We start from the raw sequence: 42,571 nt of genomic DNA on the forward strand, positions 1-42,571 counted from the left end.
GAATCTTTGCGGTTCTTTCACTCCTGCCGGGGCCGCCATCTTCCGATTTTCTCGTTTATTATCAATGCTCTATTTCTGGTTTACAGAGCGGTTTACAGGGTTTCGTTTTTGTTCCGTTCCCAAAAGCACCTTCCGGCGGTCTGCTTCGCGGGTGTAGCCCTCGGCCTCGGACAGGGTTTTGTGGCCGCCCCATGTCATGATTGCATGCGCCGGGCCGCCCGATTCCGCGATCAGGGTTAGGCGGGTGGCGCGCAGGCCGTGGGCGGTCTTGCCGATGATCTTCGCATCCTCGGCCGCGCGGCTGATGAGGTTCGACAGGCCCTTGAACGATCGGACGCGGCCGTTGACCTCCAGGAAAGTGAAGCCGCGCACCTCGGCGAGGCACTGATGCAGGATCTTGCGATCCGCCTCCATCCATTCCGCCCAGGCGGGCAGGGCGCTAGTCCATGGCACCAGCGCGTCGTGGCCCGTCTTTGACTGGCGGAACCGCAGAAGGCCGTCGCTGGATACCATCGAGGGCGTCAGTCGCACCGCGTCGTTCGTTCGCGCGCCGGTCCAGTACAGCAGTTCAAAGCAGAGCCGTTGCGGGGTGCCGATGGCCCATTTCGCCCGATAGCGCGCGACCTCCCGCTCATCCCAGGGCGCGCGCTTCTGGACTGGCGCTGCCTTCGGCTTTGTCACGCCATCGGTGGCGACGATCCGCGTCATGTTGGCCTCGCGCGCATGGGCGCAGATCAGCCGCCATGTCTTCAGGCGCGCGATGGCGGGATGCGCGTCGAGCTTTTCCAGGTCCTTCCTGATGTGATAGTCGCGCAGGTCGGCCATCGGCGCCTTGCCGTAGAGCGTGGCGATGGCATCGCCATGACGCACCACCTGCGCGCGGTAGACGGCGCTGTAGCCCCGGAACGCGGCCGTAGCCTTCAGGCCCTCCCATGCCGCGCCGATGGTGCCTTTCGTGGCGCGTGACCGGTCCGGTGCCTTCTTCGCCTCCTCGGCGTTCCAGGCGGCGATGAAATCGGGGTGATCCTCGGGGATATCGGTGGGCAGAGGCGCGCGGGTGACGCGGTGCCATTTGTAGAGCGTCCCGCCCTTCGTCATGCGATGGACGCGGGGCTGTTTCACCCGCTCGCTCCGAAGATGTCGTCGCATCCGTTCGCGCCCCCCGCTGATTCTCCCTCATAGGGAAGATCGGACGCGAAGCGGTCGAGGTCCAGCCGGTCATAGAGACGCTTCGCGCCCAGCGGCTTGCGGGGGATATCGAGCTGGCGCAGCATCGAGGGGCTGACGCCGAGGTAGTGCGCGGCCTCATCGGCTGGCATCAGTCGCGGCGCGAAAGCGTGGTCGATGCGGGCGCGCGGGGCGGTCATGTCACCTCCGGGAAAGCATCATGCGTCACCCCATCGAGGAGGCGGCCCGCGCGCTTCTTGCCGACGCGATATAGGTCAGGTTCATCATGCCAATCGGCCTCCGGGTCGGCCATGTTCGTTGTGCCGAATAGCCACTGGTTGTCCCACCACGTCGCGTTGGCGCGGTAGCCGCTGATGACATCGCCTGCGTTTTCGCCTGGCGTCCATTCACCCCACTGCTTGAACAGGAACGGGACGCCTGCCGCCGCGCACTGGTCACGAAGATCACGCGCCCAATCCGGGTGCATCGGCCGCGCGCCGGGGCCGCTCTCGCCTCCGGCGATGATCCAGCGGAGACGGCGGCATAGATCGACATATGTCCGATCTCCTACGGTGGCGCGCGGGTCAATCGGCCAATCCGGTGCGCCTTTTGGCATCCAGATGCGCCCCGAAAGGGCGTCCATGAAGCTGGGGGCGTTCCCAATGGGATTGCCGTAGGGGATTTTCGTCAGGTCAAGCTGTCCAAGCAGCGGCTCACATGACGAAAAATGAACCTTCGCCGGAATGCTCAGAAGGCGAGGTATTCGCCGATCCGCCTCGGTCTGGTTCTCGACCGTGGTGCCGAGCCAGACGTTATCCCAGCCGTTGCCCCATGCCGGGGCGCCATATCCATCGGGCAGCATCTTCCCGATGTTCTGGGGGCGCTTGGTCAGGAGGAGCCAGTCGAGGTGCGGGGTCCGCGCGATCAGGTGCCAGAGGTCGCCGCGCCAGCCGCTTGTGATAGAGCCGTGGTTATCGAATACATCGGCCAGCGAGGCGCAGAACACGCGGTAGCGGATACCCTTCGCGCGTGCCTCGGCGTTCCATTTCTCCGGCCCCTTCCAGTACGCGGGCGATGTGCGTCGCCGCGACCCATGCGGCCCCCATTCGACATGACCGCTCCGCTTCGCCCAGCCCTCGGCGTAGCAATGATCGCAAGCCGGGCTGACCTTGGTGCAGCCGGTCCATGGGTTGAACGTCTTGTCGCACCACTCGATTGCGGTCTGGTTAGCCATTCGCGGCCTCCATCATGGTCTCGGCATGTCCGCCCCACTGGTCAGCGGCGGCGGCCATCATTTTCGGGAAGGACCGGCTGCGCAGGCGGGCGCGCTCCGGTCCGGGTGGCATCCGATGGATGCGGCACCAGCGTTTCCATTCTGCGCTGAGGCGTTCCGGTTCGGGCAGCATGTCGGTCGGTTCCAGTTCCGGCAGGCCGCGCAGGTACCAGCCGGTCGCCTTGTAGGCCGGTTCGCCGAACCAGAAGGGCTGCACCATCTGCGGCGTGGGCAGGTCGCCCGGCATCCTGTCGCGGGCGAGGTCGTTCATTTCCGGGTTCTCGATTGCGACGCGCTCGATCGGGGCTGTCCAGCAGGCGGTGAAGACCGACACGCCAGTATCGAATTCGTCGCGCATGTCGGCCCATGTGCGCCCGGCGGGGAGCTTCTTTGGCTGCGTCCACTTCCCCGGTCCGCTCATCCAGCGGCGCCCCGACCGGCAGAGCCGGGTGCAGGGCGGATGCATCACGGCCAGCAGGTCCCAGCCGTCGTTCAGGATGCCGTCACGGATATCGCAGACGACGTGGCGGTTCGATCCATCCTCGGCCGGGAGCATGTCGCAGGACCACACGTCATGGCCCCGCGCCGCGAAGGCCCGGCGGGCGATGCCGCTCGTCTCGCAGCCGATCAGGACCTTGGCCATGGGGTGCCTCTGGGGGTGATTAGGTGGACTGGCCTGACGGGGCTTCACCCTCCCAGCCGATCGGCATCTGGAAGCCCGCCGCGTTCTTGTGGCCGCCGCCGCCGTAGTTGGCGGCGATCTCCGCAACATCGAGGCCGCCTTCCCCGCGCGATCGCAGCGAGAACACGCGTGCATCTGCGCGGTCGAAGTAGCAGGCGGCAAAGGGTGCGTCTTCGGCCATGGCACCGGCAGCATCGCTGGCCATGGTGTAGGGCAGGTTCGCGACCGGGACGCGGTGACCGCCGATCACCATTTCGCGGCGGGTGATCTTCAGAAGCTCACCAATGTCTTTGTGGTGCTTGCGCTCGATTGCGGCACCTTCTGCGGCGGCAGCGTTTCGCCCGGCGCCAGTTTCAAGCGTCGAGGCAAGATCGCTCCAAACCCTGAAGTCATAGGGGTGGCTGAAATACCATGCCGCAATGTCACGCGAGCGTGTCTCGCTGAATTTCCACAGATCTCGGTCAGCAACATAGTCCACAAGTGCAGGGCGCTGCTCACCCGGATGGAAGAAGTCCCATGCGATCTGGGCGCCGGAGCGGTCCATGTCGAAAATGACATAGCTGGAAGCGTAGGGGATACCTTCACAAATATCCTGCGCCACATTCATGGTGTGGCGCTTCCATCCGAATGGCGGTGTCCACGCACTCATGTCGACGCCGAACCCCTTAAGGTCGGCTTCCGCTGTCTTGTGATGATCGAGGATCAGGATCGAACGGGCGGCTTTGGCCATCTGGTCCAGCACCGGGCGCTTGTAGCTGAAATCGACCATGATCACGTCGGCGCCGTTCACGTCCGGCGCCGGCGCACCATAGGTGCCGGGCACATATTCGACCTGGTCGCCAAGCGCCTTTCGAACCGCCCAGGCGGCGGTGAACCCATCGGCGCAGTTGCCGTGATATATGCAAATGGTCTTGGTCATCATTCCCTCCGGGGTGGTCAGGTGGACTACCGCGAGTGCGGGCAGTCCCAATCGCAATGTTCGGTTCCGGCGAGCATGCAGGTGCCGTCGGAGGTCATCCCGCATTCGTCGAACCCGCCGTCGTCCTGGTTATCCCATTCATCGGGGTGGCCATCGTCTTGGTCGCGGTCGATCCTGCCCGTCTTCAGATCGACGTATCCGCTGAAACTGCAATCGGCCTGGACGCACCAGCAGTTGATTCCGTCATCGCGCATCTGCGCTTTGCAGTCAGGGCAGTGTCTCGGCACCGTCGTGTCCTCCGTGATTAGGTGGGCTTTCAGTCAGCAAGAAACCTGTAGTCGATCGCGCCGGGGCCGAGCGACGTTAGCGCCTTCAGTTCGGCTTCGAACGCTCGGAGTCGATCCTCATCGTGGGTTTGCGGCGACAACGTTCTGACCCACACTTTGACGGGAGTTCCATTTTCATCAACGCCCTCCCAGATCCTGCATGGCGCACCTTCGATCATCGTCAGTTGTTTTGTTGGTTCGATCGTCAGTTTCATCGTTACCTCCGGGGGGTGTCAGGTGGATTCGTATTCCCAGCAGTCGATGTCGGCCTCGGCGCAAGCCTCTGGGCCTTCCTCGCGCTGGTAGTCTTCGGCGTAGTAGAGGGGAGCCGTCTCACGGGCGTACTCAGCAACGCTTGATCCATCCGCGAAGGTCTCACCGCCGAGGCGGACCATCTCTTTGACAAACCGCTCTGTGAATTCTTCTAGTTCCATCGCGATGTTCCCTCCGGGGGTCATTTTCTGGACTGGTCTGGCGGTCAGAGACCGCCCTTGCCCTGCCGGTCCCGCCAGCGGTCGTACCCTTCGGGGTCGGTGCGGCTGTCGGGTTCGCGGTCGGGGGTTTGGGTTTCGGGTCGCGCAGGCCTTGCCTTGGCTTCGCCGCGGCGGTCGGCCTGATCGCGGATCGAGGCGGTCGGGCGGTCGCAAAGGCAGCGGCCGGTTTCCGGGTTTGCGATGCACTGCCGCGTTGCCGGGTCGATGACCATCACGCAGCGGTCGCCCATGGCGGCGGCAGGTGTGGCAAAGCCGATGGCCAGAAGCGGCAGGGCCGGGATGATACGATACAGGGTCATTGCACTCTCCATGCGGTTGGGTCCCCACCCAAATCGGAAAACTGTCAGAAGAGGCGGCCAGCGATGGCGGCCGCGATCAGAAGGGCGACGGTCGCGCCCCATGCCAGAGCGGCGATGCGCGCGGTCATCCGCGCGGCTCATCGGCGCCGTCGATGATTTCGCTCATCTCGGCCGCCAGCCAGATGCCGCCGATGACGATGACGGCGATCAGCAGCATCGTGGCGCACAGGCCCGCGAAGAATGCCCCCCAGCACATGTCAGGACCCCGACGCGATGCGGGCGGCGTTGTGATCGGTCCACGCGGCCTCGGCCAGCTGGGCCACCACGATGCTGGCGACGAAGGCGGCGGTCAGGATGAAAAGGCGGCGGCGCTGTTCGGCCTGCCTGCGGCGAATGTTGTGAAGCGCGGGTTTCATGCTGCATCCCCGCCGGTCGAGGGCCGGGTGACCCGGCGCGGGCGGATCTGGCTGACGGTCGTGCCCCGCGCGCTGGTCAGGGTCAGCCAGGCAAGGTTGCGGACGCTTTGCCCGACCTTCTGGGCGAATTCAGGGTCAGTGACAATGCGCAAGGCATCCTGCACCGCCTGGGTCTTCGGGAAGATGGGCATGTCGGCCTCCATCGGTTTCGATGAAGGATATATTGCGAATATCGCAACAGAAGGTCAACTATAAATTTGCGATATTCGCAATTAGTTTGACGTGCCGATCTGCGCGATGCTCCAGTCGAAGCTTGTGTAGCCGTTAATTCGTAGGCTTGACGGGTCGATTTCGGCGATGTCGTCTCCGTCTCTTACCGGCCCGGTGCATACTGCGGCTCCTGCAATTGATGCACCGAAGCTGTTGGCGGCCTCATACCGTATCCCCAGCCTCACGAGCTTATAGTTGCCGGATTCCCAAAGCCTCTTCGACAGGTCCATCGAATGCTTCGCTTCGGAATTGCGCGACATGAAGGCTTCATCATGCTTCTTCCGTTCTTCAAAGTTCCATCCTTGAGACTCTTCCCAGGTGGCGCTCGATACGGTCGGGCCAATCAATTCTGTGCGGCGATAGCTTGATGGCGACTTCAATCGCTCGGAGAGGACCTGTTCGCAAGCCTCGGCAAGCTTCTCTTCGGACGATTTGAAAGGCCACCAAGCCAGTGCTGGCTGACTGCCGGCAACTGTAATTAATACCGAAACAACGGCACATATTGATTTCGAATCACATATTTTCAACATCTGGTAGTTTTTCCACTGAGCCAGTCGCGCAGCACGACATCTGGCGTATGGTTAATCGAGCGTGTTCGATATATGTTCTCAGAACGCTGTAGGGATATGGGGCATGGATCTGGCAGACATTGTCGAGGTCACGGAGCGGCTTCGTCAAATCACTTCTCTTCCGCCTGGCGCTGAGCGAGAAGCGCTCGTGCAGAGGTTAGCAGAAAATCCCGCTCTTTGGGTTCTAGCTGTTGTGCTACCTCAATCAGGTCTCGTAGCTCAGTCGGGACGATCGCTCCCTCACCGAAAAATTCGAGTATCCTTGGGTGCTCGGCCGGTTGGACCTGCCTTTCGCCAGTGATGATCTTCGTCAGCTGGTCGGGTCGGATGCCAATATGATCCGCGAGGCGCTTCTTTTCGCCCCGCGCGCCCGTCAGTCGGGCTGATATCCAGTTTCCATCAACGATTTCCATGGTTTACATATTTGCCGAAATCGCAATTTTCGTTTAGCCGCGAAAATCGCAAGAAACGGGCTTGCCAAACGTTGCGATAATCGCAATATTTGTGGCCATGCTTCTTGAACCAGCAAATACAGTCATCACGATCTGCGGGGGTGTCACGGAAGTGGCGCGCATCACCGGGCGCAGCGAAATTCGCGTGCGTCGGTGGGGTTATCCGAAAAGCAGGGGTGGTTCTGACGGGTTGATCCCTTCGGATATCCAGCAGGTCCTGATGGACTTCGCTCGCGAGAACGATGTTCCGCTTCAGGCGGAACACTTCTTTCGCAAAAAGCAGCCGCAGGGAGACGCCGCATGACCCGGCGTCCCTCATCTGAACCGCCAGCGGCCTGCGACGCAGGCGCGGCGGTGCCTCCGGCGGCCGAAGCCGGTTTCCGTGTTTCCGTTCTGAGTACGAGGGGCAAATGACATCTCCGAAACCTTTCCTGATCTGTTCGCAGCCCAAGCCTGCCAGCGATTCAGGTCAAAAGTCTTGGTCGAATGTTTTTGAGGGGCGGGGCCGGTCGCGGGATGCCTATCGGCGCACCTATCACCGCCCGGACCCGGCCGCCTATCGCAGCACCTTCCTGCCGCGCTGGTCGCGGCTGGTGGAATGCGTCTTCGGGACACGCGACCGCTGCGCGACCGAGATGGGCGTGACCTTGCAGACCGCCTGCAACTGGTTCGACGGGCTGTCGCGCCCGACCGGCGACAAGGTGGCGATGCTGGCCTTCATGCACCCCGACGCCTTCGGCCGGATCATGGGGGGCAGCGAATGACCATCGTGCGGACGTCAGTGCGATCACCGGCGCGCGTCAAGCGGGCCGATCATCATCGCCTCTGGCGGCTGGTCGAGGGTGCGGTGCTGGATGCCTTTGCCAACCACCCCGAATACCTGACCGAGGCTGGCAAGAAGCTGGCCGTCCAGTCGGTCACGAAACGTGTCGTGGGCCAGATCGTCGGCCACGCGATGGAAGCGCAAGCGCGCGGGTCCTTCGGGACCTCTCGCCCGTCATTGGTTGCTAGACCGGTGTCGGGGGCGGATGCGGCGGCACCTACCGCATCTGCGGGCGACACCCCTTGCAAGGGGGTGCGCTGATGGCCCTGCCGGTTACCGCATCACAGCCAGGTCACACCCCCCAAAGGAGACCCGCGGCAACCGGCAGGCCTTACCTCCCTGTTGGACTTCGGGCGGGATATGCCTTGGCATCCCGCCCGCCTTTTCCGCAGGGTCAAGAATTTTTGACCATCCGCCCCGGCGCTGCCGTCCTCGCGGCATGTCTCGGCGCTGGCGGATCACTGGCGCGGGCGATTCATCCCGTTTCGTCCGCGCCCTTTTCTTTGGCGCGTGTCACTCACGGACGCCGGACCAGCGCCCTGGGCGGGGAGATTTCGGCATGACACTGGGCCGGACGCCCGCCTGGGGCGCGTTGATGAATGTCAGGGACTGGGGCAAGGACCCGCTGATCCATTTCGGCCAGACGCCGGAGATGGTCGCGCGTAAGGCTGCTGGCCTGATCTATGTCGCGACGCCCTACACCAAGCTTGCGGTCGATGATGCCGGGCGATGGTCACAGGTTGAATCGCTGGTGGCGGCAGAGCGTGCCGCGCGGGCCAGCTGCCGCCTTACCGCGCTTGGCCTGACCGCGATTTCGCCGATCGTGCAGGCGGCTGCCATGTGCCACGCCAGCGCGGCGCTGGACCCGCTCGATGTCGTGTTCTGGACGCGCTGGTGCGCGCCGCTTCTGTCGCGGTCTTCGGCCGTCGTCATTCCCGATCTTCCAGGCTGGGACCAGAGCGATGGCATCTGGCACGAGGCCCGCGAAGCGGTCGGCATGAACAAGCCCGTCTTTGTCTATGCGAGGGGAGAGGTATGAGCGCGCTTCGCAAGGTCGATATCGGCAACACGGCCATCCTGCCGCCCGATGAGGTTCGTGCGGGCGCGGTGCCTGAGTTGCGCTGGGTCGAGATTGACGATCTGCGCATCGATGACAGCTACCAGCGCCCGCTTGCCGCGGCGAATTGGACCGCGATCCGCAAGATCGCGGCGCAGTTCAGCTGGTCCATGTTTGCGCCGATCGTCGCGGCCCCCATCGTCGGCGGACAGTATGCCTTGATCGACGGGCAGCACCGGACCCATGCCGCGAAGATCTGCGGTTTCGACCGGGTTCCGGCGATGATCGTCATGACGGCCGAGGTCGGCCAGGCCGCCGCATTTGCCGCAATCAACGGCAACGTGGTGCGCATGTCGGCCTTCCATGTCTACAAGGCCGCACTGGCCGCCCGCGTCGATTGGGCCGTCGCGGCCGAGGCCGCGGTTTCGGCCGCGGGCTGCCGCCTGATGACCTACAATCCCGGCAGCGGCATCAAGCCCGGCGACATCGCCTCGGTCAATGAGGTGCGCAGGTATATCGAGGGGGGATATGGGCATCTGGTGACGCTGGCCTTGGAGGCACTGCGGCAGATGGAGCATCAGCGCACCGACCTGTATGCCGCGTCGGTCCTTGTCCCGTGGTTTTCCGTGCTGCGCGAGTTGGGCGCGGCGGCGCGGGATGCGGACCTTGTCGCGTTTTGCGCCCGGCAAGATTTGGCAAAGCTGCAAGGCCAATGTCTCGCCCTGTCGCAGACCGACGACTATCGCGGGCGGCGCCCGGCGGAAATCTTCCGCACCGCCCTGATGGCGATCGCCCGGAAAGAGCTTTGCACCAACGCGCCCGTCCCGCAGCTGAGCGGCGAGGCCGCGATGGGCGCGCGCATGGCTGAAGTCGCGGCGAAGGAGCGCAAGGCGATGAGGGCGGTGACATGAGCGCGCCATCCTCAAGATCGCTGTTCCGCGCCACGAAGGCCAAGCCGGTCGCCGACGCGCGGCAGGGCGCATTGCATGGCGATGACTGGCCTGAGCATGTCGCGCCGCGCGAGGATGTGCGCCGGGCGGACGATTTCTACCCCACGGGCCAGCCCGAGGCGATCCGGGCGCTGCTGGCGCGGGACGGTGCGCGGATCATGCCGCTGGGCAAGGTGTGGGAGCCATGCGTCGGCGCGGGCGATATGGCCCGGCCGATGGTCGATGCGGGATTGACGGTCCTCGGGTCGGATATCGTGGATCGGGGCTGGCCGGATACTGCCATCGAGAGTTTCTACGATTTCGCCGCCGCCCCGGCCCCCGCGATCATCACCAACCCGCCCTATGCGGAAATCAACGCGCGTGACGGTCACGGTCGCTGGCTGCGTCACACGCTGGACCTGCCGGAGTGGGAATACTGCGCGTTGCTCCTGTCCTGGGACTGGCCGGCGGCGCGGGCGAACGGGTTGGGCGCGCTCCTCGATGCGCATCCGTTTTCCTACTGCTACCTGATGCGCTGGAAGCTCGATTTCACGGGCGAGGGGTCACCGCCGCAGCGCAATGCCTGGTTCGTTTGGGACCGGCGGTGGGCGGGCGTGGAACCGGCGTTTCGCTGGATGGACCGGGACGATGACCGGCAGGCGGCGCTTGATCTGGCCGACCATATCAAACCGCTGGAGCCGGATGCCGGGGAATGACAGCCGCGCCGCACATATCCGGTGGACGGGCCGAACCGACGATGGGACCGGCCGATGCCGCGTTCGTTTCGGGGCTGACGGCCTATCTGCTGCCGGTGGTGCGGGATGCGGCGCGCGAACAGCTGCTGTTGTCGGCGCTGAAGGACCTGCGTCCGCGCCTGTCGCAGGTGCCGCAGATCATGGGGATGGCGCTCTGCTTCGACGCGCTTTGCGGCCTGACGCCGTGGTCCGAGGGCTGGCGGCATGAATACGAGGATCTGCGCGGGCGCATTGTCCGATTCAACGAATGGCGGCTTGGCCGCGCACAAGAGGCGCTGAGGCGCCAGCAGGACTGACCGAGGGATGGCTTACGACAGCGATTATCGCCTGGCCGATGCGAAGGCCAAGCCGATCAAGGATGTTTCCGACCTGCTTGGCATATCGGGCCTTAAGCGCGCGGGGCGCGAGTGGACCGGCCCGTGCCCCGGCATCGGCTGCGGCGGTCGGGACCGCTTTTCGCTGAACGCCGCGAAGAACCTCTTCAACTGCCGGATCTGCGGGGCCAAGGGCGACCAGGTGCATCTGGTGATGTTCGTGCGCGGGGTGGAGTTCAAGGCGGCGCTGGACTGGCTTTGCGGCCCCAAGGCCGAGCTGACCCCGGCAGAACGCGCGGAGATGGATCGCCGCGCCGAGGAAAACCGCGCAAGGCAGGCGCGTGACGCGGCGAAATACCGCGCCGACGCGATCGCCGCCGCGCGCGAGATATGGCTGGCATCGGTCCCGGCCGAGGACACGCCCGTGCGCGATTACCTCGCCCTGCGGGGCATTCCGCGCGAGAGGTATCCGGCGCTGCCGAACTGCCTGCGGTTTCATCCCGCCTGCCGATACATGGTCAAGGGCCAGACGGGCTGGCGCGAGGTCCATTGCGGCCCGGCGATGATTGCGTCCATCCAGGCGGCCGACGGCAAGGGAACTGCCGTCCATCGGACATGGATCGACCTGTCGCAGCCGAAGGGCAAGGCCCTGATCACCGATCCGCTGACCGGCGAGGTCCTGAAATCCAAGAAGACGCTGGGCGCGAAGAAGGGCGGCGCGATCCGCCTTTCCGGCCCCTGGGCGCGGTCTGAGACCATGGTCATGGGTGAGGGGATCGAGACGACGCTGTCCGCGCTGGCGGCTGGTGTCCCGGCGGGTGCAGTCTATTGGTGCGGCATCGATCTTGGCAACATCTCGGGCGCGCGGATCATGGGGCAAGGCAAGAAATATGCCGGCATCCCCGACATGACCGATGCCGAGGCCTTCGTGCCGCCTGAATGGGTCCGCGACCTGATCCTGATCCAGGACGGCGATTCCGAGCCGAAATCGACCCACGCCAAGCTTCTGTCCGGTGCCCGCCGCGCGATGGCCCGCCGCCCCGGCCTGTCGGCGCGGATCGTGCCGGTGCCGGAGGGCCAAGACCTGAACGACGTGCTGATGGGGGCAAGCGATGCCTGACATCACCCTTCACGGCAACGGCGAGGATTGCCCCGCCTGCGCGCTGCGCCGCGACGATCTGCGGGCTGCGGGGGCGATGGATCAGGTCGTTCCCTGCAACTTCTGCGGCGGGACAGGCCGCGTGGGCCGCGCCGTTGCCGAGATCATCCGCGAGGCCTGCGCCTGGGCCGTCGAGAACTACTGGCCCGCCCGTGAAGAGGCGTGGCGCCAAGAAAACGAAGGGGTGGGTCATGTCAGGCATTGACCAGGTGAAGGAGCTGATGGGCGCGGCCGAAGAGGTCGACCTGCCGGAAGAAATGCAGGCAGCGGGTGGCGGGTCCACCCCGCCGATCGACCCGCCGCATGATGCGCCCGTCGATGACGGTGGCGACGATGATGGGCAGATGCCGCCCGTTGACCCGGACCTGATCTGGCGCGCCGCGCGCTTTCCGCAGAACGACATCGGCAACGGTGACCGATTTTCGCTCTATTTCGGCGAGGATGTCCTGTGGGTGCCGCGCGTGGGTTGGTTCGTGTGGAACGGCCGTCTCTGGTCGCCCGATGACGACAAGATCGAGGTGCGTCGCCGCGCGCAGAAGGTATCCGGCCTGATCGAAAAGGAGGTTCATCATCTCACCCTGCCCGAGTTCCAGATGGAGCTGATCGCGAAAGAGGCGGCGCTGGAGCGTGAGCGGCACGATCTGGCCCTGAAAACCGATGAGGCCGGGAAGATCGAGGCAGAGGCGCAGGTCAGGATCGACGCGATCGACGCCGACCTGCGCCGCATCGCGCCCCTGAAAAAGACGCTGTCCGACCTGCGCCGTGCGCATCGCAACTTCGCCAAGACAACGGGCAACACCGGGCGCATCGACGCGATGGTGACAGAGGCAGGTGTGGGCCTGTCGAAGCGTCTGGAGGATCTGGATTCCGGCGCGCTTGATGTGAACACGCAAAGCTGTGTGCTTCGGTTTTCGGTCACGGGCGCCTCGGACGATGGCATGTCGCGGGTCGCCAAGGTCGACCTGGTCCCGCATGACCGCGCGCAGCTTTTGACGAAGTCGGTTGCGCCGCCGCATGACCCGGCCGCGACATGCCCCGGCTTCGATGCCTTCCTTGAACGGGTGATGCCCGCGGCCGAGATGCGGCGATTCCTGCAACGCTGGTTCGGGCTGTCGATGACCGCGCTGACCGGGGAACAGAAGCTTGTCTTCCTTTACGGGATGGGAGCGAACGGGAAATCTGTTCTGGTCGACCTGATGTCGCGCATCCTGGGCGACTATGCCGCGACGGCGAAGATCGAAAGCCTGATCGGCAAGAATCGCCGGTCCGGCGCCGATGCGACGCCAGACATGATCCCGCTCGTGAATGCCCGTTTCGTGCGCGCATCTGAGCCGGAAGAGGGCGAGCGCCTTCAGGAGGCGAAGATCAAGGAGCTGACCGGCGGCGAGCCGATGCTGGTGCGCGGTCTGAACGCCGATTTCTTCGAGTTCCTGCCGGTCTTCAAACTGACGATCAGCGGCAACCACAAGCCCGATATTCGCGGCACGGATGATGGCATCTGGCGGCGGCTTCTGCTGGTGCCGTTCGACGTTCAGATCCCCAAGGAAGAGCGTGACCCGCTTCTGGTCCAGAAGCTGTTCGAGGAGCGGGCCGGTATTCTGAACTGGGCGATCGAGGGGCTACTGGATTACCTCGAAAACGGGCTGCAAGAGCCGGACATGGTGCTGGCGGCAACGCAGGAATATCGCGATGAAAGCGATCCGGTCGGCACGATGCTGGCCGAATGTGCCGTCGTGACCGGGTCCGAACAGGACTTCATGCCTGCCAAGGACCTGATCGAGGCCTTCCAGTTCTGGCTGGAGGAAAAGGGCGAGACGCGCTGGGGCAACCGCACCGTGTCGCTGAGGATGAAGGACAAGGCCCAGAAGTGGCGCCATCCGGCCACCGGAAAGGCCTTCATCCCCGGCAAGAGCGGCGTGACCGGATATCGCGGCATTCGCCTCACAGACACGTTCCAGCGCCGTTTCGATGACAGGCCGCAAGGCGGGCGGGGTGGATCGTCGCAGCAAGGGGGCGCGGAATGGGATCTGTAAGGGTCTGCGCCGCACCCGGCTGCGGCAGGGTGCTGAACGAACGCAACAAGTCCGGCGTCTGCGCGAACCATTCACACAGCCAGTGGTGCGCCTGTACCCAGTGCGCATCCCATACCCGCGTGCCAAGGGCGGTCGCCACAGGCCCCCTGATGCGCAACATCCACCCGCAGCTGGTCGATATCGGACCGCCGCCTGTGGATACCGTGCCATCCCTGCCGCCGCACCTGCGCACCGTCGAGGTGGCAGAGGTCATGACGGGCACGAACGGCATCCGGTTCAACCGGATCACCCTGCCGCGCGAGCCGTGGGAGGGTGCAGCATGACCTCCCCGCACCCCACCATATCCTTCTTCGAAGACGGAACGCGCCGTCAGGCCCGTCACGCCCGCCACCTGAATTTGGGTCCGATGGGCCTGAGATTGCACCTGTTGGGCCGGAGATGTGTGGAAGGGGGTTCGGGGGAAGGTGTTTTACGTCAATGGCTTAGGCGGCGATTTGGGCCCGACGGGCTTGACGGGCCCGAGATTCCCGCCCGCGCGCGCGAGCGTGTTCATGGAAGGTGCGGAAGGGGAGGAAGTCGATTTCTGCGCGGGGGTAGAAATCTCAAGCCCGTCAAGCCCGTCGGGCCCAAATTCGCGTCTATGTCTTTGTTTTCGTTATATTCTTCGAACGATAATCTTTATCAATCTCAAGCCCAACTGAAACAGTTTCAAGCCCATCAAGCCCAACCGAAGAAACCACGAAATCAACATGAGGCAGATCAATGACGAGGGCGCACAATATGTTGGGAAATCGGCAGGTCGGATCGTCAAAAGTATTTGACCATCGCCCTGCGGTCGTGGCCTGCCGGGAAAAAAAGGCTGTCGGGGTGCAGCAAATCCTCGAATGGGCCTTCGGCCGGGAATGTGCCCAGATCAGGACCGATCCCCATGCCCGGCTTGAGGGGGAAACGCGGCCTGGCGTGGATATGATCTGGATCATGGCCAAGCGGGCTGAGCTTGGCGGGGTGCGGATCGACACGTCGATCGGCAGGTCCTATCCGCATGATGATGCCGAGATCGTGGCGGCCATCGTCGAAAACCTGCCTTCGAACCGGGGTGGCATCGGCATGGCGATCCGTATCGCCGAGCTGGCCCGCGCCGGGATCACCCCGGATTGGATGCCGGGGGCGCGGCCAAGGGTGGTGCCGCTCTTGGGGTGGCGGGACAGCAAGCATGGAGAGTTCGCCAGGACGCAGGTGTGCGAGGTGATCGAGTGGAAGCACCGCGGCCGGAAGATGAGGCGCGAGGTTCGGTGCTGCCCGGTAACCTATGCGCCCTCCGCCCAGCAGATCGCCGCCGCAAGGCGTGGGTATCTCGACTGGTGGGGCGCGCTGCAAGAGCTGTCGGTCAACCTGCGCTGCGTCAGCCTGCGCGATCATATGGTGACCGATCATCTGCCACCCCGCACCCCTTGGGAGAGGCGGCAAGCGAAAGGGTGTTGACAGGCGAGAATGTCAACGGCTAGACAAGATACCAGCAACCGAACTGCGCCCGGAGGGATCACCCCGCCGGGCGCTTCGCATTTCAGGGGGGGCCGCATGCTGAAGATCACCTTCGACATTCGTGCCTTTGAGAAAGCCCTGACCGATCTTGAGCGTCGTCAGCTGCCCTTCGCGGTAGCGATGGCGCTGAACGACACGGCGCAGGATGCATCGGTCGCCGAGACGGCAGCATTGTCGCAGCACCTTGATCGTCCGACGCCGTTCACGAAGCGGGCTTACCAGATAGAGCGGGCGACAAAGTCGAAGCCCTATGCAATCGTGAAGGCTCGCCCGATCCAGGGGGCCTATCTTCAGTATCAGGTCTTCGGTGGCCGTAGGTCCCCAAAGGGGCAGGCGCTGGTCGTACCGTCGGGTGCCAAGCTCAACGCCTATGGCAACCTACCCAAGGGCGCGGTCAAGCGGGCACTTAGCCAGAAGAATACCTTCGCGACCAAGCGGGGCAGTCGAAAGGCAAAGCACCTTGGCCGTGGTGTCTATCGTCGTGTGCGAGGCGGAGGATTGAAGAAGCTGATGGCCTTCGAACCGATGGCGAAGTATCGGGTGCGGCTACCCTTCGGTCGGGCCGCGCGCCAGTCTGCCGAAAGCGTCTTCGCCATGCACTTCGAGCGCCGCTTCACGGCAGCGCTGGCATCCGCTCGCTAGGCCTTGGGTCCTTCCGGGCACAAACGCCACGCGGGTAATTCGCACCGCGTTTTGTTTACTGGGGCGAATTTGGTTCGGGGTTGGCGATAGCGTTGCTGTTGTTGTTGGAAACACAGGAGAAATAGGAACGTGGCCTTCGAGATAGAGGAAGCGCTACGGCGGTTTCCTCTGCCCGATGGGCTTTCGGATGCCGTCGTGAACCGCGCGCAACTGGCGACGGCGCTGGGTGTGTCAGAAAACACGATCACCAAGTACGTCACTCAGGGCATTCCAGTGATTACGGCCGGGGCGAACGGGCAGTCCTATGAGTTCCAGTTGTCGGAGTGCTACGCCTGGCGCATGTGGCGCGATGATGAGGTCCGCGCGATCAAGGCGGCCGGTGATGCAGCCGCCCGTCAAATGGCGATGCTGTTTCGCAACAGCGACGATGATGACGACGATCAGCCGTTCATGTCGGCCCGCCAGATCCAGGAGGAGGCCGATGCCGACTATCGACGCCAGCGCGCGGCGGAATTGCGTGGCGAGCTGGTGCGCGCCTCGAAAATGCGTGTGCTTCTGGAAGACATCCTGATGGAGTTCAGGACCTCGATCACGACGCTGGTCGATTACTGCGAGATCGAGTTCGGGCTGAAGCCGGACCAGACCGACAAGCTGCAACGGCGCTGCGACCAGGCGCTTGTGCAGTCACGGGTCAGGATGTCGGAGGAACTTTGCGCCCCGGCCGGAGAGATGGCCGAGTTTGGCGGTGATCGCCAAGAGACGATGATCTGATGGTGGTGCTTTCGGATGCGAGGATCGGGCAGAGGCTGTCATTCGCGCCGTTGCCGCCGCATACCACACCGGAGAGCATCCTGGCGGATGCCCTGCCGATCCTTGATCCGCCGAGCCGGATATCGGTAACCGAGGCGGCGGAGCGATTTGTACGGGTCGAGGCGCAGGGGGCATGGTCATCAATCGATCGGATGACGACGCCCTACATGGTCGAGCCTGCCGACATGACATCGTCGCGTCGGTTCAAGGCGGTCGGGTTCGTGGGGCCGTCGCAGTCCGGCAAGACGATGCTGTTGCAGACGACGGTGCTGCACCGGGTCAAGTGCGATCCGATGCCGGTACAGGTCATTCACATGTCGCGGCCGGAACGCGATAAATGGGTCGAACACAAGCTAGACCCGATCATCAGGAACAGCCCGGAGATCTGGGATATCGCGGGGAAGGCGCGAGACGACAGCACATTCAGCCGTAAGCGCTTCCGCGGCATGCGGATCGAGATCGGGTATCCGACCGCACAACAGCTGTCTGGCGGGACCTATGGCCTTGTGGCTCTGACAGACTTCGACCATTTCCCGTCCGTCCTCGGACCGAAGGACAGCCCAGAAGGGACGCCGTACCGGATGGCGCGGCAACGGACGAAGACATTCCTGTCGCGGGGCTGCGTCCTGGTAGAAAGTACCCCGGCGCATCCGTGGGCCGATCCGAGCTGGCATCCGTCCGAGGCGGCGCCACATCAGTTGCCGCCAGTCCTGCACGGGATTGTCTCGATCTACAACGAAGGGACGCGCGGACGGTGGTACTGGGAATGCCCGGATTGCGAGGCGAAATTCGAGCCGAGCTTTGAGCGGCTGCATTTCGATGACAGCCTTGACCCTGGCGAGGCAGGCGACAAGGCTGCGATGATCTGCCCGGACTGCGGGTCGATCATCGAGCATCGTCACAAGGTCGAGCTGAACCGTCGCGCCCTGCGTGGTCATGGTGGATGGCTGCACGAGGGTGCGGCGCTTGACGACGACGGCCATCGCGTCCTCTGCGGCATTGGCGATGAGGGGCTGAGAGCGACCGATGTCGCGAGTTACGCACTGGATGGCGCGGCCGCGACATTCGCAAACTGGTCGGAGATCGTCGCGAACTATCTGTCGGCGAAACGAAAGGCAGATGAACTGGGCGACGAAACCGAGTTGTCCGGCGTCTACTATACCGAGATCGGAAAGCCATACCGTCCGCGCCACATGGACCGGGCGGATGAGGTCGGTTTGCAGTTCCTGCGCGATCATCAGCAGGAGGCAGAGCGCGGCGTGGCGCCATCTTGGGCGCGGTTTATCACCGTCACGATGGACGTGCAGGCCAACCGTTTTCCGGTGCTTGTCATGGCGTGGGGCGAGGGCGGTCGTTGCCAGATCGTCGATCGCTACGACCTAGCGACGCCGCCTGATGGCGCACCGAACATGGAGGCTGAGCGGGCGCTTAGCCCAGCGAAGTACATAGAAGACTGGGATGTACTGGCGGGCCTAGAGGACAAAGTCTGGCCAGTGAAAGGCGAGACCTTTGGCTTGCAGGCCATGGCGCTGGTCGTGGACTTTCAGGGCGAGGCCGGTGTTTCGGACAATGCCGAGGCTTTCTGGAAGGCGCGCAAGAGGGCCGGGACCGGGGGGCGCTGGTTCGTCAGCCGCGGTCACGGCGGCTGGAAGGTGCCGCGGCGGGTCTGGCATGAGCGCCCCGAGGGGGCGTCGAAGGGTAAGAAGGCGCGGTCGATCAAGATCCTGAACTTCGCATCAGATCGAATGAAGGACACGGTTTCAGCCGCCATCGCGAAGTCGGACGGCGGCGCGGGTGGCCTTTATGTTCCGTCATGGCTTGGCGATGATCATAGGTCGGAGCTGATCGGTGAGATCAGAGGCGAGAAAGGCTGGGAAAAGCGCACGTCTCAGACCCGGAACGAAACGCTGGACCTCTGCGTCCAGGCGCGGGCGGTGGCGGAACATAAGGGCATGTTGTCGATCGACTGGGCGCATCCGCCTGTCTGGGCGGTCCTTTCGGATGGCAACCCATTCGCCGTCGCGAGCGGCGACTGCGCTGAGGAAAGCATTGCCGTTGATCGCCGCGCCGCCCCGTCGCGGGCGTCAGGATCGACGATCAAATGGCTTAGGAAAAACTGAGAATGGCATACACACAGGCCGATATCGACGCCCTTCGCCGCAACATCGCGAAGGGCGTGAAAAAGCTGCGCCTTGGTAACGGCGAAGAAATCGAATTCGACAGCTACGGCGAAATGCGCCGGCGTCTGGCCGACATGGAGGCAGAGGTCGCCGGGACGACAAAAGCGGGATTCGCAGTCGGATATGTGACGACAGGGCGGGGTCTTTGAGGTGAGCTGGTTCGGAAAGGGGCTGGACAAGATCATCGGCGAGATCAGCCCGTCGGCCGGCATGCGCCGAACGCAGGCCCGCAATGCGATGTCGTTGATGATGAACTACGATGGCGCGTCGAAGGGGCGGCGCACCTATGGATGGAAAGCTCCGTCAACCGATGCTGACGCCGCCGCCTATGGCGTTCGCGCGCCGCTTCGCCAACTGTCCAGGGAGTTTCTGCGGAACCGGCCTTACGCCGTCAGAGCGCAATCCGTTGTCACCTCGAACGTCGTCGGGACCGGAGTGGTGCCTGCGGTGAAACATGACAATCCTGAAGTTCAGCGAGGAATCGCGGATGCCGTTCTTGGGCATCTGCTTTCGCCATGGCTGGATGCGTTGGGGGAGCTGAACCTTTACGCCATGCAGGAGGTCGTGATGAACACGGTCTTCGCGGATGGCGAGGTGCTGGCCCGCCGCCGCCTGAGAACGGGACGTTATGCGCAGGGTTTGAGGCTTGGCTTTCAGATCGAGCTGCTTGAGGTCGATCACCTTGACACGACGATCACCAGCAACGGCAAAAACGAGGTCTGCGAAGGGATCGAGTATAGCCCCATCGGGGATGTCGAGGCCTACCACGTTTTCCCGCGCCATCCCGGCAACGCGCGCCTTCTGGGAGATCGTGTCAGATCCGAGCGCGTGTCATGGGCCGACATCATCCATGTGCGGCGCTTCGACCGTCCGGGCCAGCTGCGGGGTGTGCCGTGGCTGGCGCCCGTGATGCTGGCGATGGGCGAGTTGAGCGATTACCAGGAGGCGCAGATCCTGAAGCAGAAGATGGCGGCGCTGATGGCTGCCATCGTCGCCTATGACAAGGATAGCATGCCGGGCGATCCTGCTGACCGGTTGAAAGGCCTGTCAGAGCTTGAGCCGGGCGCCATCATCGGGGTGCCTGATGGTGCGGAGGTGTCGTTCACGCAGCCGCCGAAAGTCGATGCATATTCGGAATTCATGCGCGAGGGCCTCGGCGCCATCGCAATGGGGATCGGTATCACGCGGGAGTCGCTGACGGGCGATCTCAGCGGGGTCAATTTCAGCTCCGGCAGGATGGGCCGGATGGAGATGGACCGCAATGTCGAGAGGTGGCAGCAGCTCTTGATGATCGGTCAGTTTTGTGCGGGCGTGGAGCGCTGGGTACGCGAGGCGTTTCCGATGACGCGCATTCATCCGGGCGAGGCGTTCGCGATGACATGGACGGCCCCGCGTCGCCCGCTGATCGACCCGAACGATGAGGTCGATGCAATGCTGAAGCAGGTCGCGGGCGGATTGAACAGCCGCCAGTCCGTTCAGCGCACCCTTGGGCTGGACCCGGATCGCGTCCGGCGCGAACGCGCCGAGGATCGGCAGCAGGATGAAACACTGCAACTCGATGAGCCTGTCGCGGTGGATACCCCGACCGCGCGCGTATCGAGGGCAGAAAAGCAGGCGAAACAGGTGGAGACAGGGCAATGAGGCACGGGCGCGATCTTATCACTGGTGGGCAGGTCATCCTGTCCGGCTATGTCATGTCGGACGAAAGCGCCGGTTGGGCCTGGGAAGACGAGGTCTATTTCTGCCCGCAGATGGTGCGCGAGGCCTTGGCCGATCTTGGCAACGGCGAGGTGACGGTCAGGCTGAATTCCGAAGGCGGCGACCCGGTTGCGGGTGAGGCGATCCGCTCCATCCTCGCGGGTCATCCGGGCGGTGTCAGGATCGTCGTGGAAGGTGTTGCGGCGTCGGCGGCATCGCTGTTGCTGATGGGGGGTGCGCGCCGCGAAATGACATCGGGCAGCTGGATCATGATCCATGATCCCTCGGCGATGATCTGGGGGACCGCAGAGGAAATGCGGGCGGGGGCGGATTACCTCGACAAGATCGCGTCGATCTATGGATCCGTTTATGCGCAGGCGAGCGGACAGACGGCAGATCACATCGCCGCGATGATGAAGGCGGAGACCTATCTGTCGCCGCAAGAGGCGGTGGATATGGGGTTTGTGCATGAGGTCGTTGACAGCGTGGCACCCGCCGCGTCCGCGCCGTCCGCGCCTGTCGTCGTCCCGGCCGATCGTGCCGCCGCCGAAGGCGCCATGCGCGCGTCCCTTAACACCTATGCCGCGCTGATGCGCAGCAAGAAACCGGGGCCGACCGCCGCGCGGCGCCCCCGGAACGTCACCGCCGCAGAGCGCGGTATCCCGGCCCAAGAGGCCACATCAACGGAGGGTCACATGCCCCAAGAAGATCTGATGCCCGCGCCGGGGCAAATTCCGGCGACCCCGCCCGCAGAGGTCAATGACGATCCTGCGGCCACCAGCGCCGATGCGGTGATGCAGGAGCGCCGTCGCGCCACCGGCATTCGCCAGATGGCGCAGCCCTTCATGGTGGCCGGGCGCCTGACCGATGAGGATGTGCAGGTGCTGATCGACGATGGCACCTCGGTTGACGCCGCCGGTGCGCGCCTGATGGCGACCATGGCGGCGCGTGAGCCGATCGGGTCCAGCATCTCGGTGACGCCGCGCGGGCGCGATGAAACCGAGACGCGACGCATGGCGATGGAAGATGCGCTGACGATGCGTCTTTCGACCGAGCGCGTCGAGGATGCCACCCGTCAGGCGGCCGCGCGCGAGTTCATGGACTATTCGCTGGTCGAGATGGCGGGTCATCGCCTTGGCCGCCAGCGTGTCCCGTCCGGCTTTGCGGCGCGGGAAGAGATGCTGCGGATGGCGTTCCACTCCACCAGCGACTTCCCGGCGTTGTTCGAAAACGCGCTGAACCGCTCGCTGGCGGCGCGCTACGCCTCGGCCCAACCGACCTATCGCCGGATTGCCCGTCAGCGGAGCTACGTCGATTTCCGCGACCACACGACGGTGCGCGTCGGTGATTTCCCGGACCTTCAGCCGGTCGATCCGCAATCGGGTGAGCTGAACGCCGGGACCTTCGGCGAGTCGAAGGAGAAAACGGCGGTCAAGGCCTATGGTGTCCAGGTCCTGCTGTCGCGGCAGATGATGGTTAACGATTCGCTCGGCGGCATCGCGCAGGTCCTTAACGATCGCGGGATGGCGGTCGCGCGCTTCGAGGACAAGACCTTCTACGCGATGATGCTGGGTGGCGCCAATTCGGATGGTCCGACCCTGATCGAGACCGGCCGTCAGGTGTTCAATACCACCGACAAGACCAAGGCCGGGACGGCGGCGGCGATCACGCTCGCCTCGCTCAGCACCGGGCGCGCCGAGATCCGCAAGAAGAAGTCGGTCGATGGGGCCGAGCTGGAGCTTTCGCCGTCCATCCTCCTCTGTGGGCCGGACAAGGAGACCGAGGCGCAGCAGATCGTCGCGCCGATCCAGGCGCAGCAGGCCGGAAACGTGAATCCGTTCGCCGGAACCCTGTCTGTCGCTGTGACCGCCAAAATCACCGGCAACGCGTGGTATCTGTTCGTCTCGCCGGATGAGCTGCCCTGTTTCGAGTGGGGTCTTCTGGACGGCTACAGCGCGCCGCGCTTCCGCATGGAGGACCCGTTCGGCATCCAGGGCACGAAGGTGTCGCTTGAGCATGACTTCGGCTGTGGCGCGACCGACTATCGTGGCGGCTGGAAGAACGCGGGCGCCTGATCCGCGCCATCCCTGATGTGATGGCGGGCGGCGTCCCTGTCGCCCGCTGACCTTCACCAAAAACTTGGAGAAACACGATGAAAAACTATGTCCAGGATGGGGTCCGCGTGACGGTCCCCGCGCCCTATGACGTGCTTTCCGGCGGTGGCCTGCTGGTCGGTACGCTCTTTGGCATCGCCGTCTATGACGCCACGTCCGGCAATGATGTGCTGATCCAGACCACCGGCGTTGTCCAGCATGCGAAGACCTCTGCCCAGGCGTGGACTGTCGGCGCCGCGATCTACTGGGACGATACCAACAAGGTGTTGACCACCACGGCGACGGGCAACACGCTGGTCGGCAAGGCGCTTCAGGCGGCCGTCAACCCGAGTGCCACCGGCATCGTCCGCCTGAACGGCTGACATGACGCTGTTCGACGGTATGGCGGGGCTGCTGAACGACGTGTTTGGCAGCCCTGTCATGATCATCCCGAGATCTGGCGGCAGCTTTAACGTTCAGGCCGTGTTCCGGTCGGAGCCGATCGAAGTGGCCGATGCTGACGGTGGATCGGTCTGGATCGGGGCGCCAACGCTGAAAGTACCAGCCGGTGTTGCTCCGAAGCTTGCGCGTGAGGATCGGATCAGGCCTGGAAACGGGAAGACCTATATCGTGCTGAATCGCGTTCCGGGGGAGTCCCCGGCCGCCGACGGTTTCGTGATGTTCGAGCTTGAGGAACAGGACCATTGACATCGCCGCGCAAAACCATTCGCAACGCGGCCAGATCGACGCTGGTAGTATCGACGCCCACGCGGCACTGGACCTATCTTCCTGCCTGGTCGCAGAGCGTCGATCGTGATGCCCTACCGGTCTATTCGGTCGCGACACCCAGAACCATCACGGTCAAGATCGACAAGGATAGCGATGAAGACCGGATCGACCTGTTGGTGATCTTCAAGATCATCGGTGGCGACGATCTTGAAGATCTGGTCGACGACCATGTTGCCGCTATTGTGGCACTTCTTCTGCCGGCGCTTTCGCCGCTGAGCTTGCAGCCCGAACTGACCCTGACCGAGATAAATATCGATGGCGACGGCGCCCAGCGTGTCGCCACGGCGGTCATCACCATGACCGTGCCCGTTCAGACCCCAGCGATCATCTGATCGCGCAACCCAAAACCTGAAACCAGGAGGCCGAAATGGCAGGAGAGATCGCGGGCCGGAAGGTCCGTATCAAATATGATTCGGACGGTGCCGGTGCCGGTGCGGCGGTCGAGATCGCGCGAGCAAAGGCCGACAGCGGCACGATCAACAATGAGGCGATCGACGCAACCACCAAGGACGATGCGGGTGTTCGGACCTATCTGAACGACATCGGCGTCAAGAGCATGTCGCTGTCCTGTTCGGGCATCCTCAGCGATGGCATCACGACCCTGATCGGCCTTGCCGCCAATGCGGGAGACGGTACCGCTCTGCACTGGTTCGAGCTGGACATCGAAGGGCTGGGCACGTTCCGGGGGCAGTTTTTCATCACCACCTTTACGCCTGGAGGCAACGAGGGCGCCGAGGCCGCCACCTTCGAGATGGCGCTGGAATCGTCCGGCGCGATCGCCTGGAGCTGATCCTGATGGCCTCTTTCTTTCGCGAGATCATGATCGCCTGGAAGGGTGTGGACTATCCCGTCACGGCCAGCATGCGGCTTTTGCAGCGAATCGAAAGCCGCGGCATCTCTCTGCCTTCCATGGTGACGAACATCCTTCGGGGTGAGGCGCAAACCAGCCACATGGCCTATGCACTTTGGGTTCTGCTGGTATCGGCCGGCGCCGATGGCGTGACAGAAGAAGAGATCTATGCCGTCCTGATGGGTGCCTCCCCGGAAGAGATCGGTCCGTTGCGCGATGGGCTTATTTTGGCGCTGTCGCCAGCGGAGATTGACGGAAAAAAGACCGACGCCTCCGACTGAAATGCCATCAGATCGATGGCGAGGCGGAGGAAGTCGATTGGCAGTCGATGTACCTGATCGCGCGCGGTTGGGGGCTGGCCCCGGACGATTTCTGGAACATGACCTTCGCCGAATTCACCCTTGAGTTCGAGCTGCGTCGCCCGCGCGAAGACGACCATGATCTGCCCGGAAGTCTTGTCCGAGCGGATATTGACGACCTGAAAAACTGGAACCCAGAATGATCCCTGCCATCGGTGTCAAAATCGGCGGAGACAGCGCAGCTGGCGAGGCGGCGCTGGCCCGTATCCGCCAGCGCGCAGCCGAGGCTGCGGCCGAGTTCGGGCGATTGGGTCCAGCCGCCAATGCCGCTGCCGTACAGGTCGATCGCGTTGCCGGGTCGAGCGGAGCGCTAGGGCGCGGCGTTCAGAACGCAGCCTATCAGGTGGGCGACTTCGCCGTTCAGGTGGCTGGCGGGACTTCCGCGATGAGGGCGATGTCCATGCAGTTGCCGCAGCTGCTGGGCGGCTTCGGTGTGTTCGGCGCCGTCGCTGGCGCGGCCTTCGCCATCCTGGGGCCGCTGGCCGGGTCATTCTTCGACGCAGCCGACGGTGTTTCGAAACTGACCGATGAAATCGACGCCAACAAGGTCAGCCTCGATTCAGTTCGCGGAACGATTTCGCAGCTGGCGCAGCTGCATGAGACATACAATAAGGCAATCAATGCGACCGGCGGCGCCTCTTCCTCTGCCGCAGCAATCGTCGCTGCCAACTCGAAGAAGGAGTACGAGGCCCGAAAACAGGTCCTTGGTGTCGAACTGGAGCTTCTTCGTATTCGCGGCGGTGAGCTGGCACAGGGTCGTCAGAACCTTGCGGATTCGATCAAGCGCGAGGGCGATGCGGCGATGCGGAATGCCGCCAGCAACCCGACAGATGTCTTGTTCGGTGGCCTCGACGGCATCGTTAATACCGGCGCCCGCAACATGGCGGAGATGGACAAGGCGCTTGGCGGATTCATCGCGCGGAATGAACAGGCGGCGTTGGCGTTGCGTAAGCTCGATGCCGAAATTGCCCTAAACACCTTGGCGGTGGAAGAGGCCAACGCAGCCCTGAACGGAGACTTCACAGTTTCAGAGGGGCTGGACGGTTCGAAGGGGAAATCGAAGGGCGGCGGGGACAGTCTGGCCAAGAAGATGGAGCGCCGGTTGGAGACCCTGACCAATGGTCTGATGACCGAACGTGAGGCGCTGGACAAGTGGCACAGCGAAAGCCTTGACGCGATCAATGCCGCGACCGACGCAGAGCTTGAAGCACTTGGTGGTCGGAATGAGGCCAAGCTGCGCCTGGAAGAGGAGTACCTTCAGCGACTTTCGCAAATCCGCGAGCTTGGCAACCGGGCGGCGCTGACCTCGGTACTCGGGGCTGGCGAAGAGATCCTGTCGGCTCTTGGGGGGATGAATGCGAAGGCCCTGCGGATCGCCAAGGTGTTCGGGGCGGCGCAGGCCCTGATCTCCACCTATCAGGGCGCCGCCGCCGCACTGAAGCTGCCGTTTCCGTACAACCTTTCCGCTGCCGCGGCGATCATCGCCAAGGGCCTTGGGTTTGTCGCGGCTATCAAAGGCGTAAACAGCAGCGGCGGCGGGGGCGCCGCCGGTGGCGGTGGTGGTGGGGCATCATCTGTCGCGCCCGCCGCGGCCGGACCATCACCGCTCGACATTCGTATCTCTGGCCTCGACCCGAACCAGTTCTACAGCGGTGGTGCCGTCGGGAAGCTTCTCGACGCGCTGACGCAAGAGGCTGGCGATCGCGGCTTCAAGTTGGTCTACACGAAATGACCCTGACCATTTCTTCCGCCCGTGCGGCGCTTCTGGCGGCGGCCGGGACGCAGAACAATCCGATCATCGCATGGGAAAACCTTGCTGCGACCGCGACGATCACCACCCCGCTGCGCACGGCGCCCGTGGGTGGAGAGGCGATCAATGCAGTCAGCGGGACGACGTTCGATGCCTGGACACCCGATGCGCTGGCCTCGATCGGCAACGTCATATTCAAGTGCGACATGGGGTCAGCCGTCGCGCCCGATTTCATTGGTGTGATCGGGCATAACGCGGCCGCGCTTGGCGTGACCAGCATTCGGGTTGACCACTCCGTCGATGGATCAACATGGGTCGCCATCGGTGATCCGATCACAGCGGCTAACATGTCCGGCGTCGCGGATGGCAGCTACTTTTCCGGCGCGCCTGCGCGGCAGTACTGGCGTGTCGTTTTCTACGATTTGCCCGCCTTTGCTGACCTCAGCGTCGCGGGGATCTTCATCGGTAATGTCCTGACGGTGCCGGACAGGTTCTACCAGGGGTTCGCGCCTGTGATCACGCCGACCGAGGTCGAGCTGCAATCCAACGTCTCCGCGGGTGGGAACCTTTTGGGGTCCAGCGTCATCAAGCGCGGCAGTCGCATCGGCCTGAACTTCGACCACCTGCCAGAGTCCTTCGTGCGCGGCGCCCAGTGGATGGCCTTCCAGCGCGCGTTCAACGATGGCAACCCTGCCTTCATCGCGTGGCGGCCGACAAAATACGGGCAAGACCTGCACTACATCTGGCGGGATGGTGCGGTGATCCGCCCGTCGAATTCCGGGCCGAAAGACTATATGAGCGCGCAGGTCGAGGCACGGGTGTTCGAGGGGGCCGCCCCATGACGTTGGCCCGCCGCCCGATCAAGATCGTCGAGATCGACCTGCCGCAATGCACCCGGACCTATGGCAGCCTGCCCTGTACGGCGGTGCTGGGCACCACGGGCGCTCGCAAGTGTTTCAACAGCCGGGCAACATGCCAGTCTGTGACCGCGTTTTCGCCCGCGGACATGACGCTGCGCTTCGGTGAAAACGTCTCTGGCGCGCGCCCGGCGAACAACGTCTTCCCGGCGCTGACATCGGTGTCCGCGCGGCCCGGTCGGGTGAACCTGTCGGGCATCGACCCGAAGTCCACCCCGCTTGGGCAGCGGGCACGGGTGACGGTCGTGCTTCAGGATTTCACTTGGCAGGACAGCATACTTGACCCCTACCGCGCGCAGCGCGTGACAGGGGCGGCGCAGGCCGATGGCATCGGCTATGATCCCGCGACGCGCGGCACGTTCTTCACCCGCCTGCATGCGCGCTGGCCCTACTATCTCGGCCGGTCCTTGCGCGTCCTGACCGGGTATGAGGGTGACGCATTGGGGTCGATGCGTGTCGCGCATTACGTCATTACCGAATGGTCTGGGCCGAATGCCGCCGGTGTAGTAACGATCACCGCGCAGGACGTGTTGAACCTGGCCGACCCCGACAAGGCGCAGGCGCCGCGCCCATCGCAGGGCAAGCTGGCGGCCGACATCACTGACACCGCTACCGCCTTCACGCTGACACCGGCAACGATCGGGGATGAATACGATGCAGCGGGCCTGATCGCGGTCGGGCGGGAGCTGATGCGCTTCACGCGGGTCGGCGACGATTTCACGGTCACCGAACGCGGCGTCGCCGAAACCGATGTGAAGGGGCATTCGGCTGGCGACGTAGTGCAGCAGGCGCTGGAATATGTGAACCAGCCTGCCGACGCAATCATCGCCGATCTTCTGGTGACCTTCGCGGGCGTCTCATCCGCATTCATCGACAGCGCGGCCTGGCAGGCAGAGGCGGAGCGATGGCTGGGCGGCATCGTCTTCAGCGCGATCATCGCGAAGCCAGAGGGCGTCGCGACCCTGATCGGGGAGCTTTGTCAGCATGGGATCATGGTCTACTGGGACGAAATCGACCAAGAGCTGAAGTTCTACGTCAACAAGCCGCTGGAAATCTCTCAGACCTATGTGCCTCTGACCGATGGGGCGCAGATCGTCGAAGGGTCGGCTGACATCGAGGATAGCGTGGAGGAGCGCGCGAGCCAGATCCTGTTCTGGCATGGCGTGATCGACCCGACAGATACCGTTACCGATGGCAAGAACTTCAAGCGCCTGCATGTCGCCGCAGACCTGATTGGAGAGGGGCCAGACCTTTACGGCGAGAGCCGCGTGAAGGAGATTTTCAGCCGCTGGTTCGGGACATCCGGTGACGATGCAAATGCCGGTATTCTGGCCGATCGGCTGCTGAACCGATACCGGAACACCCCGCGCACCCTGACCTGCGACATCGATCGCAAGGACCTTGCCTCAATCAATCTGACGACGCTGGTCGAGGTGTCATCGCATCTGGTCCTGGATGATACCGGTGCCGCGCTGCCCTATCCGATGCAGGTCCGCTACCGCGAGGAAACGGCGGGTGAGCGGATCAGGATCGAGGCGCAGACCTTCACCTTCGACGGGCGGTTCGGCTTCATCATGCTGGACACCGCGCCGGACTATGACGCGGCCTCGCCAACCGAAATCGCCGAGGGGTGTTTCATCGTCGACGACACCCTTCTCCAGTTCCCGGACGGAACCGGACCCTACGTTCTTTTTTGAGGCAACATGGCAACGTACACCACCGTCACGGATATCGAGACCGGCCACAAGAAGCCGGTCACAACATCGCTGTTGCGTCGCCTGCGCGACAACCCAATCGCCATGTTCGAGGGCGCATCAGGCGCCCCGCGCCTTGACGTTGACGCCCTTGAAAACCCGACGCTCGGCGACGTGGTGCGGTATAGCGATGCATCGACGTATTCCTCCGGCACGGGGTTTACCTACACGGCGGCCTGGAAATATCTGTTCGTGCAGACCGGCGAGGTGCGGCTGACATTTACCCAAGCCCCGGCAAGCGGCTCCAACTCCGAAACGCAGGTTGTCCTCAACGGATCGGTCCTGACGACCTATTCGACATCCACGACAGCCGCGCGGTCCATCGATCTGACGATTGCCAAGGGCGACGTTCTGGAGCTTCGCCATCGCGCCAACAACGCGTCGAACGCGGCGTCGCTGACCCTGATCCGCCTCAAGACGGCGGGTGAAAACCTGTGGCCATTCAGCCCCTACGCAGCCAAGGACGGGCAGGGCGGCCACAACAGTACATGGGTATTTGGATGAGCTACATTTCGGCATCATACGTTTCGGCGGGCAATGACATGATCGTGGCATCGCGCGGTGACGGCAGCGACCGCGTGATTTCGCAGGCGCGCGACCCCATCGAGTGGGCCGCGATTATGGCATCTGGCGTGACGATCACCGCCTATGCGCCGCCGCCCGCGCCGACGCAGGCAGAGATTGACGCCGCCGCCCGCACCACCATGACGCTTTCCTTCGCCCAGCTCCTGATCGGGCTGGTGGCGGAGGGGTGGATCAGCGAGGCGGAGGGCGATGCGTGGCTGGCGGGAACGCTGCCCGCCGGGGTGCTGGCCCTGATCGCGACCATGCCGCAGGCGGCGCAATTCGCGGCGCGGGCGCGGGCGATCAAGCCGTCCTACATCGTCCGCCTCGATCCGCTGGTCATCCAGCTCGCCCAGGCGCAGGGCAAGAGCGACGCCGAACTCGACACATTCTTCCTGGCCTACGCGCAGGTCTGATCCGGCCCGGACGGGCAACCCCTGAAATCCCGAAACTGAAAGACGCCTGCGGGCGAATTAATGGAGTTTGACCATGAGCAAGGGCAACACGTTCGAGAACGATTTCCTGAAGATGATCTTCAACGCGATCGCCATCGCGAACATCGCCGACAATGCTGGCACGTCTCCGCTGACGAACCTCTATGTCGGCCTGCACACCGCCGATCCCGGCGAGGCTGGCGATCAGACGACCAATGAGTGCGCCTATACCAGCTATGCCCGCGTTGCTGTCGCGCGCACGGCGGTCGGCTGGACGGTGACGAACAATGTCGTCAACCCGGCAGCCGACATCACGTTTCCGGCCGCGACCGGCGGCAGCGAAACGGCCACGCACTTCTCTGTTGGCACAGCCGCCAGCGGGACCGGGAAGATCCTCTACAGCGGTGCGATTTCGCCCACCATCGCGATTTCGACCGGCGTCACGCCGAAGCTCGACACCTCGACCGCTATTACCGAGGACTAAGTCCGGTCCATGACCACGGTCCTCAGCACCACTGGCAGCCCCGGCTATGCCCAGATCACGGATGGCGGGAAGACATGGGACGTGTATACGTTCCTGTCTTCCGGTTCGATCACCTTCGACGTTGGCGGGATCGCGGAGTATTTCATCGTCGGCGGCGGTGCTGGCGGCGGCGGTCGTAACTTTGCGGCGGGCGGCGGCGGCGGGGCTGGCGAAGTTCAGACCGGACAGTGGTCACCGTCTGATGGGCAGACCTTCGACGTTACCGTTGGCGCTGGCGGCGCTGGCGGTAACAACACCGTTGGCTCGAATGGTGGCGACTCCGTTCTCGCGCTGAGCGGCGGTGCGGCAGTAGCGACCGCCCTTGGCGGCGGCTATGGCGACGGCAGTTCGACCGGCGGCACGACCGGCGGTATTGGCGGCTCCGGCGGTGGTGGCCGCTGGGATACGACCGGCGGTGCGGCCTCCGGCAGCGGCAACGCTGGTGGCGACGGGAACAATTCCGGCACGACGCTGAACAGGTCCGGCGGCGGCGGCGGCGGTCAGGGCGGTGCCGGTCAGACTGCCGCGGCGGCGGCCGGTGGTGCTGGCGGCGCCGGTACTTCGACCACCTTCCGAACCGGGGCATCTGAGGATTATGCGGGCGGCGGCGGCGGCGGATCGCGATCGACCGGCGGCGCGGCGACGCATGGCGGGGGTGCTGGTGGCTCGAACGGTGCCGGTGTGGCCGGGACCGCGAACACTGGCGGTGGCGGTGGCGGATCTGGCAACAATACTTCTGGTGGCGCCGGTGGCAGCGGCATTGTCGTGGTGCGGGTCGAGGTTACGACCGGGGGCAGCACGGTCACCGGATCTGGCATCTCCTCTGCCACCGCATCGGTGTCAGGCGTTGGCAAATCCATGGCGGCCGCAAGCGGGTCGTCCGATGGTGCGGCGACGGCCAGCGCCGTTCCGGCATCCGGCACGACTTGGTTCGGTGATCCCGCCTTCTGGATTGATGAAAGCACGACCTGGACCTCTGGTGCCGTCGCTATCGGCAGCGGCGCGGCTTCTGGCGCTGCCTCTGCCGATGGTGTCGGTGCGGCCGATGTTGCAGCCTCCGGCAGCTCGGACGGCGCGGGGTCCGCTATCGGGGCCGGTACATCGTTTGCGACCAGCTCCGGGTCGGTCTCCGGTGCCGGGGCGGCAGATGGCGGTGGGGCGTCCATCGCGAGCGCAAGCGGGTCGGCGGCCGGTGCGGGCGCTGCCGCAGCGTCCGCGCCCGGATTGGGAAGTGGCTCTGGCATATCGGCGGGTTCCTCATCCGCAACGGGCGGGGGCGGATCGATCGTTGCGACGGCCGGAAGCGCTGCTGGAAATTCAACGCCGTCTGGCACCGGAAAGTCTGAGGCGGCTGCGTCGGGCGCCTCTGGGTCTTCGTCATCAGCTGTAGCCGTCGGCCGGTCGGTCATTACGGCAGTCGGGGCATCGTCCGGCGCCGCGAATGTTTCAGGGTCGGCTTCCGGCGCCGGAACCTCATCCGGTAACGCCTATGGCGCGGTCACGGTTCAGGGCGTCGGGAAATCAGTCGCCATCTCGTCTGGCGCGGCAAGCGGCATTTCGACGGCATCTGGCAAGGTGCCGCAGACCATCACATTCATAATCCTCGCGTCCCGCAACCGCCCCGGCGCTCGGGCGATTGGCGGGCGCGGATCAGCAAGAGCAATCGGAGGCGGCCGGTGAATTACGCGCGCATTTGTCAGACGGTCGGAAGCTACGGTCATGCCTGGGGGGTTCAGTTGCTGGACGAGGCCGGGAAGCCGGTCCCCCTGAACGGGGTCTCGAATGTCAAATTCTCGATGAAACTTCGCAATGGAACAGTGCGCAAGGTGGATAATGCTGATGGGTTGGTCGCGAACGGAACCTATACTTTTGAAGATGGATCGTCGCAAACCCTAGGCCCGACCGATGGCATTCTGATCTATCAGCCTGTCGCTGCCGACGTAGATACCGAAGGGGACTATATCGGGCAATTTACCTACGACCTTGCCGGAAAGCCGGTCATCAAGCCCGGCTGCGGTTACGTCGAAATAGAACTTCAGGCAGCGGTCTAAGGGGGCGCGAAATGGTTGAACTGAACAAGACACCAACCCCGGTCGTCATGGATGATTCTGCTGTCGTCGGGCGGTCGGGCGCAAACGAAATGGTCTACCTCACGCGCACCAAGACCAACCGGCAAAGCGGTACGTCCTATGCCATCGTTGCTGGTGATATCGGAGGTCAAGTCATCATGGATGGCGTGTCGCCATCCACGGTAATCCTACCTGCCGACGCAACGTTGACCGTCCCCAATACCTCGCTGGTGCTGATTGGCCGGGCACAAGGCGCCGGGCCGGTCACGGTTGGTGTTGAATCTGGCGACACGCTGAACGGCATTGTCGATGGAACCATCGTCATCGACGAGGCGGCCAAGGTACAGTTCGAAAAATCAGGCGTCGATGCTTGGGAGAGCTGGGGCGGCGGGGTCGCATCGTGACCTTCGCGCTCGCGCTTGCCGCCAGCGTTGCCAGTCATCGCAAGCATGGCGCTGGCGGTGGCCCGACCTTCCTGCCGCAGATCGACACGATGCAGGGCCTGATGGGCAGCACGTCCTATGTCGCGTTGTCGGGCAGCGCCTGGGGCGACAGCATCACGGCCAATGCTCAGGCCAACACCATGCTTGCCTCTGGTGCCGGGTATTCGGAATACGTCAACCTCGCCTACACGCCGACCGATGACGTGATCCGGCACGGCGACTGGCCGGGCGAGGTCGAGACGCTGACGGGCGGCACCTTCGCCAACGAGGGTGGCGGCGGGCAGACATCGGCGCAGATCGTGACGCGGATGGAGGCGGCGGGGCCGGGCGGCGTCGATGTGGTGTCGTGGGGGACCAATGACCTTGGCGCTGGCGGCGGGGCTGTCGCGATCCAGCAAGGCATTCAGGCGAGCGTTGATCGCGCGGCAGCGGCGGGCTTCGACACCGCGACGACGCTGTTTATGCCGTTCGACGCCAACGGGCCAACGGGGGCCAGCTACGGCAGTCTGGACTATGCCCGGTCGCTGGGATTCCACGGCTACAACTGGCATTGCGGGATGCTCAAGCTCGCGCACCGGATGAGCGCGGAAAGCGCGGTCGCGACCCTGCCGACGGAATGGATCGAGGGCGCGGCCCCGGCGGCGTTCATGTCGTCGCCAACCCCGACCGGGGGACTGGACACCACCCACCCCGGCAGCGCGTTTTCCGAGGCGCAGAGCGCGGAGATCGCGGCGATCTGCACGGCGATGGCGGGCGGCGCCCCCTACATGCACATGCAGACGATGGCGGTTGACTGGTCTGTCCCGGCTGGAACGCTGATCGGTCAGCTTGACACCATCGGCACCATCACCGCATCGAACGTCAACAACGATTTCGGCAACACGGGCGCGATCACCCTGTCGGGCCGGAATGTCTATCGTGGGGCAGGGGCTGCGCCCACGGGCGACTGGGCGGAATTCTTCATCGAGGTCCATAACGCGCAGGGATCGAACGTCAATCGGCTGATGCTGGGCCTTGCCACGGGCGGAACCACGTTCCGGCCCTGCACCCCCGTCCTGCAATCGTTCATCGCGGGCAACTCGACCGCCGGGACCATCTCTATCGTGGTGTCCAAGATCAGTTCGGCGACATCGCGGTTCATGAAGGTCGGCAACTGCGAAATCCAGCTGCGCACCAATGGCCAGCTGATGTTCAGCGGACCGTTTTCCTCGAACCTTCTCTTCGGGACGAACGTCACCACGAAACAGCATTTCATGGTCACCTGGGACGCCTCGAACTGCTACACGGTCCTCGGCACCACCTATACCGATCGTGCCGGTATCTATACCGGCGGCAACGTCAACGGGGCGCTGCAACTGTTCGGTGCGACCTCTGGTACGCCCGCGCTAGTGACCGACCGCACGGCGCGGATCGAGCATATCTATGTGTCCGACCAGTACCACGGGCCGGGGTCCGACCTGTCGCCGATCTGGGACGGCACCGATTCCGCGATCACCGGGCCGGGAAGTGTCCTGTCGGGCGACACGCCGCACTATTCGATGCGCGGCGGACCGGGGAAATTTGCATCGGAAAACTACGGCTCTCTCGGGCGGCTCTGCATGTGGCCCGATTGGGATGCCGCCAACGCGCGCCTGCGCAGCTAGGAGATCATCACATGACCCTCGACAAGATCGATCCGCGCTATGAGTACGCGCCCGACGTGGCCCCGTCCGACGGGCTTCGGTCTACCATCTATGACAAGACCCACGGCATCCTCTTCCTGACCTCGGTCGCGCAGATCGAGAGGGTCAAGGAAGGCGACTATCTGGTCACGATGCGCGCCAAGAGCATTGGCGACCTCGATGCAGATGCCCCCGTGCCGGAACCTGTAGATCCGCCGGTGGAGCCGACGCCGGTTGACCCGCCGCCCGATCCCGATCCGGTCCCGACGCCGCCGGTGATCGGCTCGACCGTTGCGATCAACGAAACCGACCTGCGCGACAAGGTGGCGAAGCTGGGCAGCGGCCCTGCGACCATCGGCGTCAAGAACGGGCATTTCGGGGCGATCACGCTGTCCGGCGTCAACCTGGGCGGCCAGCTGACCATCGTGGCCGAGAACCGTCGCGAGGCGAAGTTCGAGAGCATCTTGCTGAAGGGCGGATCGAAGGACGTGCAGCTCTTCGGTCTCGGCACCTGCCCGAAAGGCAATGCCACGGGCGGCGGCACCGGGCCGGAGTTGCAAAACAAGGTCTACGGCATCACGGCTGATGCCTCGACCTCCAAGATCATCGTCATGGATGCCTTCTGCCAGGGTCACCTGGACAGCGCGAACCATGCCTGGTGGACCGAGGCCGAATGGCGTTCTCGGGCGCAAGGCGGTGTCATGATCCAGGGAGCGGACAGCGCGATCATCGACAGCTACGCGGAGGGCGTCCGGTTCGGCTTCAACATGATGGGCGATCGCGGCGTCATGGATAGCCTGCGCGTCTTCGGCGCATCGGGTGACTGCTTCCGGGCGACCGCCCACGACCTCGTCTGCCGCAACCTGCTGGGCTCCGACCTCGTCTACATGAACGACGGCAACCACCCTGACGGCCTGCAATCCTTCCTGCTGGACAGCAACAGGAAGGTCGTCGTCATGCGCAACCTGACCCTCAAGAACATCGCGCTCTTTGACTGGACGGTGCGCCACGACAACCCGATGCGCTTCGCCAGCGAGAACACCAATCCCGCGATGCGGCGCTGGGGCCGGATGCAGGGCCTCGGCCTGCACCAGGCCGGGTTCTCGAACATGTCGATCGAGGATGTCTACATCAAGACGCCGGTTCCGAATGGCCTCCACATCGGCGGCGTCAACGGCCTCTACGGCCGCCGCTGGACCGTGCTGAACAGCGACTATGGCCTGAGCGACATCGACAGCTACGACACCCGCTGGCCGAAGATCAATGTGAACGCCACGGGCATCGTGGACGTCGCCGACACCGAGGCGGAGGACTACGCGGGCAGCCTTGCCGGTCAGATCGTCAATGCCAAGGGCTGTGACTATACGGCGCCCGAACCGGCATGGGTTGCGCCGCTGCGCCAGCTGGCCGCCTGAACTGAAAACGAGGGGCAGAGGAAGGCCGGGCCGCGCGCCCGGCCTTTTGCATACTGGGAATGAGGGGATGGCCATGACGGCGTTGGAATGGCTGCGCGACCACTGGAAGGGCGCGGGAACGATATTGGGCGCGGCCCTCTACATCTGGGTGAACCATAAGGACTTGCCCTTCTGGCCGCGCACGGCGAAGGTCGCCAGTTCGGCGCTGATCGGTCTCGTCGTTGCCCCCGAGATCGTCGAGAAGTGGGGGACCAGCCCATACCTGACACTCGCCTCGGTCATGGTACTGGCGTGGGTCGTGATCGATGGCGCAACCACGATCCTGCGCAATCCGAAAGAGGTCCTGGCCGAAATCCTGCGCCGCTATGGAGGTGGGAAATGAACGACTTTCGCCGCCGCACCCTGCGGCTTCGCATGCTGATCCCAATCATTCTGGCGCTGCTGTACCTCGGGCCGAGTATGGTCATGCCCTATGTCTGGATCGACCTGCGGGCGGTGACCGTCACTGACGCGACCGATGCGATGCGCGCCCGTGTCCATGCCGATCGGGTGACGCACATCGGATTTCCGGGCCGGTTCATCGTCAGTTTCCGTGAGGCTGACGGGGTGCCGGTCTGCGCGCCCTATGTCTCCCCCGTGATCCAGTACAAGGGCGGCCTGTCCGCACCGATCGACAAGCCGCTCTGGTGGTGGGCCGGTGGGCTGCGCACCCTGCGCGACTGCATCGAGGAGGGCCTGGCTGACGGCGTGTTCTACGCCCTGACCTGCCATCAGGCGATGATGTGGTGGACGGTTCCCATCGCGCAGCGCTGCGTCCGGTCGAATGAGTTCAGGCTGGGGGCCGCACGATGAATCGCGCCGCCTTCTACGCGGCCCTCCGCCGCCGCGACAGCGGCGTGTTCGGGACCAGCCTTACCCAGGGCCAGGTTCGGGGCATGGACGCCATCCTGGACGAAGCAGAGGCGCGGGAGACGTCGCTGCGGCACCTCGCATACATCCTCGCCACGCCCTACCTTGAAACCGGCGGACGGATGCAGCCGGTGCGCGAGAGCCTGAACTATTCGGTCGATGCGCTGCTGACCAAATTCGGCCGCCACCGGATCAGCGAGGCCGATGCGCGGCGCTATGGCCGATCCGGCAGCCGCGCGGCCAATCAACAGATGATCGCCAACCTGATCTATGGCGGGGAGTGGGGCCGAGCGAACCTCGGCAATACCACCTATGGCGATGGCTGGCGCTATCGCGGCGGCGGGCTGGCGCAGATCACGGGTCGGGCGAATTTCACAACGTTCGGCATGGCGGCCGATCCGGCCCAATCCGGCGACCTGATCCCGGCTGTCCGCATGATGTTCGACGGCATGGAGCGCGGCCTGTTCACCGGCAAGCGCCTGTCCGATTTCACCGACTATCGCCCGATGCGGCAGATCATCAACAGGATGGACCGCGCCGACGACGTGGCGGGTTATGCCGAGGCGTTCGAGGCGGCGCTGCGGGCGGCGGGTTACGCCGCCAAGGTCGCGCCGCCCACGCCGTCGCCTCTGCCGTCCTCGCCTACTGGTGGCGGCCTCGCATGGGTCATCGGCCTGATCGTCGATGCCTTGAAGTTCGTTTTCGCAAGCATGAAAGGACGCTGACATGAACCGGATGACGGTCAAGCGTGAGATTGATGCCGTGCAGTGGCGCGGCCCCGACCATGAGATGCCGGAAGGGTTTTTCGAATGCTTGCCAGAGGTGCATTGGGCGGCTGGTAGGAACTTTGTCTATTTCACCTATGGCAAACTCGACAGCCGCGATTGGATCGGCGTTGAGAAGCTGCCAGAGGAACCAGGCAAGGCGGCACTCGAAGGGTGGGTCGGGTACACGCCGAAGGGTGAAGCGCCCTACTGGCGCAAGGTTCTGCCGTTCAATTTCTGGTCGGTGAAGTCAGAGGCATCGATGAAAGCGCGCTCTGGTGATGCCGCTTCCCATCACGCCGTCTTTCTGGACCTCGACAATCCCGAAGAGGTGCAGCTTTTCCATGACTATTGCGCCTATGAGCGGTGGCCGAACCCGCTGCCCCGCTTTGCCGAGTTCCGGGTCATCGATGGCAGCTATGGCAGGGGCTATCGCCCGTACTACCTGTCGCCGGGCGACTGGCTTCTTCGCGAGCCGGGAAAAGACCCGACAGTCATCAGCGATGACGACCTTCAGAAGATGATTGCATAGGAGTTCTGACATGCCCCCCATCTTTTTCGCGTGGACCCGGTCCTTCTGGGCCACCGTTGTTGGATTCGCGATCCTGTTCTTCGGCGCCCCGGCCGAGGTGGTGCAGGGCGCGGCGCAGCTCCTCGCTTGGGCGCTGCCGTGGTCGGCCGATGAGATCGGCGCGGCGCTGCTGCGGATCGCGCCCATGGTCCTCTGGGCCTTCGCGATGCAGCAGCGGAGCGGCGCCGCCCGACCGTATACGACCGACCCGAGGGCGCTGCGATGAGCTGGCCCATGGTGCAGCCGGATTGGCGGCTGTCGCTGATCCTCGATGCCATCGCGCGGCGGCTGGGACGATGATCTGCATCCTGATCGGAGCAGGCGCCGGTGTCGTCGCCGCCTATGGCGCGATCATGGCGCTGGCGTGGTGGTATGGCCGGAAATGGAGGGCACCATGGAAGCGGTGATCGCAGGGACGTTCGGGGGCATGGCGATAGGCTTCACGATGGGGCTGATGGGCGCCATGGGATCGCGAGACGGCATCTGGCCGGGTGTATGGGCCGGGCTGATCTTGGCCGGTGGCAGCATAGGTGCCGTGATCGGCGCGATATCGGCCCTGTTCTGAGGGAGGGTGAAGCGATGGGCTTCCTGAAATGGATCTTCGGCTGGCTGGCCTCCGGCCCGCTGGACCGCATCCTGTCCACCGTCGACCGCAAGATCGATGCCGAGACGGATCGCGAGGCGCTGAAGGCCGAGATCATCAAGACCTATTACACGACGCGGGCCGACTTCATGCGTGCCGGGGGCTTCTGGCTGATGCTGATCTTCGCACTGCCGCTGGGCTTCTGGTTCGCGGCCGTCTGCGTCTATTCGGTGTTCTGGTGCGCTGGCTGCGCCTATCCGCAGGACTGGTCCATCGCCGCCCTTCCCGCGCCGCTGAACGACTGGGCGGGTGGCATCGTCATTTCGATCTTCGGGGTGGTCGGGGTGTCGCGGATCAGGCGGTAGTCTCGGCCGCCAGCCCCCGCAGCGCCAGCGCGTAGAGGCGCAGCTTTGGGCTGCTGCCGTCCTCGATGGCCGTGATTGTCCTGAGCGATACACCGAGGGCGACCGCCAGCTCGGCCTGCGTGAGGCCGAGTGCTTTGCGGTAGGTGGCAAATTCTGTGGGGGTCATGGGTCAGGCTTTGATGTACCGAATGGCATCGACGCCGGTGAAGCGGCACCCGTGTTCATCATGCACTCGCGCCGTAAAGTGAACCCCGAGGCGCTTGAGTTTCGTCATCGCTTTATAGGCCGCGCGCTTGTTGGTGAACGATTGGGAGGTGGCTTCGCGCTCATTGCTGATGATGTAGGTCATGTCTCTCTCCATCAATTTTCAGTAGCCAGCATAGGCGCGGTCTTCCCACATGACAGGCTGATCGCCCAGCCCTTGCCCGCTGACCCACTTGGCATAGCAGCCGGGGTTTTCATCTTCGAAGGTCGCAAAGGCAGCATCTGCCTCAGAAACCTTGTTTTCAGGAACGCGAAAGTAGATCACGGTGTTTGCGAAGCCGCGCGAAACTTTCAGGAACTTGTCTGCCATCTTGTCTCTCCGATCCTTGGGGCTATCCCCGTTGCTCATGTAGTATATATACGCAACGGTTGCGCATTCGTCAAGATCAAATGCGCAATTAGTGCGTATTATTTTGGTGTGATCGGCATCGGCGCAGGGCTATCGCGGCTGGGGCGGTGATCGGGTTAGCTGGATGGGTCTGGTGGATCGCCGACATCTCTAGCTTTGCCGGGGCGTCCCCCGGTAGGGAGCCGGACTTGACCGGCGACCCGCCAGACCCATCCTAGTGGGGTTAGCTGGACTGTGTTGCGTAGCGGGCGTGCCGCTCCGCGCGTTCGCGATCCCGGCGAGCTCGGGCTTCGAGCAGCCGGTCGATATGGCGTTGGGCGTAGGCGACGGCCTCGCCCCGATCGGGGAAGGTGACGCCGCGCACCGGGTGGTAGGTTTCGCCGCCGTTGGTGAGCGCCTGCCAGTGCTCGGTGTGACCACGTTTCCCGACAACCTCGGTTCGCCCGCTGTCGTGAATGATCAGCGGCTTGAATTCTCCGAGGCTTTTCCGTGCGCTGGCTTTCATGGGCCCCTCCTGCGGGCGTTTACTGGACTGGTTTCGGTTGGCCCGGCGCGGGGCGATCCGGCCAGACCTCGTGGAAGGTTGCGGGGTCGGTTGCGTAGACCATCTCGCGGTCTTCGCTATCCATGTCGCAGACGTTGAGCAGGCAGTCCTCTTCGCCGCGAATATCGCGGGCCCAGAGGATTTCCCCGGCCCGCTGGCAGGCGAGGTGCGTTTTCCACGTCCATGCATCGCCGCCGTCGACGCAGCGCGCCCGGCGATAGATGGTGCCGGACGCGATCTCGCGCAGGCAGCTGTTGCAGCGATGTGGCTTTCGGGCTGTCGGCGTTTCCGAGCTGATGACGGTGACCATGGTGCCTCCGGGGTTTTCAGGATTGCCCCGCCCGCGCGGCCAGACCGGCATCGCGAGCGGCATTCAGTTCAACGGTCGCGCCGCCAGCTTCGCGGCAGGCGTACTTGTATGCCTCGCGAATCGCCTTCTCCGTCGCATCGTCCTGCACGCCAAGAACCATCCACCAGGATCGCAATGGCGCATCCGACATTGCGCCGGGCGGGGGCAGGGCGGTGAAGCCCTCGAATGCCTGGTCAAGCACCTGACCGGCGCCCCAGCGATCCATGTCGCGCAGCGCCTTGATCGACAGGCCGATAGCCATAATATTCTCGAACGGCAGGCTGTAGGTATCGCAAGACAGGCAGACCAGCCGCTTCTTCCGTGTGAAATAGACAGCAACGCCCGGATCATCGAGAGGATCGTCAAGCGCGTCTGCGTAGGGAGTCCCATCCTTCCGCAGCGGCGCATTCGTGCTGACGACAGGGTTTCCGGCGCCGAAGCGTACCAGCTCATCCATCAGCTCATCGAAGGCCCTGCGCGGCGTCACCTTGAACGATGACGAACCCCGCGCCTTGGTGCGCGGCCTGCCGTGCGGCCATTGCAGGGGGTATGCTTGCGTCATGCTGACTCCACGCCATATGGACTAGGTTTCTGGACTTTACGCCTCGCCCATTGCCTTGTCCAGTTTAATAGTCCAGATTGCTTGCGACATTCTGGCTGAGAGTGCGTAAGAAAGTGGCGTCTGAATCCAGCAACCTGCCTGTTCGCAAGATCGGCTATGCCCGAGTTTCGACGCATGACCAGAACCCCGACATGCAGATCGACGCGCTGCGAAAGTACGGCGTTCCAGAAGATCTGATCTTCGTCGATCGGGCCTCCGGCGGCAGCTTGTCGCGGCCGAACTTCCTGCGCGCGCTGAAGTATGCCCAACATGAGGGGGCCGAGTTCGTCGTATGGAAGCTCGACCGTCTCGGCCGGACGCTGGGCGGTGTCCTAGACACCCTGAAAATCCTCTCCGACCGCAATGTCGCGTTCATCAGCCTGACCGAGCGCGTGGACACGACAGGCCCTATGGGCAAGGCGATGATCCATCTGCTGGCGGTGTTCGCCGAGCTGGAGCGTGACCTGATCCGCGAGCGGACGATCGCCGGAATCAACCGGGCGCGAGAGCGGGGGGAGCAGGGCGGCCGCCCGCGCGCCATGACCGAAGACCGGATCGCCAAGGCGGTCGAGCTGATCGCCGTGGGCGAACGCGGAAACACGGTCTGGAAGGCGATGCAGGCGATGCCGGGGCCGAAGATCAGCCGCGCGGCCTACTACGCCTGGCAGCAGGAATGGGATGCGGAGAACCGATCGCCCGACCAGGTAGGCGAGTGAGTCTGAAAAGGAGCAGTTTACAGCGCTCCGAAAAAACCGTTGCAAATCAACGCACCACACCTCCCCCGGTTTACCGGATAGCGCATTGAATCTTTGCGGTTCTTTCACTCCTGCCGGGGCCGCCAT

The 42,571-nt window shown here is 63.9% G+C and carries 63 protein-coding genes; 43 read left to right on the forward strand and 20 right to left on the reverse strand.

Annotated elements, in window-relative coordinates:
* Positions 1 to 69: 69 nt before the first annotated feature.
* The 14 genes from LX70_RS19685 to LX70_RS20560 form a co-directional block, all read right to left on the reverse strand.
* Positions 70 to 1,122 (reverse strand): tyrosine-type recombinase/integrase, encoded by a 1,053-nt coding sequence (locus LX70_RS19685; protein WP_170076260.1) that lies wholly within the window; start codon positions 1,120 to 1,122, stop codon positions 70 to 72.
* Positions 1,119 to 1,367: a helix-turn-helix domain-containing protein gene (locus LX70_RS19690; RefSeq protein WP_105516510.1), complete on the reverse strand. Its 249-nt coding sequence runs from the start codon at positions 1,365 to 1,367 to the stop codon at positions 1,119 to 1,121. Before LX70_RS19690 ends, LX70_RS19685 begins: the two co-directional genes overlap by 4 nt.
* Positions 1,364 to 2,401 (reverse strand): DUF5131 family protein, encoded by a 1,038-nt coding sequence (locus LX70_RS19695; protein WP_105516511.1) that lies wholly within the window; start codon positions 2,399 to 2,401, stop codon positions 1,364 to 1,366. Before LX70_RS19695 ends, LX70_RS19690 begins: the two co-directional genes overlap by 4 nt.
* Positions 2,394 to 3,083, reverse strand: a complete 690-nt coding sequence (locus tag LX70_RS19700; RefSeq protein WP_105516512.1) for a hypothetical protein — start codon at positions 3,081 to 3,083, stop codon at positions 2,394 to 2,396. Before LX70_RS19700 ends, LX70_RS19695 begins: the two co-directional genes overlap by 8 nt.
* A 19-nt stretch (positions 3,084 to 3,102) precedes the next feature.
* The gene (locus tag LX70_RS19705) at positions 3,103 to 4,041 is read right to left on the reverse strand and encodes a DHH family phosphoesterase (RefSeq protein WP_105516562.1); all 939 of its coding nucleotides are present in this window, start codon (positions 4,039 to 4,041) and stop codon (positions 3,103 to 3,105) included.
* A gap of 26 nt (positions 4,042 to 4,067) precedes the next feature.
* Positions 4,068 to 4,295, reverse strand: coding sequence for a hypothetical protein (locus LX70_RS19710; protein WP_105516513.1), 228 nt, complete (start codon positions 4,293 to 4,295; stop codon positions 4,068 to 4,070).
* A gap of 62 nt (positions 4,296 to 4,357) precedes the next feature.
* Positions 4,358 to 4,582, reverse strand: a complete 225-nt coding sequence (locus tag LX70_RS19715) for a hypothetical protein (protein WP_105516514.1) — start codon at positions 4,580 to 4,582, stop codon at positions 4,358 to 4,360.
* An 18-nt stretch (positions 4,583 to 4,600) separates the two neighbouring features.
* Positions 4,601 to 4,801: a hypothetical protein gene (locus tag LX70_RS19720; RefSeq protein ID WP_105516515.1), complete on the reverse strand. Its 201-nt coding sequence runs from the start codon at positions 4,799 to 4,801 to the stop codon at positions 4,601 to 4,603.
* Positions 4,802 to 4,845: 44 nt separating this feature from the next.
* Entirely contained in the window at positions 4,846 to 5,160 is a 315-nt protein-coding gene (locus LX70_RS19725; protein ID WP_105516516.1) for a hypothetical protein, read from the reverse strand.
* Positions 5,161 to 5,284: 124 nt separating this feature from the next.
* Positions 5,285 to 5,416 (reverse strand): hypothetical protein, encoded by a 132-nt coding sequence (locus LX70_RS21085; RefSeq protein ID WP_281260470.1) that lies wholly within the window; start codon positions 5,414 to 5,416, stop codon positions 5,285 to 5,287.
* 1 nt (position 5,417) lies between these two features.
* Entirely contained in the window at positions 5,418 to 5,576 is a 159-nt protein-coding gene (locus tag LX70_RS20820; protein ID WP_170076261.1) for a hypothetical protein, read from the reverse strand.
* The gene (locus tag LX70_RS19730) at positions 5,573 to 5,767 is read right to left on the reverse strand and encodes a hypothetical protein (RefSeq protein ID WP_146111666.1); all 195 of its coding nucleotides are present in this window, start codon (positions 5,765 to 5,767) and stop codon (positions 5,573 to 5,575) included. Before LX70_RS19730 ends, LX70_RS20820 begins: the two co-directional genes overlap by 4 nt.
* 81 nt (positions 5,768 to 5,848) lie before the next feature.
* On the reverse strand, positions 5,849 to 6,376 hold the full coding sequence (locus LX70_RS20555; RefSeq protein ID WP_146111667.1) for a hypothetical protein: 528 nt from the start codon (positions 6,374 to 6,376) through the stop codon (positions 5,849 to 5,851).
* A 149-nt stretch (positions 6,377 to 6,525) separates the two neighbouring features.
* Complete coding sequence (locus LX70_RS20560; protein WP_146111668.1) at positions 6,526 to 6,828, reverse strand: helix-turn-helix domain-containing protein; 303 nt, start codon at positions 6,826 to 6,828, stop codon at positions 6,526 to 6,528.
* A 91-nt stretch (positions 6,829 to 6,919) separates the two neighbouring features.
* Between LX70_RS20560 and LX70_RS19740 the strand changes: the two genes are divergently transcribed.
* From LX70_RS19740 to LX70_RS19935, 42 genes are all read left to right on the forward strand, one after another.
* Positions 6,920 to 7,171: a hypothetical protein gene (locus LX70_RS19740; RefSeq protein ID WP_211301760.1), complete on the forward strand. Its 252-nt coding sequence runs from the start codon at positions 6,920 to 6,922 to the stop codon at positions 7,169 to 7,171.
* A gap of 106 nt (positions 7,172 to 7,277) precedes the next feature.
* Positions 7,278 to 7,631 carry a hypothetical protein gene (locus tag LX70_RS19745; protein ID WP_105516520.1) on the forward strand — a complete coding sequence of 118 codons (354 nt, stop codon included), beginning with the start codon at positions 7,278 to 7,280 and terminating at the stop codon, positions 7,629 to 7,631.
* Entirely contained in the window at positions 7,628 to 7,951 is a 324-nt protein-coding gene (locus LX70_RS20565; RefSeq protein ID WP_146111669.1) for a hypothetical protein, read from the forward strand. The genes LX70_RS19745 and LX70_RS20565 overlap by 4 nt, the downstream gene beginning before the upstream one ends.
* Positions 7,952 to 8,249: 298 nt before the next feature.
* Positions 8,250 to 8,729 (forward strand): DUF1937 family protein, encoded by a 480-nt coding sequence (locus LX70_RS19755; RefSeq protein WP_245885152.1) that lies wholly within the window; start codon positions 8,250 to 8,252, stop codon positions 8,727 to 8,729.
* Positions 8,726 to 9,658 (forward strand): ParB N-terminal domain-containing protein, encoded by a 933-nt coding sequence (locus LX70_RS19760; RefSeq protein ID WP_105516522.1) that lies wholly within the window; start codon positions 8,726 to 8,728, stop codon positions 9,656 to 9,658. Before LX70_RS19755 ends, LX70_RS19760 begins: the two co-directional genes overlap by 4 nt.
* Positions 9,655 to 10,392 (forward strand): hypothetical protein, encoded by a 738-nt coding sequence (locus LX70_RS19765; RefSeq protein ID WP_105516523.1) that lies wholly within the window; start codon positions 9,655 to 9,657, stop codon positions 10,390 to 10,392. The genes LX70_RS19760 and LX70_RS19765 overlap by 4 nt, the downstream gene beginning before the upstream one ends.
* Positions 10,389 to 10,727 (forward strand): hypothetical protein, encoded by a 339-nt coding sequence (locus LX70_RS19770; RefSeq protein WP_146111670.1) that lies wholly within the window; start codon positions 10,389 to 10,391, stop codon positions 10,725 to 10,727. Before LX70_RS19765 ends, LX70_RS19770 begins: the two co-directional genes overlap by 4 nt.
* 7 nt (positions 10,728 to 10,734) lie before the next feature.
* Complete coding sequence (locus LX70_RS19775) at positions 10,735 to 11,865, forward strand: DUF7146 domain-containing protein (protein WP_105516525.1); 1,131 nt, start codon at positions 10,735 to 10,737, stop codon at positions 11,863 to 11,865.
* The gene (locus LX70_RS19780; protein ID WP_105516526.1) at positions 11,858 to 12,109 is read left to right on the forward strand and encodes a hypothetical protein; all 252 of its coding nucleotides are present in this window, start codon (positions 11,858 to 11,860) and stop codon (positions 12,107 to 12,109) included. The genes LX70_RS19775 and LX70_RS19780 overlap by 8 nt, the downstream gene beginning before the upstream one ends.
* Entirely contained in the window at positions 12,096 to 13,937 is a 1,842-nt protein-coding gene (locus LX70_RS19785) for a DNA primase family protein (RefSeq protein WP_105516527.1), read from the forward strand. The genes LX70_RS19780 and LX70_RS19785 overlap by 14 nt, the downstream gene beginning before the upstream one ends.
* A complete protein-coding gene (locus tag LX70_RS20570) occupies positions 13,925 to 14,260 on the forward strand; it encodes a hypothetical protein (protein ID WP_146111671.1) in 336 nt (111 codons plus the stop codon). Before LX70_RS19785 ends, LX70_RS20570 begins: the two co-directional genes overlap by 13 nt.
* A gap of 544 nt (positions 14,261 to 14,804) precedes the next feature.
* Entirely contained in the window at positions 14,805 to 15,419 is a 615-nt protein-coding gene (locus LX70_RS19790) for a hypothetical protein (RefSeq protein WP_146111672.1), read from the forward strand.
* A gap of 96 nt (positions 15,420 to 15,515) precedes the next feature.
* Positions 15,516 to 16,121, forward strand: coding sequence for a hypothetical protein (locus LX70_RS19795; protein WP_105516529.1), 606 nt, complete (start codon positions 15,516 to 15,518; stop codon positions 16,119 to 16,121).
* A gap of 129 nt (positions 16,122 to 16,250) precedes the next feature.
* Complete coding sequence (locus LX70_RS19800) at positions 16,251 to 16,892, forward strand: terminase small subunit (protein WP_105516530.1); 642 nt, start codon at positions 16,251 to 16,253, stop codon at positions 16,890 to 16,892.
* Positions 16,892 to 19,051: a terminase gpA endonuclease subunit gene (locus LX70_RS19805; RefSeq protein ID WP_105516531.1), complete on the forward strand. Its 2,160-nt coding sequence runs from the start codon at positions 16,892 to 16,894 to the stop codon at positions 19,049 to 19,051. Before LX70_RS19800 ends, LX70_RS19805 begins: the two co-directional genes overlap by 1 nt.
* 2 nt (positions 19,052 to 19,053) lie before the next feature.
* Complete coding sequence (locus tag LX70_RS19810) at positions 19,054 to 19,260, forward strand: phage head-tail joining protein (RefSeq protein ID WP_105516532.1); 207 nt, start codon at positions 19,054 to 19,056, stop codon at positions 19,258 to 19,260.
* A gap of 1 nt (position 19,261) precedes the next feature.
* The gene (locus LX70_RS19815) at positions 19,262 to 20,752 is read left to right on the forward strand and encodes a phage portal protein (protein ID WP_105516533.1); all 1,491 of its coding nucleotides are present in this window, start codon (positions 19,262 to 19,264) and stop codon (positions 20,750 to 20,752) included.
* Positions 20,749 to 22,884 carry a head maturation protease, ClpP-related gene (locus LX70_RS19820; RefSeq protein WP_105516534.1) on the forward strand — a complete coding sequence of 712 codons (2,136 nt, stop codon included), beginning with the start codon at positions 20,749 to 20,751 and terminating at the stop codon, positions 22,882 to 22,884. Before LX70_RS19815 ends, LX70_RS19820 begins: the two co-directional genes overlap by 4 nt.
* A 77-nt stretch (positions 22,885 to 22,961) precedes the next feature.
* A complete protein-coding gene (locus tag LX70_RS19825; RefSeq protein WP_105516535.1) occupies positions 22,962 to 23,285 on the forward strand; it encodes a DUF2190 family protein in 324 nt (107 codons plus the stop codon).
* 1 nt (position 23,286) lies between these two features.
* Positions 23,287 to 23,610, forward strand: a complete 324-nt coding sequence (locus LX70_RS19830; protein WP_105516536.1) for a head-tail joining protein — start codon at positions 23,287 to 23,289, stop codon at positions 23,608 to 23,610.
* Positions 23,607 to 24,023, forward strand: a complete 417-nt coding sequence (locus LX70_RS19835; protein ID WP_105516537.1) for a hypothetical protein — start codon at positions 23,607 to 23,609, stop codon at positions 24,021 to 24,023. The genes LX70_RS19830 and LX70_RS19835 overlap by 4 nt, the downstream gene beginning before the upstream one ends.
* Positions 24,024 to 24,058: 35 nt before the next feature.
* Positions 24,059 to 24,481: a phage tail tube protein gene (locus LX70_RS19840; RefSeq protein WP_105516538.1), complete on the forward strand. Its 423-nt coding sequence runs from the start codon at positions 24,059 to 24,061 to the stop codon at positions 24,479 to 24,481.
* Between the two features lie 29 nt (positions 24,482 to 24,510).
* Positions 24,511 to 24,822, forward strand: a complete 312-nt coding sequence (locus tag LX70_RS19845) for a hypothetical protein (protein WP_170076262.1) — start codon at positions 24,511 to 24,513, stop codon at positions 24,820 to 24,822.
* A 47-nt stretch (positions 24,823 to 24,869) separates the two neighbouring features.
* The gene (locus LX70_RS20575; protein ID WP_146111673.1) at positions 24,870 to 25,043 is read left to right on the forward strand and encodes a phage tail assembly chaperone; all 174 of its coding nucleotides are present in this window, start codon (positions 24,870 to 24,872) and stop codon (positions 25,041 to 25,043) included.
* Positions 25,040 to 26,632 (forward strand): hypothetical protein, encoded by a 1,593-nt coding sequence (locus tag LX70_RS19850; protein WP_146111674.1) that lies wholly within the window; start codon positions 25,040 to 25,042, stop codon positions 26,630 to 26,632. The genes LX70_RS20575 and LX70_RS19850 overlap by 4 nt, the downstream gene beginning before the upstream one ends.
* The gene (locus LX70_RS19855; protein WP_105516541.1) at positions 26,629 to 27,492 is read left to right on the forward strand and encodes a hypothetical protein; all 864 of its coding nucleotides are present in this window, start codon (positions 26,629 to 26,631) and stop codon (positions 27,490 to 27,492) included. Before LX70_RS19850 ends, LX70_RS19855 begins: the two co-directional genes overlap by 4 nt.
* Positions 27,489 to 29,264 (forward strand): hypothetical protein, encoded by a 1,776-nt coding sequence (locus LX70_RS19860; protein WP_146111675.1) that lies wholly within the window; start codon positions 27,489 to 27,491, stop codon positions 29,262 to 29,264. The genes LX70_RS19855 and LX70_RS19860 overlap by 4 nt, the downstream gene beginning before the upstream one ends.
* Positions 29,265 to 29,270: 6 nt before the next feature.
* Entirely contained in the window at positions 29,271 to 29,825 is a 555-nt protein-coding gene (locus tag LX70_RS19865) for a hypothetical protein (protein WP_105516543.1), read from the forward strand.
* On the forward strand, positions 29,822 to 30,301 hold the full coding sequence (locus LX70_RS19870) for a hypothetical protein (protein ID WP_105516544.1): 480 nt from the start codon (positions 29,822 to 29,824) through the stop codon (positions 30,299 to 30,301). The genes LX70_RS19865 and LX70_RS19870 overlap by 4 nt, the downstream gene beginning before the upstream one ends.
* Before the next feature lie 73 nt (positions 30,302 to 30,374).
* Positions 30,375 to 30,803 (forward strand): phage tail fiber protein, encoded by a 429-nt coding sequence (locus LX70_RS19875; protein WP_105516545.1) that lies wholly within the window; start codon positions 30,375 to 30,377, stop codon positions 30,801 to 30,803.
* Between the two features lie 9 nt (positions 30,804 to 30,812).
* Entirely contained in the window at positions 30,813 to 32,522 is a 1,710-nt protein-coding gene (locus tag LX70_RS20580) for a glycine-rich domain-containing protein (protein WP_146111676.1), read from the forward strand.
* Positions 32,519 to 32,893 carry a hypothetical protein gene (locus LX70_RS19880; RefSeq protein WP_146111677.1) on the forward strand — a complete coding sequence of 125 codons (375 nt, stop codon included), beginning with the start codon at positions 32,519 to 32,521 and terminating at the stop codon, positions 32,891 to 32,893. The genes LX70_RS20580 and LX70_RS19880 overlap by 4 nt, the downstream gene beginning before the upstream one ends.
* 11 nt (positions 32,894 to 32,904) lie before the next feature.
* Positions 32,905 to 33,315, forward strand: coding sequence for a hypothetical protein (locus tag LX70_RS19885; RefSeq protein WP_105516547.1), 411 nt, complete (start codon positions 32,905 to 32,907; stop codon positions 33,313 to 33,315).
* Complete coding sequence (locus tag LX70_RS19890) at positions 33,312 to 34,997, forward strand: SGNH/GDSL hydrolase family protein (protein ID WP_211301761.1); 1,686 nt, start codon at positions 33,312 to 33,314, stop codon at positions 34,995 to 34,997. The genes LX70_RS19885 and LX70_RS19890 overlap by 4 nt, the downstream gene beginning before the upstream one ends.
* Positions 34,998 to 35,008: 11 nt before the next feature.
* Entirely contained in the window at positions 35,009 to 36,430 is a 1,422-nt protein-coding gene (locus LX70_RS19900) for a hypothetical protein (protein ID WP_170076263.1), read from the forward strand.
* A gap of 73 nt (positions 36,431 to 36,503) precedes the next feature.
* Positions 36,504 to 36,812 carry a hypothetical protein gene (locus LX70_RS19905; protein WP_146111678.1) on the forward strand — a complete coding sequence of 103 codons (309 nt, stop codon included), beginning with the start codon at positions 36,504 to 36,506 and terminating at the stop codon, positions 36,810 to 36,812.
* Positions 36,809 to 37,282, forward strand: a complete 474-nt coding sequence (locus LX70_RS19910; protein ID WP_105516550.1) for a hypothetical protein — start codon at positions 36,809 to 36,811, stop codon at positions 37,280 to 37,282. Before LX70_RS19905 ends, LX70_RS19910 begins: the two co-directional genes overlap by 4 nt.
* Positions 37,279 to 38,064 carry a hypothetical protein gene (locus LX70_RS19915; RefSeq protein ID WP_211301762.1) on the forward strand — a complete coding sequence of 262 codons (786 nt, stop codon included), beginning with the start codon at positions 37,279 to 37,281 and terminating at the stop codon, positions 38,062 to 38,064. The genes LX70_RS19910 and LX70_RS19915 overlap by 4 nt, the downstream gene beginning before the upstream one ends.
* 1 nt (position 38,065) lies before the next feature.
* Positions 38,066 to 38,635 (forward strand): hypothetical protein, encoded by a 570-nt coding sequence (locus tag LX70_RS19920; RefSeq protein ID WP_105516551.1) that lies wholly within the window; start codon positions 38,066 to 38,068, stop codon positions 38,633 to 38,635.
* 10 nt (positions 38,636 to 38,645) lie between these two features.
* Positions 38,646 to 38,900, forward strand: a complete 255-nt coding sequence (locus tag LX70_RS19925; protein ID WP_105516552.1) for a hypothetical protein — start codon at positions 38,646 to 38,648, stop codon at positions 38,898 to 38,900.
* Between the two features lie 168 nt (positions 38,901 to 39,068).
* Positions 39,069 to 39,239: a hypothetical protein gene (locus LX70_RS20825; RefSeq protein WP_170076264.1), complete on the forward strand. Its 171-nt coding sequence runs from the start codon at positions 39,069 to 39,071 to the stop codon at positions 39,237 to 39,239.
* Positions 39,240 to 39,253: 14 nt separating this feature from the next.
* The gene (locus tag LX70_RS19935) at positions 39,254 to 39,622 is read left to right on the forward strand and encodes a hypothetical protein (protein WP_105516554.1); all 369 of its coding nucleotides are present in this window, start codon (positions 39,254 to 39,256) and stop codon (positions 39,620 to 39,622) included.
* Here the strand turns inward: LX70_RS19935 and LX70_RS19940 are convergent.
* The 6 genes from LX70_RS19940 to LX70_RS19965 all read right to left on the reverse strand — a co-directional run bounded on the left by LX70_RS19940 (position 39,612) and on the right by LX70_RS19965 (position 41,690).
* Entirely contained in the window at positions 39,612 to 39,788 is a 177-nt protein-coding gene (locus tag LX70_RS19940) for a helix-turn-helix transcriptional regulator (protein ID WP_105516555.1), read from the reverse strand. The two genes, LX70_RS19935 and LX70_RS19940, sit on opposite strands and share 11 nt — an antisense overlap.
* Positions 39,789 to 39,791: 3 nt before the next feature.
* Complete coding sequence (locus LX70_RS19945) at positions 39,792 to 39,971, reverse strand: hypothetical protein (RefSeq protein ID WP_146111679.1); 180 nt, start codon at positions 39,969 to 39,971, stop codon at positions 39,792 to 39,794.
* Positions 39,972 to 39,989: 18 nt separating this feature from the next.
* Positions 39,990 to 40,196: a hypothetical protein gene (locus LX70_RS19950; protein WP_105516557.1), complete on the reverse strand. Its 207-nt coding sequence runs from the start codon at positions 40,194 to 40,196 to the stop codon at positions 39,990 to 39,992.
* 262 nt (positions 40,197 to 40,458) lie between these two features.
* On the reverse strand, positions 40,459 to 40,740 hold the full coding sequence (locus tag LX70_RS19955; RefSeq protein WP_105516558.1) for a hypothetical protein: 282 nt from the start codon (positions 40,738 to 40,740) through the stop codon (positions 40,459 to 40,461).
* A gap of 19 nt (positions 40,741 to 40,759) precedes the next feature.
* Entirely contained in the window at positions 40,760 to 41,089 is a 330-nt protein-coding gene (locus LX70_RS19960) for a hypothetical protein (RefSeq protein WP_146111680.1), read from the reverse strand.
* Between the two features lie 16 nt (positions 41,090 to 41,105).
* Positions 41,106 to 41,690 (reverse strand): J domain-containing protein, encoded by a 585-nt coding sequence (locus LX70_RS19965; protein ID WP_105516560.1) that lies wholly within the window; start codon positions 41,688 to 41,690, stop codon positions 41,106 to 41,108.
* Between the two features lie 101 nt (positions 41,691 to 41,791).
* On the opposite strand from LX70_RS19965, the gene LX70_RS19970 reads away from it, so the two are divergent.
* Positions 41,792 to 42,445: a recombinase family protein gene (locus LX70_RS19970; RefSeq protein ID WP_245885153.1), complete on the forward strand. Its 654-nt coding sequence runs from the start codon at positions 41,792 to 41,794 to the stop codon at positions 42,443 to 42,445.
* Positions 42,446 to 42,571 lie beyond the last annotated feature (126 nt).

Source organism: Albidovulum denitrificans (genome assembly GCF_002973535.1).
Taxonomy (GTDB): domain Bacteria; phylum Pseudomonadota; class Alphaproteobacteria; order Rhodobacterales; family Rhodobacteraceae; genus Albidovulum; species Albidovulum denitrificans.

Excerpts from the sequence above, each read along its gene's own strand:
- LX70_RS19840 (WP_105516538.1), top strand. The coding sequence starts at position 24,059 with ATGGCAGGAGAGATCGCGGGCCGGAAGGTCCGTATCAAATATGATTCG.
- LX70_RS19705 (WP_105516562.1), bottom strand. The coding sequence starts at position 4,041 with ATGACCAAGACCATTTGCATATATCACGGCAACTGCGCCGATGGGTTC.
- LX70_RS19760 (WP_105516522.1), top strand. The coding sequence starts at position 8,726 with ATGAGCGCGCTTCGCAAGGTCGATATCGGCAACACGGCCATCCTGCCG.
- LX70_RS20560 (WP_146111668.1), bottom strand. The coding sequence starts at position 6,828 with ATGGAAATCGTTGATGGAAACTGGATATCAGCCCGACTGACGGGCGCG.
- LX70_RS19950 (WP_105516557.1), bottom strand. The coding sequence starts at position 40,196 with ATGGCAGACAAGTTCCTGAAAGTTTCGCGCGGCTTCGCAAACACCGTG.
- LX70_RS19935 (WP_105516554.1), top strand. The coding sequence starts at position 39,254 with ATGGGCTTCCTGAAATGGATCTTCGGCTGGCTGGCCTCCGGCCCGCTG.
- LX70_RS19690 (WP_105516510.1), bottom strand. The coding sequence starts at position 1,367 with ATGACCGCCCCGCGCGCCCGCATCGACCACGCTTTCGCGCCGCGACTG.
- LX70_RS19805 (WP_105516531.1), top strand. The coding sequence starts at position 16,892 with ATGGTGGTGCTTTCGGATGCGAGGATCGGGCAGAGGCTGTCATTCGCG.
- LX70_RS19825 (WP_105516535.1), top strand. The coding sequence starts at position 22,962 with ATGAAAAACTATGTCCAGGATGGGGTCCGCGTGACGGTCCCCGCGCCC.
- LX70_RS21085 (WP_281260470.1), bottom strand. The coding sequence starts at position 5,416 with ATGTGCTGGGGGGCATTCTTCGCGGGCCTGTGCGCCACGATGCTGCTG.
- LX70_RS19960 (WP_146111680.1), bottom strand. The coding sequence starts at position 41,089 with ATGGTCACCGTCATCAGCTCGGAAACGCCGACAGCCCGAAAGCCACAT.
- LX70_RS19755 (WP_245885152.1), top strand. The coding sequence starts at position 8,250 with ATGACACTGGGCCGGACGCCCGCCTGGGGCGCGTTGATGAATGTCAGG.
- LX70_RS20570 (WP_146111671.1), top strand. The coding sequence starts at position 13,925 with ATGGGATCTGTAAGGGTCTGCGCCGCACCCGGCTGCGGCAGGGTGCTG.
- LX70_RS19850 (WP_146111674.1), top strand. The coding sequence starts at position 25,040 with ATGATCCCTGCCATCGGTGTCAAAATCGGCGGAGACAGCGCAGCTGGC.
- LX70_RS19955 (WP_105516558.1), bottom strand. The coding sequence starts at position 40,740 with ATGAAAGCCAGCGCACGGAAAAGCCTCGGAGAATTCAAGCCGCTGATC.
- LX70_RS20820 (WP_170076261.1), bottom strand. The coding sequence starts at position 5,576 with ATGAAACCCGCGCTTCACAACATTCGCCGCAGGCAGGCCGAACAGCGC.
- LX70_RS19720 (WP_105516515.1), bottom strand. The coding sequence starts at position 4,801 with ATGGAACTAGAAGAATTCACAGAGCGGTTTGTCAAAGAGATGGTCCGC.
- LX70_RS19770 (WP_146111670.1), top strand. The coding sequence starts at position 10,389 with ATGACAGCCGCGCCGCACATATCCGGTGGACGGGCCGAACCGACGATG.
- LX70_RS20555 (WP_146111667.1), bottom strand. The coding sequence starts at position 6,376 with ATGTTGAAAATATGTGATTCGAAATCAATATGTGCCGTTGTTTCGGTA.
- LX70_RS19745 (WP_105516520.1), top strand. The coding sequence starts at position 7,278 with ATGACATCTCCGAAACCTTTCCTGATCTGTTCGCAGCCCAAGCCTGCC.
- LX70_RS19775 (WP_105516525.1), top strand. The coding sequence starts at position 10,735 with ATGGCTTACGACAGCGATTATCGCCTGGCCGATGCGAAGGCCAAGCCG.
- LX70_RS19700 (WP_105516512.1), bottom strand. The coding sequence starts at position 3,083 with ATGGCCAAGGTCCTGATCGGCTGCGAGACGAGCGGCATCGCCCGCCGG.
- LX70_RS19945 (WP_146111679.1), bottom strand. The coding sequence starts at position 39,971 with ATGACCTACATCATCAGCAATGAGCGCGAAGCCACCTCCCAATCGTTC.
- LX70_RS19820 (WP_105516534.1), top strand. The coding sequence starts at position 20,749 with ATGAGGCACGGGCGCGATCTTATCACTGGTGGGCAGGTCATCCTGTCC.
- LX70_RS19920 (WP_105516551.1), top strand. The coding sequence starts at position 38,066 with ATGAACCGGATGACGGTCAAGCGTGAGATTGATGCCGTGCAGTGGCGC.
- LX70_RS20565 (WP_146111669.1), top strand. The coding sequence starts at position 7,628 with ATGACCATCGTGCGGACGTCAGTGCGATCACCGGCGCGCGTCAAGCGG.
- LX70_RS20580 (WP_146111676.1), top strand. The coding sequence starts at position 30,813 with ATGACCACGGTCCTCAGCACCACTGGCAGCCCCGGCTATGCCCAGATC.
- LX70_RS19765 (WP_105516523.1), top strand. The coding sequence starts at position 9,655 with ATGAGCGCGCCATCCTCAAGATCGCTGTTCCGCGCCACGAAGGCCAAG.
- LX70_RS20825 (WP_170076264.1), top strand. The coding sequence starts at position 39,069 with ATGGAAGCGGTGATCGCAGGGACGTTCGGGGGCATGGCGATAGGCTTC.
- LX70_RS19965 (WP_105516560.1), bottom strand. The coding sequence starts at position 41,690 with ATGACGCAAGCATACCCCCTGCAATGGCCGCACGGCAGGCCGCGCACC.
- LX70_RS19725 (WP_105516516.1), bottom strand. The coding sequence starts at position 5,160 with ATGACCCTGTATCGTATCATCCCGGCCCTGCCGCTTCTGGCCATCGGC.
- LX70_RS19710 (WP_105516513.1), bottom strand. The coding sequence starts at position 4,295 with ATGCGCGATGACGGAATCAACTGCTGGTGCGTCCAGGCCGATTGCAGT.
- LX70_RS19845 (WP_170076262.1), top strand. The coding sequence starts at position 24,511 with ATGATCGCCTGGAAGGGTGTGGACTATCCCGTCACGGCCAGCATGCGG.
- LX70_RS19830 (WP_105516536.1), top strand. The coding sequence starts at position 23,287 with ATGACGCTGTTCGACGGTATGGCGGGGCTGCTGAACGACGTGTTTGGC.
- LX70_RS19785 (WP_105516527.1), top strand. The coding sequence starts at position 12,096 with ATGTCAGGCATTGACCAGGTGAAGGAGCTGATGGGCGCGGCCGAAGAG.
- LX70_RS19780 (WP_105516526.1), top strand. The coding sequence starts at position 11,858 with ATGCCTGACATCACCCTTCACGGCAACGGCGAGGATTGCCCCGCCTGC.
- LX70_RS19870 (WP_105516544.1), top strand. The coding sequence starts at position 29,822 with ATGAGCTACATTTCGGCATCATACGTTTCGGCGGGCAATGACATGATC.
- LX70_RS19940 (WP_105516555.1), bottom strand. The coding sequence starts at position 39,788 with ATGACCCCCACAGAATTTGCCACCTACCGCAAAGCACTCGGCCTCACG.
- LX70_RS19860 (WP_146111675.1), top strand. The coding sequence starts at position 27,489 with ATGACGTTGGCCCGCCGCCCGATCAAGATCGTCGAGATCGACCTGCCG.
- LX70_RS19865 (WP_105516543.1), top strand. The coding sequence starts at position 29,271 with ATGGCAACGTACACCACCGTCACGGATATCGAGACCGGCCACAAGAAG.
- LX70_RS19915 (WP_211301762.1), top strand. The coding sequence starts at position 37,279 with ATGAATCGCGCCGCCTTCTACGCGGCCCTCCGCCGCCGCGACAGCGGC.
- LX70_RS19910 (WP_105516550.1), top strand. The coding sequence starts at position 36,809 with ATGAACGACTTTCGCCGCCGCACCCTGCGGCTTCGCATGCTGATCCCA.
- LX70_RS19695 (WP_105516511.1), bottom strand. The coding sequence starts at position 2,401 with ATGGCTAACCAGACCGCAATCGAGTGGTGCGACAAGACGTTCAACCCA.
- LX70_RS19715 (WP_105516514.1), bottom strand. The coding sequence starts at position 4,582 with ATGAAACTGACGATCGAACCAACAAAACAACTGACGATGATCGAAGGT.
- LX70_RS19875 (WP_105516545.1), top strand. The coding sequence starts at position 30,375 with ATGAGCAAGGGCAACACGTTCGAGAACGATTTCCTGAAGATGATCTTC.
- LX70_RS19925 (WP_105516552.1), top strand. The coding sequence starts at position 38,646 with ATGCCCCCCATCTTTTTCGCGTGGACCCGGTCCTTCTGGGCCACCGTT.
- LX70_RS19730 (WP_146111666.1), bottom strand. The coding sequence starts at position 5,767 with ATGCCCATCTTCCCGAAGACCCAGGCGGTGCAGGATGCCTTGCGCATT.
- LX70_RS19900 (WP_170076263.1), top strand. The coding sequence starts at position 35,009 with ATGACCCTCGACAAGATCGATCCGCGCTATGAGTACGCGCCCGACGTG.
- LX70_RS19885 (WP_105516547.1), top strand. The coding sequence starts at position 32,905 with ATGGTTGAACTGAACAAGACACCAACCCCGGTCGTCATGGATGATTCT.
- LX70_RS19795 (WP_105516529.1), top strand. The coding sequence starts at position 15,516 with ATGCTGAAGATCACCTTCGACATTCGTGCCTTTGAGAAAGCCCTGACC.
- LX70_RS19810 (WP_105516532.1), top strand. The coding sequence starts at position 19,054 with ATGGCATACACACAGGCCGATATCGACGCCCTTCGCCGCAACATCGCG.
- LX70_RS20575 (WP_146111673.1), top strand. The coding sequence starts at position 24,870 with ATGTACCTGATCGCGCGCGGTTGGGGGCTGGCCCCGGACGATTTCTGG.
- LX70_RS19855 (WP_105516541.1), top strand. The coding sequence starts at position 26,629 with ATGACCCTGACCATTTCTTCCGCCCGTGCGGCGCTTCTGGCGGCGGCC.
- LX70_RS19905 (WP_146111678.1), top strand. The coding sequence starts at position 36,504 with ATGACGGCGTTGGAATGGCTGCGCGACCACTGGAAGGGCGCGGGAACG.